The 54808-nt window shown below is 60.0% G+C and carries 60 protein-coding genes and 2 pseudogenes (2 of these 62 running past the window's edge); 31 read left to right on the top strand and 31 right to left on the bottom strand.

Translation table 11 applies throughout. The features are described from left to right. The 3 genes from CP958_RS05205 to CP958_RS05215 all read left to right on the top strand — a co-directional run. Positions 1-618 carry the 3' portion of a hypothetical protein gene (locus CP958_RS05205; RefSeq protein WP_096700929.1) on the top strand. It extends 75 nt beyond the left edge of the window, so only the last 618 of its 693 coding nucleotides appear in the window; its start codon lies off the left edge, out of view; the stop codon is at positions 616-618. Positions 619-768: 150 nt separating this feature from the next. Next, complete coding sequence (locus CP958_RS05210; protein WP_096700930.1) at positions 769-2001, top strand: site-specific integrase; 1233 nt, start codon at positions 769-771, stop codon at positions 1999-2001. Positions 2002-2106: 105 nt separating this feature from the next. Next, a complete protein-coding gene (locus CP958_RS05215; RefSeq protein WP_141400423.1) occupies positions 2107-2520 on the top strand; it encodes a hypothetical protein in 414 nt (137 codons plus the stop codon). 143 nt (positions 2521-2663) lie between these two features. Here CP958_RS05215 and CP958_RS25770 read toward each other — a convergent pair whose 3' ends face one another. The 5 genes and pseudogenes from CP958_RS25770 to CP958_RS05240 all read right to left on the bottom strand — a co-directional run bounded on the left by CP958_RS25770 (position 2664) and on the right by CP958_RS05240 (position 4986). Then, positions 2664-3089 carry a hypothetical protein gene (locus CP958_RS25770; RefSeq protein ID WP_141400424.1) on the bottom strand — a complete coding sequence of 142 codons (426 nt, stop codon included), beginning with the start codon at positions 3087-3089 and terminating at the stop codon, positions 2664-2666. Positions 3090-3322: 233 nt separating this feature from the next. After that, positions 3323-4028: pseudogene (locus CP958_RS05225) on the bottom strand (DUF2786 domain-containing protein). Continuing rightward, complete coding sequence (locus CP958_RS05230) at positions 4028-4210, bottom strand: hypothetical protein (protein WP_096700933.1); 183 nt, start codon at positions 4208-4210, stop codon at positions 4028-4030. Before CP958_RS05230 ends, CP958_RS05225 begins: the two are co-directional and overlap by 1 nt. A gap of 12 nt (positions 4211-4222) precedes the next feature. Continuing rightward, positions 4223-4684, bottom strand: a complete 462-nt coding sequence (locus tag CP958_RS05235) for a MucR family transcriptional regulator (RefSeq protein ID WP_096700934.1) — start codon at positions 4682-4684, stop codon at positions 4223-4225. An 11-nt stretch (positions 4685-4695) separates the two neighbouring features. Beyond that, positions 4696-4986, bottom strand: coding sequence for an HU family DNA-binding protein (locus CP958_RS05240; protein ID WP_277948868.1), 291 nt, complete (start codon positions 4984-4986; stop codon positions 4696-4698). Between the two features lie 226 nt (positions 4987-5212). Here CP958_RS05240 and CP958_RS26255 point away from each other — a divergent pair, with 226 nt between their 5' ends. Further along, positions 5213-5383, top strand: a complete 171-nt coding sequence (locus tag CP958_RS26255) for a hypothetical protein (protein WP_170958842.1) — start codon at positions 5213-5215, stop codon at positions 5381-5383. Then, positions 5383-5610 (top strand): hypothetical protein, encoded by a 228-nt coding sequence (locus CP958_RS05245; RefSeq protein WP_242442757.1) that lies wholly within the window; start codon positions 5383-5385, stop codon positions 5608-5610. Before CP958_RS26255 ends, CP958_RS05245 begins: the two co-directional genes overlap by 1 nt. On the opposite strand, the gene CP958_RS25775 is transcribed toward CP958_RS05245, so the two are convergent. Together CP958_RS25775 and CP958_RS05255 are read right to left on the bottom strand one after the other, a co-directional pair. Continuing rightward, positions 5611-6258, bottom strand: coding sequence for a hypothetical protein (locus CP958_RS25775; protein ID WP_141400425.1), 648 nt, complete (start codon positions 6256-6258; stop codon positions 5611-5613). A gap of 25 nt (positions 6259-6283) precedes the next feature. Beyond that, the gene (locus CP958_RS05255; RefSeq protein ID WP_096701028.1) at positions 6284-6856 is read right to left on the bottom strand and encodes a site-specific integrase; all 573 of its coding nucleotides are present in this window, start codon (positions 6854-6856) and stop codon (positions 6284-6286) included. 383 nt (positions 6857-7239) lie between these two features. Between CP958_RS05255 and CP958_RS05260 the strand changes: the two genes are divergently transcribed. From CP958_RS05260 to CP958_RS26260, 5 genes are all read left to right on the top strand, one after another. Beyond that, positions 7240-7860: a DUF4339 domain-containing protein gene (locus tag CP958_RS05260; protein ID WP_141400426.1), complete on the top strand. Its 621-nt coding sequence runs from the start codon at positions 7240-7242 to the stop codon at positions 7858-7860. A 6-nt stretch (positions 7861-7866) separates the two neighbouring features. Beyond that, a complete protein-coding gene (locus tag CP958_RS05265) occupies positions 7867-9039 on the top strand; it encodes a hypothetical protein (RefSeq protein ID WP_141400427.1) in 1173 nt (390 codons plus the stop codon). A gap of 12 nt (positions 9040-9051) precedes the next feature. Next, positions 9052-9492: a hypothetical protein gene (locus tag CP958_RS05270; protein WP_096700939.1), complete on the top strand. Its 441-nt coding sequence runs from the start codon at positions 9052-9054 to the stop codon at positions 9490-9492. Positions 9493-9511: 19 nt separating this feature from the next. After that, a complete protein-coding gene (locus CP958_RS05275; protein WP_096700940.1) occupies positions 9512-10957 on the top strand; it encodes an EI24 domain-containing protein in 1446 nt (481 codons plus the stop codon). Positions 10958-11040: 83 nt separating this feature from the next. After that, complete coding sequence (locus CP958_RS26260; protein ID WP_170958843.1) at positions 11041-11217, top strand: hypothetical protein; 177 nt, start codon at positions 11041-11043, stop codon at positions 11215-11217. 366 nt (positions 11218-11583) lie between these two features. Here CP958_RS26260 and CP958_RS25780 read toward each other — a convergent pair whose 3' ends face one another. Continuing rightward, the gene (locus tag CP958_RS25780; RefSeq protein ID WP_141400428.1) at positions 11584-11922 is read right to left on the bottom strand and encodes a hypothetical protein; all 339 of its coding nucleotides are present in this window, start codon (positions 11920-11922) and stop codon (positions 11584-11586) included. A gap of 479 nt (positions 11923-12401) precedes the next feature. Here CP958_RS25780 and CP958_RS05280 point away from each other — a divergent pair, with 479 nt between their 5' ends. From CP958_RS05280 to CP958_RS05285, 3 genes are all read left to right on the top strand, one after another. Beyond that, positions 12402-14978, top strand: a complete 2577-nt coding sequence (locus tag CP958_RS05280; RefSeq protein WP_096700941.1) for a hypothetical protein — start codon at positions 12402-12404, stop codon at positions 14976-14978. Between the two features lie 35 nt (positions 14979-15013). Continuing rightward, positions 15014-15325 carry a hypothetical protein gene (locus CP958_RS25785; protein WP_141400429.1) on the top strand — a complete coding sequence of 104 codons (312 nt, stop codon included), beginning with the start codon at positions 15014-15016 and terminating at the stop codon, positions 15323-15325. Positions 15326-15400: 75 nt separating this feature from the next. Beyond that, entirely contained in the window at positions 15401-15853 is a 453-nt protein-coding gene (locus CP958_RS05285) for a DUF6641 family protein (protein WP_242442758.1), read from the top strand. Between the two features lie 58 nt (positions 15854-15911). Here CP958_RS05285 and CP958_RS05290 read toward each other — a convergent pair whose 3' ends face one another. Then, entirely contained in the window at positions 15912-17558 is a 1647-nt protein-coding gene (locus tag CP958_RS05290) for a DUF5131 family protein (protein ID WP_096701029.1), read from the bottom strand. Continuing rightward, positions 17551-17874 (bottom strand): hypothetical protein, encoded by a 324-nt coding sequence (locus CP958_RS25790; RefSeq protein WP_141400430.1) that lies wholly within the window; start codon positions 17872-17874, stop codon positions 17551-17553. The genes CP958_RS05290 and CP958_RS25790 overlap by 8 nt, the downstream gene beginning before the upstream one ends. A gap of 117 nt (positions 17875-17991) precedes the next feature. Here CP958_RS25790 and CP958_RS25795 point away from each other — a divergent pair, with 117 nt between their 5' ends. Next, positions 17992-18702 carry a hypothetical protein gene (locus CP958_RS25795; RefSeq protein WP_141400431.1) on the top strand — a complete coding sequence of 237 codons (711 nt, stop codon included), beginning with the start codon at positions 17992-17994 and terminating at the stop codon, positions 18700-18702. Positions 18703-18760: 58 nt separating this feature from the next. Here the strand turns inward: CP958_RS25795 and CP958_RS05295 are convergent, their stop codons facing one another. After that, positions 18761-19369, bottom strand: coding sequence for a recombinase family protein (locus CP958_RS05295; RefSeq protein ID WP_096700943.1), 609 nt, complete (start codon positions 19367-19369; stop codon positions 18761-18763). A gap of 194 nt (positions 19370-19563) precedes the next feature. On the opposite strand from CP958_RS05295, the gene CP958_RS05300 reads away from it, so the two are divergent. The 5 genes from CP958_RS05300 to CP958_RS05325 all read left to right on the top strand — a co-directional run bounded on the left by CP958_RS05300 (position 19564) and on the right by CP958_RS05325 (position 24645). Then, positions 19564-19842 (top strand): metal-sensing transcriptional repressor, encoded by a 279-nt coding sequence (locus CP958_RS05300; protein ID WP_096700944.1) that lies wholly within the window; start codon positions 19564-19566, stop codon positions 19840-19842. A gap of 5 nt (positions 19843-19847) precedes the next feature. Beyond that, the gene (locus tag CP958_RS05305; RefSeq protein WP_277948866.1) at positions 19848-20978 is read left to right on the top strand and encodes a nickel/cobalt efflux transporter; all 1131 of its coding nucleotides are present in this window, start codon (positions 19848-19850) and stop codon (positions 20976-20978) included. 667 nt (positions 20979-21645) lie between these two features. Next, positions 21646-22809, top strand: a complete 1164-nt coding sequence (locus tag CP958_RS05315; RefSeq protein ID WP_096701032.1) for an efflux RND transporter periplasmic adaptor subunit — start codon at positions 21646-21648, stop codon at positions 22807-22809. Further along, positions 22806-23939, top strand: coding sequence for an ABC transporter permease (locus tag CP958_RS05320; protein ID WP_096700945.1), 1134 nt, complete (start codon positions 22806-22808; stop codon positions 23937-23939). Before CP958_RS05315 ends, CP958_RS05320 begins: the two co-directional genes overlap by 4 nt. 1 nt (position 23940) lies before the next feature. Continuing rightward, a complete protein-coding gene (locus tag CP958_RS05325) occupies positions 23941-24645 on the top strand; it encodes an ABC transporter ATP-binding protein (protein ID WP_096700946.1) in 705 nt (234 codons plus the stop codon). Positions 24646-24794: 149 nt separating this feature from the next. Here the strand turns inward: CP958_RS05325 and CP958_RS05330 are convergent, their stop codons facing one another. Together CP958_RS05330 and CP958_RS26870 are read right to left on the bottom strand one after the other, a co-directional pair. Further along, on the bottom strand, positions 24795-25709 hold the full coding sequence (locus tag CP958_RS05330) for a DUF4113 domain-containing protein (RefSeq protein WP_347337833.1): 915 nt from the start codon (positions 25707-25709) through the stop codon (positions 24795-24797). Beyond that, positions 25696-25767 (bottom strand): annotated as a pseudogene (locus tag CP958_RS26870) (transcriptional regulator NrdR); the annotation flags it as partial. The gene CP958_RS05330 and the pseudogene CP958_RS26870, both read right to left, overlap by 14 nt. Positions 25768-26012: 245 nt before the next feature. Here CP958_RS26870 and CP958_RS05335 point away from each other — a divergent pair. Further along, positions 26013-26351 (top strand): PAS-domain containing protein, encoded by a 339-nt coding sequence (locus tag CP958_RS05335; protein WP_242442759.1) that lies wholly within the window; start codon positions 26013-26015, stop codon positions 26349-26351. A 44-nt stretch (positions 26352-26395) separates the two neighbouring features. Here the strand turns inward: CP958_RS05335 and CP958_RS26265 are convergent, their stop codons facing one another. Further along, entirely contained in the window at positions 26396-26926 is a 531-nt protein-coding gene (locus tag CP958_RS26265; RefSeq protein ID WP_170958844.1) for a hypothetical protein, read from the bottom strand. A 67-nt stretch (positions 26927-26993) separates the two neighbouring features. On the opposite strand from CP958_RS26265, the gene CP958_RS05350 reads away from it, so the two are divergent. Together CP958_RS05350 and CP958_RS05355 are read left to right on the top strand one after the other, a co-directional pair. Then, on the top strand, positions 26994-27416 hold the full coding sequence (locus tag CP958_RS05350; RefSeq protein WP_096700948.1) for a MucR family transcriptional regulator: 423 nt from the start codon (positions 26994-26996) through the stop codon (positions 27414-27416). Further along, on the top strand, positions 27416-27931 hold the full coding sequence (locus tag CP958_RS05355; protein ID WP_242442769.1) for a helix-turn-helix domain-containing protein: 516 nt from the start codon (positions 27416-27418) through the stop codon (positions 27929-27931). The genes CP958_RS05350 and CP958_RS05355 overlap by 1 nt, the downstream gene beginning before the upstream one ends. 540 nt (positions 27932-28471) lie before the next feature. Here the strand turns inward: CP958_RS05355 and CP958_RS05365 are convergent. The 12 genes from CP958_RS05365 to CP958_RS05420 form a co-directional block, all read right to left on the bottom strand. After that, complete coding sequence (locus tag CP958_RS05365; protein ID WP_096700950.1) at positions 28472-30019, bottom strand: cytochrome D1 domain-containing protein; 1548 nt, start codon at positions 30017-30019, stop codon at positions 28472-28474. Further along, positions 30016-31158, bottom strand: coding sequence for a heme d1 biosynthesis radical SAM protein NirJ (gene nirJ / locus CP958_RS05370; RefSeq protein ID WP_096700951.1), 1143 nt, complete (start codon positions 31156-31158; stop codon positions 30016-30018). Before nirJ ends, CP958_RS05365 begins: the two co-directional genes overlap by 4 nt. 9 nt (positions 31159-31167) lie before the next feature. After that, positions 31168-31647, bottom strand: a complete 480-nt coding sequence (locus CP958_RS05375) for an AsnC family transcriptional regulator (RefSeq protein ID WP_096700952.1) — start codon at positions 31645-31647, stop codon at positions 31168-31170. Further along, on the bottom strand, positions 31644-32087 hold the full coding sequence (locus CP958_RS05380) for an AsnC family transcriptional regulator (protein ID WP_096700953.1): 444 nt from the start codon (positions 32085-32087) through the stop codon (positions 31644-31646). The genes CP958_RS05375 and CP958_RS05380 overlap by 4 nt, the downstream gene beginning before the upstream one ends. A gap of 9 nt (positions 32088-32096) precedes the next feature. Further along, positions 32097-32603, bottom strand: coding sequence for an Lrp/AsnC family transcriptional regulator (locus CP958_RS05385; protein WP_096700954.1), 507 nt, complete (start codon positions 32601-32603; stop codon positions 32097-32099). Next, the gene (locus tag CP958_RS05390; RefSeq protein WP_096701034.1) at positions 32594-33043 is read right to left on the bottom strand and encodes an AsnC family transcriptional regulator; all 450 of its coding nucleotides are present in this window, start codon (positions 33041-33043) and stop codon (positions 32594-32596) included. The genes CP958_RS05385 and CP958_RS05390 overlap by 10 nt, the downstream gene beginning before the upstream one ends. Positions 33044-33147: 104 nt before the next feature. Then, complete coding sequence (locus tag CP958_RS05395) at positions 33148-34314, bottom strand: cytochrome D1 domain-containing protein (RefSeq protein ID WP_096700955.1); 1167 nt, start codon at positions 34312-34314, stop codon at positions 33148-33150. Beyond that, positions 34311-34646, bottom strand: coding sequence for a cytochrome c (locus tag CP958_RS05400; protein ID WP_242442760.1), 336 nt, complete (start codon positions 34644-34646; stop codon positions 34311-34313). Before CP958_RS05400 ends, CP958_RS05395 begins: the two co-directional genes overlap by 4 nt. A gap of 89 nt (positions 34647-34735) precedes the next feature. Next, positions 34736-35524 (bottom strand): uroporphyrinogen-III C-methyltransferase, encoded by a 789-nt coding sequence (gene cobA, locus CP958_RS05405; RefSeq protein WP_096701036.1) that lies wholly within the window; start codon positions 35522-35524, stop codon positions 34736-34738. A gap of 23 nt (positions 35525-35547) precedes the next feature. Further along, positions 35548-35880, bottom strand: a complete 333-nt coding sequence (locus CP958_RS05410; RefSeq protein WP_096700956.1) for a plastocyanin/azurin family copper-binding protein — start codon at positions 35878-35880, stop codon at positions 35548-35550. Between the two features lie 25 nt (positions 35881-35905). After that, positions 35906-36922, bottom strand: a complete 1017-nt coding sequence (locus CP958_RS05415; RefSeq protein ID WP_096700957.1) for an ethylbenzene dehydrogenase-related protein — start codon at positions 36920-36922, stop codon at positions 35906-35908. 77 nt (positions 36923-36999) lie between these two features. Next, positions 37000-38652 carry a NapC/NirT family cytochrome c gene (locus CP958_RS05420; RefSeq protein ID WP_096700958.1) on the bottom strand — a complete coding sequence of 551 codons (1653 nt, stop codon included), beginning with the start codon at positions 38650-38652 and terminating at the stop codon, positions 37000-37002. Between the two features lie 450 nt (positions 38653-39102). On the opposite strand from CP958_RS05420, the gene CP958_RS05425 reads away from it, so the two are divergent. The 3 genes from CP958_RS05425 to CP958_RS05435 all read left to right on the top strand — a co-directional run bounded on the left by CP958_RS05425 (position 39103) and on the right by CP958_RS05435 (position 42390). Next, positions 39103-39783, top strand: coding sequence for a Crp/Fnr family transcriptional regulator (locus CP958_RS05425; RefSeq protein ID WP_096700959.1), 681 nt, complete (start codon positions 39103-39105; stop codon positions 39781-39783). A gap of 7 nt (positions 39784-39790) precedes the next feature. Continuing rightward, the gene (locus CP958_RS05430) at positions 39791-40594 is read left to right on the top strand and encodes a Crp/Fnr family transcriptional regulator (RefSeq protein ID WP_096700960.1); all 804 of its coding nucleotides are present in this window, start codon (positions 39791-39793) and stop codon (positions 40592-40594) included. 170 nt (positions 40595-40764) lie between these two features. After that, positions 40765-42390, top strand: coding sequence for a nitrite reductase (locus CP958_RS05435; protein ID WP_096700961.1), 1626 nt, complete (start codon positions 40765-40767; stop codon positions 42388-42390). A 191-nt stretch (positions 42391-42581) separates the two neighbouring features. On the opposite strand, the gene CP958_RS05440 is transcribed toward CP958_RS05435, so the two are convergent. Together CP958_RS05440 and CP958_RS05445 are read right to left on the bottom strand one after the other, a co-directional pair. Further along, positions 42582-43352 (bottom strand): DsbA family protein, encoded by a 771-nt coding sequence (locus CP958_RS05440; protein WP_096700962.1) that lies wholly within the window; start codon positions 43350-43352, stop codon positions 42582-42584. 69 nt (positions 43353-43421) lie between these two features. Continuing rightward, on the bottom strand, positions 43422-44792 hold the full coding sequence (locus CP958_RS05445) for a M48 family metalloprotease (RefSeq protein WP_096700963.1): 1371 nt from the start codon (positions 44790-44792) through the stop codon (positions 43422-43424). On the opposite strand from CP958_RS05445, the gene CP958_RS05450 reads away from it, so the two are divergent. Together CP958_RS05450 and CP958_RS05455 are read left to right on the top strand one after the other, a co-directional pair. Continuing rightward, complete coding sequence (locus tag CP958_RS05450) at positions 44779-46422, top strand: gamma-glutamyltransferase (protein ID WP_096701037.1); 1644 nt, start codon at positions 44779-44781, stop codon at positions 46420-46422. The two genes, CP958_RS05445 and CP958_RS05450, sit on opposite strands and share 14 nt — an antisense overlap. Beyond that, entirely contained in the window at positions 46419-47573 is a 1155-nt protein-coding gene (locus CP958_RS05455) for an aminotransferase class I/II-fold pyridoxal phosphate-dependent enzyme (protein WP_096700964.1), read from the top strand. Before CP958_RS05450 ends, CP958_RS05455 begins: the two co-directional genes overlap by 4 nt. A gap of 7 nt (positions 47574-47580) precedes the next feature. Here CP958_RS05455 and CP958_RS05460 read toward each other — a convergent pair whose 3' ends face one another. The 3 genes from CP958_RS05460 to CP958_RS05470 all read right to left on the bottom strand — a co-directional run bounded on the left by CP958_RS05460 (position 47581) and on the right by CP958_RS05470 (position 51624). After that, positions 47581-49224 (bottom strand): flagellar hook-basal body complex protein, encoded by a 1644-nt coding sequence (locus CP958_RS05460; RefSeq protein ID WP_096700965.1) that lies wholly within the window; start codon positions 49222-49224, stop codon positions 47581-47583. A gap of 190 nt (positions 49225-49414) precedes the next feature. After that, positions 49415-50545 (bottom strand): type III PLP-dependent enzyme, encoded by a 1131-nt coding sequence (locus CP958_RS05465; RefSeq protein ID WP_096701038.1) that lies wholly within the window; start codon positions 50543-50545, stop codon positions 49415-49417. 536 nt (positions 50546-51081) lie between these two features. Continuing rightward, positions 51082-51624 (bottom strand): hydrolase, encoded by a 543-nt coding sequence (locus tag CP958_RS05470; RefSeq protein WP_096700966.1) that lies wholly within the window; start codon positions 51622-51624, stop codon positions 51082-51084. 118 nt (positions 51625-51742) lie between these two features. Between CP958_RS05470 and CP958_RS05475 the strand changes: the two genes are divergently transcribed. From CP958_RS05475 to CP958_RS05490, 4 genes are all read left to right on the top strand, one after another. After that, positions 51743-53461 (top strand): DEAD/DEAH box helicase, encoded by a 1719-nt coding sequence (locus CP958_RS05475; protein WP_096700967.1) that lies wholly within the window; start codon positions 51743-51745, stop codon positions 53459-53461. 13 nt (positions 53462-53474) lie between these two features. Continuing rightward, the gene (locus CP958_RS05480; protein ID WP_096700968.1) at positions 53475-53714 is read left to right on the top strand and encodes an Lrp/AsnC ligand binding domain-containing protein; all 240 of its coding nucleotides are present in this window, start codon (positions 53475-53477) and stop codon (positions 53712-53714) included. Between the two features lie 212 nt (positions 53715-53926). After that, on the top strand, positions 53927-54349 hold the full coding sequence (locus CP958_RS05485; RefSeq protein WP_096700969.1) for a rubrerythrin family protein: 423 nt from the start codon (positions 53927-53929) through the stop codon (positions 54347-54349). A gap of 56 nt (positions 54350-54405) precedes the next feature. Then, positions 54406-54808, top strand: the beginning of a protein-coding gene (locus tag CP958_RS05490) for a heterodisulfide reductase-related iron-sulfur binding cluster (protein ID WP_096700970.1). It continues 947 nt past the right edge of the window; the window shows 403 of its 1350 coding nt (coding positions 1-403); the start codon lies at positions 54406-54408; its stop codon lies off the right edge, out of view.

Below are 54808 nucleotides of genomic sequence, written 5' to 3' on the forward strand. Positions count from 1 at the left end.
AACCGCCTGATCCTCTATACCGTCGGATCGGACGCGCCCGCCGAGTTGCCGCCCGTGCTGGCCCGTTTCCGGGACGAGGGCTGGACCGTCCGCATCAACCGGGTGCCGGTGGATTTCCGCCGCGAGCACGATTTCGGCAAGGCCCTGTTCGCCCAGGCCCGCGCGGCGCGCGACGAAGGCTATTCCCGCGTGGTGCTGGCCGGCCGCTCGTTCGGCGCCTGGGTGTCGCTGATCGCCAATTCCTCGTGGTCGACGCCGGTGGACGGCGGCGGCATCCATGCGGTGATCGCCCTGGATGCCACGGTCAGCGGCGAGACGGCGCGGGTCGGCCGTCAGTGGCACGACTACAAGTTCATGGACGTGATCAAGACCCAGGACCCCACCCGGCTGGCGGTGGTCGTCCTGGATACGGATGCCGAGGAGGGGCGGATTCGCGAAGACGAAATCCGCCGCACCATCCGCCGCCCGGCCATTCCCCACGTGGCGGTCTACGAACCGGCACCGCCGCCGCTGGACAGCGAAGGCTTCGCCCGGCGCTGGGGGGATTGCCTCACCACCCTGCTGGGCGACGAGGCTCCCTCACCGCCGGCTAATGGCTGGTGCCACTTGAATAATTGATCTTATTGAAGACAATTTTTTACCACGGACCAAAGCCCTTATTTTAAATAACTTTCTTGGGTGAAACTTGGCATCAGTAGCACTCCAGTAGCAGATTGCCATCCTATGATGCTACGATGGGTTTAGCCCCCATCAACCAAGGCACAGATCATGCCCAAGACCAAACTGAACCAGACCTTCGCTGAGCGAACCAGCGGTACCGAAGGGAAGGACACCTATTATTGGGACACCACCATTACCGGGTTCGGGTTGAAGATATCCGCATCGGGTAAAAAGACATGGTTTTTTCACAGGATGGTCCGAGGCGGTGGCCGCACTCAAGTTACCCTAGGCTCTTTCCCCTCGATGGATTTCAACCAAGCACGGTTGAAAGCACTTGAGATGACGGGGCAGGTTGAGGCCGGAGAATCCCCCAAGACCAAAGCCCAAAAATCCGCCGAAGCCGTTACCATAGAAGATGTATTTGAGGACTACGCCCAAAAGAAAATGGCGAAATCATCCCGCACCAATTTGAGGCTGTTTCTGGATAAGCACATCTACCCAAAGCACCGAAAATGGTTGGTGAAAGATTTTACCCGTGGTTACTTCATTAAATGGATTGAAGAAAACTACCATGATCAACCAGGAACCGCATACAACATCATCACATACGTCAATGCTGCATGGAACTATGCTATAACCCGCGAAATACTCCCCGCCAACACATATAACCCCGCCTTTAAGGTCAAAAGAGCATTACTTGATTCTGGATTCAAACTAAGGAAGTCTAAGAACGGCTACAAGATGGCCCTTGAGGCCAATGATATTACCAAGCTAATCAAGGCCATCAAAGATAGCTACGATGACCAAAATATAAATGCAATCGCAACGGCGGCATCAGAGTTGATTCTACACACAGGTGCCCGTCGCAATGAAATTCAGACCTTAATGTTTGATGAGATTGATTACGAAAAAAGGTTGATCACCAAGGCTGAACCGGGAAAGAACGGCCTGACCCGCTATATCCGGCTATCAGATACGGCTATGGAACTGCTCACCCGTGCCGCCGAAGTCCGCAAAGCCAAAAATCGGGAAAATGGCGTCTATGTATTCCCATCAGGTCGCGAAGGTCACAAGCACAAGCACATAACATCTATCAACACATACCTTAAGCTCATTGGTGCCAAAGCTGACCTGCCGGACTTGAAGCCTCATAATTTGCGATCATTATATATCAACATTGCCGTTGATGGCGGCGTTCCCATGGCTGTTGTTGCTGAAAACGTTGGACACAGCAATGTCATGACCACCATGTTGCATTACATTAAAAACAAGAAATCCGCCTTGTTTGATGGTATCAACACGGTTGGAGAATTGCTGGCATCCCTGACCATGGAGGATTAGCGAATAAGGCGCTGATTGAAGGCATCCGTCAAAATCAGCATGTCGGCAAAGGGACGTTCGCCCTCTCAGGATAAATACCTCCATCACCGTCGAATGGAGGTTCCTATGCACGACATCTGCTCAATTCCAGCCCACCCGAGAGCGGTCAGCATCGTGCTGGTTCCGATCAGCGGAATGGTGTCAGCCAAGCCCGATTTCGGCCATTTTACTGCGCTTGAAGAGGTTCGGCTCTATGTTGCTGGCATGCCACTCAAGGATGCCGACATCCGATATTACGATATGCGCGACGGCGGGAACCGGGTCACCCTGGAGTTCCATGGTACCGCCATCACCTACACATCGATTGGAATGGCTCCCGGCATAGAAATGGTGGCTCAGGCTCCCATCAAGGTTTGGACTGGGACCACGGTTGGGATTGCTGACCGCGCCGCCCTGAAACTCGGCCCAGTTATCACCATGGTTGATCCAGATGGTGACGTACTTCAAATGACCACAAACAGTTATGAGATCAATTTTTGATTTCGTAGAACTCTTCGCATTCAAAGCAGCGCAGTTTGCCGGATAAGGTCACGCAGAAAGTTATTCCACCGCAGTGCGGGCAGGTTCTGGCGTGATCGTCAGGGTTTTTTGATCGATCATTGGGAAACTTTATGATTTTGCACTCACTCTTCATCATCGCTATCCATTTCTAATTTGCGACACTCCATTCTTATATTCTTAAGATCAGCATTATCCTCGCACCAGACCATGACTTCTGCGTAGCCCAGGTAGGAAAATACGACATCGAGGTGTTTGCCGCTCAATTCGCCGCCGCCGTTGTCGGTCATCACCACCTGTCCATAGGAATTGGCCGCCGTTTTGGTCAAAGCGACAAATCCCTCGCGATCCATGGCAAATGATGAATGGTACGGAAATCGGGCGCAAAGAGCAGTCAACCGTTCATTGATGTCATGTTGTGGGTGTTCAGTTGGCGCATAAACGCATCCGCAATTTGAACAGCGGATAATGTAATTGTGCATAATCAAGAAATTATATCTGCCGCATGTGTTGCAGTTTCTCACTAATTGATTTTGATTGTTAATGATCATGGCATCACCTCCATGACTATTTATGCTGCGAGAGCAGCAGCGTGTCCTGGTCGCAAAACCAGGAAATTCCAAGGCGATTCTGTTGGGAGAAGGTTCACATGGAGAAAATGGTAAGGGTTATATGTAACGATTGGCGAATATATATTATTCGGCAAACGTTACACACAAGTCATACCATTAGATATTCGTAATATATAGACTTAATTTCCAATCCGATTGGCCTTTTAGTCTTCCTATTTGCTCGTCTGCTTGTTTCCGACACCAGGGGTGATGGCGATGTTATTACCAGCAGCCTGACCGGCCTCGAATGCACCCACCCGCCGCGACCCTTTTCCCTGAAGTCCTGCCACGTCGCAGGTTAAGGTCCAGCTTAGCGAATTCTGATTCGACGATGGCGTGGCGGACCACCACCAGATCACGACCACTGCTGACCCGGTTGGCTTCATCGCGTTCGGCCTTCATGGCGATCAGTTTCTGCCCAATCGACACCGCCATGCCGAACATGAACGATCCCTTTTCGTCTTTGCCGTAACGGAGAATTCGCTGGGCAAGGGCATATTGAACCCAGGCGGTCTGCATGGCCGTGGCGATCACATCGTAGACGTAATGGGCCATCTCGATGCTGGGTTTGAGGCCGAAGAACACGTACCGGATTCCGGTGTCGTCCTTTTCACGCCACACCTTGCAATCGCAGTACTCCGCAATGGCCGGAATGCAGGCCGAGATTGGTTGGCGCTGCTTTCGGTTGGTGATGATGACCGACTGTTCACACTGCTCCTCCCTGATTTCCAGGTCACTGACCGAAAGGTCATGTCGATCCAGCAGTTCAGCAACCTTGGCCGCCGCCGCCAAGGCTTCTTCCTCGGTGCATCCATTGGCAATGGTTTTGGCTCGAAGAGCCTGTAGGCGGTTCTTCAGTTTATCGAGATCGGTTGCCATCAAGCGTCCGATCCATCACCGCCGCCAAACAGCATCTCAAGCCCCAGGATGCCGAGGATGATCCACTTCAGCTTCCAGATCACCCACAGCACGAATGCACCGCCAGCCGCGATGACCAGGGGTACCTGGAGGAAGAAGTGGAGAATACCTGCCACGAACAGCAGGATGGCGATGGATCGCAAGATTGTTCCCCTTTATTCGGTCGGCTTTGACCACCTCGAAGCGGGATAGCGATGCCGAGGTGTATCCGTCGCTGCTTCAGGCTCAACACTGGCTGCTGCTTTGGGCTTACGGCCAAGGCCGATTTTGATCGCCAGTTCCGAGCGATGGGCAGCGTAATTGGGAGCCACCATGGGGTAGTCGGCGGGCAACGACCACTTCGAGCGATAATCATCCACGGATAGGCTATGGGCGGTCATGATGTGCCTCTTGAGCATGGACTGGGACTTGCCGCATTCCAAACAGATGAGGGCGTTGGGGGTCACCGATTTTCTGACCGATACCGCAGGCTTTTGACCTTCCTGGGGCAATTCCACAGGGTTGCCGATGGCGATCAATGCGGCATAGGTGCTGCGGATCAGGTCGGGCAATTCGGCGACTTGGATGGTGTTGTTGCCCACATAGGCCGCGACGATCTGGGCGGTCCTGGTGATCATGACGATCTCACTTAGCCGTTGATGGTGTCCTTCAGGGCCTTCCCGGCGCTGAACTTCGGTGCCTTGGAAGCAGGAATGGTAATGGCCGCCCCGGTCATCGGGTTCTTGCCCTGGCGAGCCGCACGATTGGACACCGAAAACGCCCCGAAACCAATCAGACGGACATCATCACCAGACTTCAAGGCAGATGTGATGGCAGAAAACACCGCGTCCACGGCCTTATCGGCATCGACCTTGGTCATCCCTGTGGTTTCAGCCACCTTCGAAATCAGTTCAGCTTTGTTCATTTTTGGATTCCTCAACAATTCTGATGGTATCGATTCCACGACCAGCAGGGGGCGTCAACACATCACACCCTGCTGGCCCTGGGATTGTCGGATTCTCGGACGTTTGACTGTTTGAGTGCGCCGCTCCGGGTTTGCATTTGAATGATGGCCTTGAAGGCTTTTGAAAGTGGCATATCCCTTGAAAAGAGCGGAAATCATGCCTAATGTTTAATACAAAGGGCGTGATTGGCGGGGGTTTTATATGACTAAAGTCAAGCGCATTCTGGTGGTTGATGATTCGAAGACGCAACGCATGATCATGGTGCGTGCGTTGGCGGAGTTCTGCTGTGAGATTGTCGGTGAGGCCGAGGATGACCTGATCGATAACATCAACTCCTTCTTGGATCGGCTGCGACCGGGAAAGGTCAAGTAATGATGGCCGACGCAGCCATCGTTCTCGATGGCGTTGAGATCGTGATTCATGGGATTCAGGTGCGGGCCGACGGTAGCGGCACCGAGGTATCATTGCCGAAATATCGCGCCCCGGACGGCTCATGGAAAACCGCTGTGTCTCTCCCCGAGGAGGTTCGGGGACCACTCGGTGACGTGGTGATGGCAGCCGGGATCGAAGCCGGGATTCTGAAACAGCGAGAAGCCTGATTACGGACAGCCGGTGAAAAAGTACCCCTGCCTCTGCTGATCGGTCAGAGCAGGCGGCTTTCCATCTGGCGTACAGCCGGGTAGCTCTGGGCGCGTTTCAGATACCCAGTTCGGATCAGACGGATACTTGCGCATGAGCTTGTTAATCCGCCCAACTCCATAGTCAGCGATCTCCTGACAGAGCGCTACTTCAGCACCATCATTCATTGCATACCGGATATCACGGTTTGTTACTTCGGCGTATTCTTGGATATCCCGCGATTCAGACATGACAACACCGTGCGGGATATACTGACCCACGAGGACATCATGATCCTGAAGCCACTTCATACTGGTTTCAGCGATACGATTGGCCCCTTCACGGATTTTCCAACACGCTTCACCACGTTCATGAAGATTCTTCCTGGTGGCGTCCTTCTTCATGACCAGATCACGTTCACGGCGCCAAAATTCGGGGTTATCGATTTCCTTGTAGGTCAGTGGAGGAGGCAGATTGCCAGTTTGATCTGGATGACCTTGCCCGCCCCCGATCCCAAGACGGCGGGCATAAGGCGGTGGTGGGTCACCAGGGCGCTCCTGAAAATATTCACTCTTGTACTGAGGCGGGTCTTGTTGAGCCAAGCACGGGGCGATGACGGCCACCACCATTGCGGCGGCCAATAGGGCCGCGCACCTACAGCTTCCGAACAGCCGCGCGAAGCATCTCATCGTTCACCTCAATGTACCGCTGCGTGGTGGAAAGATTCCGATGACCGGCCAGAGTCATGATGACCTTGGCGCTAACGCCACTGTGAGCAAGCCGGGTGATAAACCACCTCCGACCGGAGTGGCTGCTGGCCCCGTCAACACCCGCTTCACGATAGACGTGGGCGAACAACTGACACAGAGAATTGGCCGTGAATGCCCCACCTCGTTGGGTCACCAGCAAGGGGGACAACCCATTCAGTCGATCACCATTCAACCCCGCGATATAGGTCTCCAATTCTGGACGGAGCTTGGTTCCGACAAACATGGCCCTGGCTTCGGCGGACTTAGTGATGGAGGCCCGCAGCAGAATGCGCTCCTTGATCTCGCCCCGAGTGTCCACCACGTCGCCCACGGTAAGGGCGGCGATCTCACCCACCCGTAACCCGCCGAAATAGGACAGCATGACGGCGGCTCGGTTTCGAGCGGCGTATTTCATCTCGGTGATGGTCGTCAGCACGCGTCGGAACTCGCGGTCGGACAAGACCTTCGCCTGCTTCATTCCCACCCCCGTCACGAAGATCGCGCCTTGGGCGAACCCGATCACCCGTGAGGCTGCCAGAATATCGAAGAAAATGCACCGAAGATGATATCAGTCTGAAAGTTATCGTGCAAGTTATGCAAGGAAAAAATCAGCATTTCAGGCATTGAAGCGCTATGTGATGGCAGTCCGCAGCATAGCCGCGCCCATCGGCAAAAACATTAGCATGGTCAATGCGTTACTCTGTGACGAAATTAACATAAAAGGTGCAGGATGTGCGATTGGCGAGCGCCAAATAACTTCAGAATATCAATGTGTTTTCATGGTGTTTGCTTGTGATTTTTAATCTGCCGCCACTCAATCGTGGCGGACTTGAGGGAAATGAAGACGCTTTGGAGTCCGTCATGTTCTACATCGCTCAGAACAATTCACCGACCGGCCCTTTTTCCCGCGATCAAATCGCGGGGTTGGTGAAGGAAGGAAGAGTCAATGCATCCACCCTTGTCGTGCCGGTTGGAGGGAGCGAGTGGGAGCAGGCCGGTCGAGTGGTTGAACTGTCCAGACTTTTCGAGAGGGTAGGGTCGGGAGCCTTGCCAGCCTCTTCATTGCCGACCACGGGAAAACCAAAGTGGACGGCGATAAGAATTGCACGCGCAGGGGCCGTTGCCGTTTTAGTAATAGCAATTGGAATTCTTTCAGTAAAATATTATAGGCAGGAAATGCAAGCCACACCCCCCATAAGCATGTGCGATCAAGAAGTAAAAAATGAGCTTACATCACTCATTAGAAAGACTGGGAAATCGTGCTTGGCGGTTACCGCATGTAGCGACAAATCGTTCGTTAAAAGAAGCGGTCAGACGGCGCGAGGCGTTGCATTTCAGTGTGACGGAAATACCAAGATAGAATATTCTATATCCAGCTTGGACGGCCTCACTCCTAACTTAAATGTGATCGATCACGATACGAATAGCATTGTATCTTGTTATAATATTGAGACTGGCGCTGAGGAGAAGTTGTGTCTTTAGACTTTGATGATTGGCACCGAAATCATGGGTACGCAACCTCACATCGTCATCCAGGCTCGCCAGGGCAATACCTGGAAGACAGTCCATCGGCATGAGGGTGAAGACCCGGCCATAGCCCTGACCGTAGTTGGGCAGACTGTCGCACGGGGCCAATGCGAGGAGGTTCGCGTCCTTCTTGGTCGATATGACGGGGTGAAGCAAAAGCACGTTTATCGACAGCTATCCACCACCGGGCCAATTCAGGTTGCACCCAAGTCTGCTGCAACCATTCCCTCGCCGCTGCCCATGTCCAGTGGTTCGGTGCCACCGCCACCGCCGCTGCCTTCTATGGCTTCGGGTCAGGGGGCGGGATTTCCTCCACCTCCCCCGCTGCCCATGTCCAGTGGTTCGGTGCCGCCACCACCACCGCCGCTACCTTCCATGGCTTCGGGTCAGGTGGCTGGTTTTCCCCCACCGCCGCCGCTGCCCATGTCCAGCGGTTTGATGCCGCCACCACCACCTCTCCCTTCCACCGCCGGTGGGATGGTCAACTTCATCGTGCAGATATCCGTGGACGGCGGTTCCAACTGGCAGTCAACCAAACTGTATCCCGATGAAGCCAGTGCGAAGACATTCGCGCTGCAAATCCGCGAACGCGCCAAGGAATACGGCATCCGTATCGTCGCCGGATTCGACAAAACCTATGCCGTCAAATGGTCCCTCGACGAGCGCGGGCAGTTCACGTCCCCGAAGGAGGCCCTCATCTCGAACGTGACCGACGAGATCGAGATAACCCGGTTGAATCCCCTGTACCTCTACGTGGTGAATCTCATAACCATGGGGGCGGCGGGTGCCTACTGGATGTTCAAGCGCCGAGACATCTTCAACATGATGGCCGGAAGGAGCGTCTTCAATATAACCGGCTTTTATCTCATGTCGCTTGGCTGGTTGATGGCATATGGGCTGGTGTTCGCGGGGGTTGCGACCAAGGCAATCTACATGGGTGGGGTTGGATTCATTGTTGGCCTTGCGATGTGGATCGCCGGTCGAATCCTCGTTGTTCCCAAACTGCGCATGTCCATCAGGAATTACTCAAGAAACATTCTTGGTGTCGAACAGACGTTCAGGTTCCTGCCATCCGCATTCGGAGGTGCGGCCTACCTCGCCCACAAGCTGAACGGATTGGTTATCGCACGATGACGGAGGTCGATCATGACTGAGAGCAAAGAGAATCTGAAAGCTGGTGTTGCCGCCGCGCTGGGTGCCGCGCTCGGCACCGTTTCATCCCGGATCGCTGAGGCCAATGGCGACAAGATCAAGGAGGTGATCGACGCGGCCAAGGAGAAGGTGTCCGATCTGTTTGCCGATGGTCAGCAGGCGGCCAGCGCCGAAACGGCCCCGGAAGTGGTCACGATCTCGCACATCGACGGGATCGATGTGCATATCGGCCAGTCCGGCATCGACGTGACCCTGGATGCCACCGATGCCCACGGCCACGCCACCAAGCTCCTACTCGAACTCGGCCATCTCGCGCCGGAAGGCGGGGTCGATGCCTCGTCGCTGGTGGTGGACGTTGCCGACCATGTGGGGGGAGAAGCAGCAGGCGAGGTCGCCCACGGCATCCTGGCGTCGATCATAGATCACACCACCTGACAGACGGGTAGCAAGCGATATGCGAGATAAACCGGCAGCCCCGAGAAATCTCCTGGCCGTCGTCGATAGGGGGTTTGAACAGATCATTCTGCCCGAATCTCAGCACGGATTCTGGCCGTCCATCGGCACATCCGCTGTGATCTTCGTTGTGACGGTCATGTTCGGTGCCATCATGGCGAACATCGTGTCGAAGATGTTCATTGAGGCGGCACATAATTTCTTGGCGGCATACGCCAGTGGCGTCATTGATGGCAGTGATTTCATCGCCAAGTTCGCAAAAAAAATGGCGCAACTCGCCATCTCGAACACGTCTGAATACGTCAAGAAGATGATGGTGGATGTCACCATATCATTCTCTCAAGCCTCGTTCCCGCTCATCGCCACCGCCATATTCACCGGCACTTTTCAGAACAGCCTCATCGGCTCGATTGAGCGGCGGTGGTACGGGAAATCCGGCGAGCAATTCGTCTCGAACATCCGAATCCCGTTTTCCCTGCTGTTCGCTGGTCTGCGCTATTGCATCGTCGTCGGCATCGGCTTTTGCGTGTCGTTGCTGCCGAATCCCGTTGGATTGATCGGCGTGGTGATTGTGGCCCTTGCCAACATCGGATTCATGTCGAGATGCTATTTCGACACCGTGGCGCTACGGCGGTTACCGCTCTCTCAAGTTGCCGAGGTCAGAAAGGCGAACCGCTGGTCGCTGATGCTTCTCGGAGCCATCATCTATGGCCTCTTTGCCCTGCCCGCCGTCAATTTGCTGGCCGCGATCATCGGCACCGCGCTGATGGTTCATGCTTTGTGGCTCTTTCAACCCGACTCCGCAGTTGTCCCCGCCGCCCCACCTCTTCCTCAGCCAGCTTCAGCCATGGGTTTCCGCAAGGTTGCCGTTATCGCGGTCATCGCGGTGTGTCTGCTTGGAGCGGGAGCATGGCTGTCCTCTCAATCGACACCGAATGCGAAGCAAAGGATATCGAACATCACCGATCAGCCGAAAACGTCCATTCAACCCCCAGCTTTTCCCGCCTCAGAGGGGAAGTCCGCTTTAGCTGAAGATTCTAAAGGAAACATGGGTCTGGCTGCGTGCAAGAAAAAGGTGCTGCAAGGTGCATCAAATCCAGAGACCGTTCAGTTCTTCGAATATGAAATATCCATCAGAAGCATGACCGATAAGGAAAAGCAAAAATTATATGATGTCACGCATATTGGCGGGATATCGGCGGCAACCATGTTGGACATGCTTGGAAATGGTGATGAAGGTTGGGAAAAGCTCATGCGCTTCGGCAAGATGACATACGATGACAGCAAGGACATTATTGCCAAAGACCTCGAGACGGCTGCGAATATGATTGCTGGTGACGTTACGCAGAGAGTTAAGTTTGACCTTGATAACGGAAGGCGTGTTACTGCACGTTACACATGCTTCTTTAGGCATGATGGGAGCGCGTTCATCAATACGATTGAGTAAAATCTTGCGTAAAGGCCAAATCAAATTGATCTCATGCCTGACGATGATGGGCGGCATGGACGAAAGCCGAGCGCGAGGAACCAATGAAAGCATCTGATGATCTGCGGCAACTTGCAGAGGATTTGATCCAGGAGGCGCGGCAAAAAGGACTGGATAGCCCAAACGCGGTGATGTGGGTCGTGAAATCCCTACAGGCAATCAGGCCGGGTACGGGAGAGTCGCAGGCGTTCGATCTGGTATGGTCGCTTTGGCGTCCATGAATCGTTCTCGCCGTTCGACAGCAGGAGAGCGCTTGGGGGCCTGGAAGGATAAATACCACCACATCCATCCAGTTCGAGGTGCCCTCATGAGATTTTACGATTTTGACCCAATTTCACCCGAAGAAGCTGTATCGCTCCCACCCCCAACCAAGTCCGAGATTTCAGATGAACGACAACGTGCCATCCTGATGTTGCGGTCGGCTGTTCGCGCCATCGAGCGCCTGCTCATGCATGAAGTAGGTTATGAGCCTGGAATCGGTCAGCCTTAAACACGGTGATGATCTCGCCCATTTTCCCTGAACGTATTGTGGCGCATGGACCTGATCCATGCGCCACAAATATGAGGGTGGTGGGTGGCAAGAGCGGTCAGGATTGGCTGGCGTTTTGACGAAGCGTAGCAATATACCGATCCCAAATAGCCATAGCGGTGTGGCTGGACCGTCCGTTTACTATGACGAAACCTCTCACCAAACCCCGAACGTACTCAAAATCAGAGCTATTCAGTTCGGATATCAGTCTCGCCGCACCCGCAAAATCGTCTTGAAATTCATCAGCCCAATCTTCATCGACACCGGCGGTGCATGCACGGTAATACTCTATAAGGCCAGAAAGATAGGGCAATTGGCTTGATGCGTCATCAGTTACAACATCTGCTTCAACAAGATAGGCAAATGCGTCAGGGCTAATTTTAGATAGTTCGTACATTGTAAATTCCATTCAAGTTGTTGATCGATCCGCCGTCTGGCGTCGATGAATGGAGTTTCCGGCCCGCACTGGTGTTTTGGCAATTTATCGTTTCATAGGTAGTTAACTGCTATATCGCGGTTACATTGATGATTTTGTCAATGCCATCAACCTCTGGCAAAAATGCTCATGATCACTGATAGATTATTTTACTTTTAAGCGGCGCGAAATTTCCCGTACCCCCGTCGTGACACATCTTCCATTCCGATGGAATCTGGTGCGAAAGATTCAGTCCGGCATCGGCTGCGACAAGAAATACTGCGTCGCATCTTGTAAAAAACGATAAATTGCATCAAAAAGCGGAGCCAGCATAAATAGACATAGCGTCGGTTCCAGCTTGTTGACGCCATGGTGATGCAGGACGAGTTTTGTTGTTTATAAGTTTATCCGTGCCCGCGTCACCACATTGGCACACAACCCCATGGCGATTGGAACCCGTCATGGGGTTTTTTATTTTCAGAGGTGACGTTGTGAGTTCCGCTAATTTTTACATTGTTTCATCACCGGCAAGTGCCGGAAAAACTGATGCTGCCGTTTCCGAGGCGATTGCCATGGCGGCAATGGGCGAAAAGGTGATCATCGCCCAACCTTCCTGCGCCTGCATCGATGAGTGGTTTGCCAAGGCTCAGGAACGAGCCAGATCACGGCGAAAGAAGCCGGTGCCGGTCTACCGGTTCGACAGCAGCACTTGCGAAGATGGACAGGTGATCACCTCCATCATGAGCCATCTAAAAAACCCTGGTGATGGTGGGCAGGTTCTCTTTCTGACCCAGCAGGCTTTGCTGCGGCTGCCATATTTCCACCGGCCAGAACATTGGCATGTGATCGTCGATGAGATTCCTGCTCCCGATGTGATGTTTTGTCGGCACCTTCCACACAATCATGAGATCATCACCTCGGCCATATCTTGGCAGGATTTTTCCGCCGATATTGTCAAGGTGTCCGCAGTAGACATTGCCAAACTTCGCCGTCTTGCCGATGGCGATGATGCTGTTGATGCCGAATTTAAGGCCATAGCCCGAGCCATTCTGGACCCGGATTATGATGTCTTCGCCATCAGGGAGAACATCGAACGTACGGTGGCCGGTGACACCGAAAACGGCAAATATCCTCTGTACCTTTTTGGGGTTCTGAAGCCATCGGCGTTCACCAAGTTCGCATCGGCCATCATCATGGGGGCACACTTTGAGGAGTCGCTGCTTCATCACCTATGGGCAGTTCAGGGGGCTGTGTTCGAACCACATCGCCGGTTGACCAATGCCCTTCGGTTTCAACATCACCAGAACGGAAATCGGGTTTCCATTCATTATCTGGCCGAAGATAGCTGGTCCAAAAAGTTGGGAAGCAAGAAGGTCACCGTCGATGGTACTGAAATCAGCAATACCGTCCTCGGACTTACCAAGGCCGCCGAATTGATAGAGGACCAACCCTTCCTCTATCTGGTGAACAAGGACGCGGAGGATGCTGCTGGGGAATTATTCGCCGAGTTGGCCGCGACCGCGTTGCCTCACAAACCTCATGGCCTCAATGGGTATTCCGAATTTCACAATGTCGTGGTTGTAGCCTCGTTCTTGCCGACGCCAATGCAATGCCGGTTCCTATCGAATTTCGGCATTATCCCTGACCAGATCAGGGATGCGATCTGCCATCAAGCCGTCTATCAAGCTGTGATGCGGTGCAGTCTGCGTGATCTTCATTGCGATGTGCCGGTTCGAGTCGTGGTCACCGATGTCGGTGTAGCCCAGTGGTTGGCTGACCAGTTCCCCGGTTGCACCATGGCCCAAGCTCCAGGTGTTCCGCTCACAAAGAAGGGCAAAGGCCACAGAATTCGGCTTCATGCGGATAATTCAGACCGTAGTCGGGCATATCGCAAGAGAAAAGATGAGCAAATTCGGGAAGTTGTACTGGCAAACATCTTGCCGGAAATACAAAATGGTAAAACTTCACCGTTACGATTGGCGAATATATATTATTCACCAAACGTTACATCGAAACATGACCATTTTCAGTTAGAAGACACCTCTGCCTCTGACTTCATGGATTTATCGATCCTGGAGCGAGAGCTATTCGCTGGAACATTGTTCCGCCATATCCGGGACACCGATACCTCCCGTCATGTTTTTATCAGGTCCATGGACGACATGATCGATTGGCTTCGTCATTGCCATGGGCTGACCTACAAGGACAAGCACAGCAACATGCTGATCAGCCCGACCTTGTTCAATCCGACCTTGGGCGACAAAAGCAGAGGAAGGGACAACGCGGTGATCTCTTGGGGAATCTGGCTCGATATTGATGACGGAGATATGCCCTATCACGCATTCGCCAAGATGTTCGCTGGGAAAACCATGGTGGTCTACAACACGGCTTCCTCGACCAACGACACCCGATATCGCGTCTTCATGCCGACGACCGGGTACATGATGGTCGAGACCTACGATGCCATCTGCAAGCAGATCATCAAGGTGGTTCAGTCCAATGGCTATTGCTCGCCCCGGCAACGGAAACGGGGATCAGCAAAGCCATGCCATGGCATCGACCCGACCAAGCTGTCGGTGGAGAACATGATGTACCTGCCATGCAAACCCATGGATGGCAGTGATGGATTTTTCCAGGTCTTCGAGGGTGATCCAATCAATCCCACCCTCTGGGTGCAGAACAACATCCTGCCCGTCGATATGCCGCCGCCGGTCCTGGTTGCCGTTCCTGATGAATTGCCCATCCCCGGTGACCATCCGAAGGCTGTCATGTATTTCGACCGATTGGTCGCGGCCATCAGTGATGTGGTCCTGGGTCGAAACAACGGCCTATACCGGGCGTCACTCCATGGGTTCGCCATGGCAAGTGCTGGGTTGCTTGATTCATGGATGGTGGAATCTCGTCTGGAACAGGCGGCTTTTGCAGCCGGTTTGGACAAGAATGAAATCGGGCCGACCATTCGGAGTGGCCGCAATAATTCCAAGCACCTGATTGGTCGATACCTGACGTGGGCTGCATATGGGAACGCAGCAGCTTGATAAATACACCTGCAATATCAGCGGGAGTGCAGTCGATGTTTGGATTGAAAGATATATATACTCAGGTCAAGGAGCTTGGAATAGTAAGCAATGAACGCGAATTCGGCGGATTGATGAATAGAGGCCAAAGTTACTTATCATCGTCGATTTCGCGGAATCGCAGACCGTCCACAGATGCACTTCTGGCGTTGACGCGGAATATCGATGAAATCATTGACACCACCAAGGACGAGGCATCACGATGCATCAATAGAAATCAGGTTGAAGAATACGAAGGCGGCATCGACGCACTTGAAAAACTAAAAGCAGACACGTGGATTGAAATATGGAGCCGCGTTTCTTCATAAAATATTTTCAGCACATGTATTGACTCCAAATTATTGCGGCCATATCGTTTTATCAACATTGATATGGAGGGCGATATGACCGTACTTAACTTTAAGTTCTCCGATGCCAAGCGTCCTCTGGTCGCGGATACCCGCAAAAAGTCGGGGCGCGAGGTGGTTCTCGATGGCATCGAACAGCAGATGAAGTTGCTCAATGACCCGAGTTTTCGGATCGAGCGTACCAAGTACATCAAGGACGAAGCCGGAAATTCGGTGCGCAAGACCATCTGCACCTCGCCGCGTCCCTGGTGGTGGCAGGTGGCCGATGGCATCTTCATGGTCCAGGTCAAGTACGGCCACAGCGTCGTCGTGGAACTGGAGGTGAGCAAGCCGACCATCGTCGCCGGGAAATCGGAGAAGGATGTGGTGGCGGTGCTGACCCAGGTGTCCACGGCCATCAAGGAGGGGAAATTCGACGCCCAGATCGCTGTCGCCAAGGAGAAGGCCAAGCGCAACCGGCAGGCTCAGGCGGATCAGGCGGCGGCGTAGGCTTCATGGACGAGGGCGGGATAATTCTCGCCCTCAACGCCATCGACCTTTCCTGTTTTCAGCTATTGATTTCGGGTGGCTGTGCAGACCGTTCCTTGGGTTTGACCGCGATCTTCCGACCATCAAGCCCTCGAATGAACTGTCTCAGGCTGATCATGACCACGTCACCTTTGACCGAAATCCAGAATGATGGACGGATGGAGTAGTGGCCGATGAAGCCCACGGTGACATGGAAAAGCCCTCGTGTTTCGCGTTCCAAAATGGCTTTCACCTCATTTGGATCGATCGTCCACGGCTCTTCGTATTCGAATTGACACCATTTTTGCCGTTGTATCTTCGGTCGGTGACGAAGATAGCGATTGATTTCGGCGATTTGGCGATGCAGATATTTTCGCTCGCTTTGGCTCTCTTCGACCACCATCCGGGCAACCAAGCGGTCGATCACAATCCGTCCGTGTTCCCGTTCGAACCAACTGACATGACGTGAGTAGGGATAATCGACCCCGGCGAATTCCGAATGGTGGTACTCCCAGGGAACAGCGATCACCTCACCAAACGGGTCCACCACATCAACCGTCTTTGTTCGGTCTCCAACTGGGGGCGGTCTGCTTGGACGGACGGGGCGGATGTCAAAATAGTCACCAAGAGCAGTCCAAACTGATCTGAGATCATCGGTGTCAGCTATGCCGCCATGACGGAAGTAGTCGATGAGTTGGGTGGCCGCCTTTTCGAAGTGTGTGTCGGGCAAAGGATCATTCGGCCCCAGCAGCCAGACCTTTGCCCACTCATCCGCTGTCTTTTCTTGCGGAGGGGGCGGCGACAGCACCTCCTTCCTTGCCCGCATGGTTTCCCACGCCTTCTTGGCGGCGGCCACCCGTTTTGGGTCTTTGTCCGGACGGTCAGTTCCCGTGGGGTCTGATGGGGGGACCGGTTGGTCGTCATCGTGGCCGGGGTACTGATGCCAAACATGACCGTCGATGGTCGGCGGGTATTCAACGTCTTGCTTGGGCTTGAACGCAGACCACTGCTTGAGGAAAAATGGAACACCGTATTGCTGGCACTGGCGTAGGATTGCCTCAGCCCATGCTTTTTCCATCTTGCGCCAGCCCTTACCAGACTCGCCGCCGACAATCACCCACTGCAATGTGCCATCGGCCAGCCATGGGGTCAGATCAATGGGTTCCAGCAGCGGCTCAACCGACACAAATCGGACGGCAGCCCGCACCTTGCGCAGATCATCAAGCCGGTGCAGAGACTTGTTGCAGCCGCAGGTGACCCCAATCCAAACACTTCGCGGGATGGGTAATGTTGCCGACATCTCCGCCATACGCTCCGAACGTTTGGTGCAAATCAAAAAGTTGGTGCCAGTCTTGTTGGCGTCCATTGCCTCGAATACGCGGCGGATCGTCGCGTCATCGACGTTGTCGTGGAAGGTGTCGCTCATGGAGTTGACGAAGAGCCGTTCGGTCTTGACCGTGCGAAGGGCGTCGATCTCCTTGTTCACAACGCCGATCTTGCCGGTCGGAATGCGTTTGCCCTTTTCGCCTTTGACCGTGTCCTCATAGCCGGGCGTGCCCATCTGCTGATGGCGGTATGCCCACCCGGTCATGTAGCAGTTCGCGCACTCGGGGGAGATTTTGCTGCACCCTTTGAATGGGTTGCAGGTTCCTGTGGCCCAGGCAATTTCCGTGGTCGGATTAGCCATTGCTGCCTCCCACATTTTCAAGCCGAGGATTCCAAGAGCCAATGACATAGCCCTCGTCATCCAGTTCGACCCCATCTGCTAAAAACGACGAACTCGGGGTCGCGATGTTGACGAGCCGGAAGCGAACCTGTGGCGGGGTCGCCCGGTACTTTTTCAGTACCCAGACCATCCGATCCGCAGCGGCATGTCGTTCCTCGTCAGATAGATTGTGGTTGGCTAACATGGCGAACTGACTGCCAAGTTCGCGGTCGAGGTTACCGGGAGGGGGTGCCGCGTTCTCTCTGCTGTTTTGCCGCCCCTTAAAGTAGTCGCTCATGGATTTGTCCTCACTCAATTCATGAGCGCCATGGTAGCGACCGATATGGAATTGTCAGCAACAGCCGTTCGCACACCGGGGTATGAAAACCGTTTATATTGAATATTGGAGTTGAACATGCAACCACCTTGGCTGATCGGATATGTGTTTCCGCCGTTTGGTGATGTGGAAAAGCAGGAGGCGTGCTTCAACGCAATTGCGGAGAAACTCAACAAGCCTGTTCAAATAGTTATCGAGACTGACCAGAGGCACAGGTCCGCACTTCTTCAAGCTCTTGAATTTGATGATGCTACGCCAGATATTTGCATTTCTGGAGTGGGTTTCGCGGGGTTCCAAAATGTCATAACGGCGGAATCGCTGCGAGATCGCGTTCTGATTGTGCCATCACCAAACGTAATAATTTACTCAGTGGCGGCCTGCGAAATGGTGCAGAAAGAAGGCGTCCGACTTCTTGACGGACCTGCATGCCTTCAGGAAATTGATAATGAAGGATTCAGGCAATTTATGAATCGAAACATGATTGAACTCGCAGGAAAGGTTGGCGGAGTTTTGAATGAGGACAATATTTCAAAAAAGCTTAAATCAGAAGAGTCTGACTACAATATAGTTAACAAGCTTAGGCATTTCTTAAATGGAGATGCGCCACCAATAAACATGGATGGAGCAATAAAATATTTTGAAGGGCTGGATGAGTTTAAATGTAAAAAAATACCAACGATACGAAGCGCGGTAGATCGTGCAATCGAAAGAACTTTAACAAAATTAGAGTTTGATAGATTGTTCAAAATATCTCTCGATAAGAGGCTTAAAGAATTTGAAGGAATATAATGCCGGTTAGGTAGATGCAATTGGGTATACCCCGCTGCATCGTCGTAATTAGCGGGCCTTATTGCCCTATTTGGGTCTGATCAGGCTTATTGGGTGATGTTCGATTTGGGGCATGACCCAATTGGAACGCCCGATAGACCGATGCCCGACCAATTCCCAGCCGAGCGGCGATCTCGGTCGCACCAAGACCTTCGGCTTTCAGCCGCAGCACCTCGTTGGCCTGCAACATGGCGGTCGGCTTCCGTCCCTTGTACTTCCCCTGAGCCTTGGCCTTGGCGACACCCTCACGCTGGCGTTCGAGCATGATCTCCCGCTCGAATTCGGCAATGCCGCCCAACATGGTCAAGATCAATTTGCCGGTCGGTGTGCTGGTGTCGATGCCCATACCCAAAATTCGCAATGCGGCACCCTTGCGGTTGATGGTGTCCACGACCAAGAGCATGTGCGATATGGACCGAGCAAGACGATCCAATTTGGTCACGACCAACGTGTCACCTTCGCGGATAAATTCGAGGGCCATGGCAAGTTGCTCACGGGCGGCTACATCAACGGACGACACCTGCTCGGAGAAGACCTTCTCGCACCCGGCAGCGGTCAGGTCACGGACCTGGGCCTCGATAGATGCTTTCTGATCCAGGGTGCTGGTGCGTGCGTATCCGACCAACATGGTTGCCCTCTATATGTATCAATAGACATTAAAGGACTATAGAGACTTTGTTTCAAAAGTCAAATCGAGGTCTATTGAGACGTGATATTGGCGCTGCTGGAATGCCTCAGATGACCCTGCTTCATTGAGACCTGCCGTGGCATCAGAAGGTCGCCTTGTTGACCTATCCCCCTGGAGGGGATATATGTCAGCGCATGACCGAGCAGCCGATCCACGAAACCCATTCCGAAGTCGCCAAGCGCCTACGCCGGGCCGAGGGGCACTTGAAGAAGATCATCGCCATGATCGGCGATGGCCGACCCTGCCTGGATATCGCCCAGCAGCTTCAGGCGGTGGAAAGCGCCCTCTGCAACGCCAAGAAGGCCTTGATCCACGACCACATCGACCATTGCCTGGAACAAGCGGTCGGCCCCGTCTCTCGGGAGGGGCGCTCGGTGGTCGAGGAGTTCAAGGAAATCACCAAGTACCTGTAGAGGTGATGATGACGCCGCTTGCCGATCTCCTCCAGCAAGGTGCTGGTCATGCGTGGTTGTTCATCCCCTCGGCCATCATGCTTGGCGCGTTGCACGGCCTGGAGCCGGGTCATTCTAAGACCATGATGGCCGCCTTCATCATTGCCATCCAGGGGACGGTGAAGCAGGCCGTGCTGCTGGGGCTGGCCGCGACGGTTTCCCACACCGCCGTGGTCTGGGCCGTCGCTCTGGTCGGGCTGCATTTCGGATCGAACTGGGGCACCGAACAGAGCGAACCCTATTTCCAGATGGGATCGGCGGTTCTGATCATTGGTGTCGCCGTTTGGATGCTGGTTCGCACTTGGCGCGACCATCAGGCCGAGAAGCTGCACGATCATCATCACGGCCATTCCCATGACGAGGTCCGGTTGATCGACCTCGATCACTGGACCGTGGCGATTGAGGTGTTCGAGGACGGTGTTCCTCCCCGTTTCCGCCTGCGGTTCCAGCAGGATGGCAAGCCGGTACCTCCACCCGGCGATGTGGTCACCACCGTTGAAATCGAGCGAGCCGATAACAGCCGCCGATTCTTCGTCTTCGTGAACCAGGGTGACTATCTGGAATCCATGGAGCAAGTCCCGGAGCCGCATGAGTTCATCGCACGGCTGAAAGTGGCCCATGACGGCCACAGCCACGACTACGACGTGGAGTTCGTCGAACGCGACCACGGCCACCATGTCCATCCTGAATACGAGGCGATGGACCTGACTGCGCCGGGCTACCAGGATGCCCACGAACTGGCCCATGCCAACGACATTCGGCGGCGTTTCACCGACCAGAAGGTGACCACCGGCCAGATCATCATGTTCGGGCTGACCGGTGGACTGATCCCGTGCCCGGCCTCGATCACCGTGCTGCTGCTGTGCCTGCAACTGAAGCAGATCACCCTGGGCGTCACCCTGGTTCTGTGCTTCAGCATTGGCCTTGCTGCCACGATGGTGGCATCCGGCACCCTGGCGGCCCTCAGCCTGCGCCATGTCTCCCAGCGGTGGTCGGGGTTCGGTACTCTTGCCCGTCGTGCCCCTTACTTTTCCAGTGGCTTGGTCCTGCTGGTCGGCCTTTACACCGGCTACATGGGGTGGGTGGCGCTGACCTAACCGGGGAGTAAGGTTAAGCAGCCAGGGTACGATTTTCGATACGTCCCCAATACGCCAGAACCATGTTACCCAACGTTACATTAAAATTAGCTAATTGACATCATCTGGTTACGCACGGCCCCTATGATCAATGAAGATCAAAGATAGGAGGCCGAGATGCGAGTAGGTTTTGGCTTTGTGGCAATTGCCATAATCGCGTTACCCGCTATCACCGAGAATGCACTTGCCCAGGATGTGATGCGGGGGCGCGACCTCATGACTTCAGAGGAACGTCAGCAAGCCCGATCCGAGATGTTTAACGCGAAGACCCAAGAGGAGCGAGATGCGGTTAGAACCCGTCATCAGGAGGAAATGCAGTCTCGCGCAGCGGAAAAAGGGGCCAAGTTGCCTTACGAATCAGGACCATCTGGACGTGGCTACGGTCCCGGCGTGGGCGGCCCCCCGATGATGCAGGGGCCGATGGGCGGGGGTTGGCCGGGCAAGGGGCAATAACCCTTGAACGTCTCCCCGGTCTGCGGCGTCCTATCTGGGGGGACGCGTTCTCGCTAAACCTCTACAGGTCTGCCTGGATTCTGACGGAAAAAATGAGGGTTTGGGGATCGACGGGCGACCTGTACATTATCGTGACCTAATCTAATCATGGCCGATGACACCGGGGGAATTTGCAATGAGGGACATCCACTTCCTTCGGAATCGTCGCGCTCAAATTGCCATCGCCGCCGCCGGTGTCGCGCTTATCATTTTTCTACGCATGATGCTGGGAAGTTTGGCGGTTGAGGTTGCGGTGCCGACCTCCAATGTTCCCATAAGGGTATATGGCCTCGGAACCATTGAGGCCAAAACACTTGCCAAGTTAGGATTTACCCTTTCTGGGACGCTCACCGAATTGCGGGCCGACGCTGGTGATACCGTCTCCAGCGGCATGATCCTTGGTCATCTGGACGATTCCGAGCAGCGGGCCAAGGTCGGCGCGGCGAAGGCCGGATACGACAAAGCCATGGCGCAATCAGCTTCGGCCCGAGCGGTGGTATCGAAGGCTGCTGTCAATCAAGCGCAGAAGGAAAAGGTCAGCCAAAGGCGGAAGGCGCTGGTGGCATCGGGAACCATAAGCGAAGAAACCTTCGGGGATGCCCATGCTGCTGCCGTCAGCGCCGGGGCTGATGCAAAGGCGGCCTCCGCCGAGGTCGCCCTAGCCTTGGCAACTGTCGCGGATGCCAAGGCCCAGTTGGACCTGAACCAAGCCATCCTCGATCACCATACGCTTATCGCTCCGTTCGATGGTCGGATCGCCTATCGATACAAGGAACTTGGCAGTGTTGTTCAGCCGGGCGAGGTGGTTTTCACCCTCTACTCCCCTGAAACCATCTGGGTACTGGCCTACGTTGACGAGATGCTGGCCGGGGGGATCGCGGTTGGTCAATCCGCCGTGGTCAAGCTTCGCTCCGCTCCGTCCAAGCAATTCATTGGCACGGTCGCCCGCATCGACGTGGAGAGCGACCGGACCACCGAGGAGCGCCGCATCTATGTCGCGTGCCCCGATTGCCCCCAGAATCTCGGGGAACAGGCCGAAGTCATCATCGACACGGCATTGCTCGACCAAGCCTTGCTGGTACCCGTGGCCGCCATTGAAGCGTTTGATGGACGCGAAGGCATTGTCTGGACCGTCGAGAACGGAAAGCTCTTCAAGCGGAAGCTTGCCTTCGCCCACCGCACCCTCGATGGTCGCCTTGAAGTCGCCGGTGGTCTTCCCGAGAAGGCCCAGGTGATCACTCGTTTGATCCCAGGATTGCGCAAGGGCCGCTCGGTCTCGGTAGACGAGGCAAAGCCATGAACCTCGCCATTCGCGATATTCGACACAAGCTTGGGCGATTCATCCTGACTTGCCTCGGCCTATCCCTGTTGCTCGGGGTGGTGTTGTCGATGATCGGCATCTATCGCGGTCTGGTGGATGATGCGTTGTCACTCGCCCGCGCCCCAAATGCCGACATCTGGGTGGTAGAGGCTGGAACACGCGGGCCATTCGCCGAGGCATCCAGAATGTCCGGCGACACCCGTGAAATGGTCGCCCGGATTCCAGGCGTATCGAAGGCTGGTTCAGTGACCTACCAGACCATCGAGACAAGCTACCAGGGTAAGACACTGCGGCTTCAGGTGGTCGGATTCGAACCGGGTCGGATGGGCGGCCCGGCCACGATTTCGGATGGGCGGACGATCAGTATCCGTCACGGCGAATTGGTGGCCGATGCCCGCATCGGCATCGTCCTGGGGGATCGCATTCATCTTGGCCGCGACGATTTCACCGTGGTCGGCTTGACCCGTAATCACGTATCGACCGGCGGCGACCCCGTCATCTTCCTCAGTCTACGCGATGCCCAGGACCTACAATTTCTGCCCAAGCCGTCCACCTACCGGCGAGATCAGTCACGCGGCGCTCCTCCCCCAAACACGGACACCATCAATGCCGTCGTGGCTACTTTGGACGGTGAAGTGGCATCGGATGCCGTCGCCAGGGAAATTGGGCGATGGAAGCATTTGGGAACCATCACCCAGACGCAGCAGGAGACCATCCTCGTCCAATCGGTGGTCGAGAAGGCTCGACGGCAGATCGGGCTTTTCACCATCATCTTGATGTGCGTATCGGCAGTGGTGATCGCCCTGATCATCTATACGATGACCATGGACAAGACCCGCGAGATCGCCACCTTGAAATTGATCGGAGCATCCGATCGAATCATTGTCGGCTTGATTCTCCAACAGTCGGTCGCCATGGGAGCCATTGGATTTTCCATGGGCTGGGGCCTCGTCAATCTCGTCGCGGACAAGTTCCCGCGTCGGGTCCTGTTACAGCCGGACGACGCCATGATGCTGGCCGGGATCGTCGTGCTGGTTTGCCTTCTTTCCAGTTCGCTTGGGGTTCGGCTCGCCCTCAGAATCGAACCCACCGCCGCATTGGGGGGCTGAGATGGGAACCCTCGTGGAAGTTATCGGGGTATCCAAGCATTTCGGCGAAGGCCAAAGTCGGGTGGACGCGCTGGTGGATATTTCCCTCACCCTTCAATCGGGTGAGGTGGTGGGGTTGGTTGGGCCGAGCGGGTCCGGCAAAAGCACCCTGTTGAATGTCATTGGCTGCATCATCGAACCCAGCGAGGGGCAACTTATCCTGGATGGCACACCGGTGTTTGACGGGCAAAAGGCGCGGGGTGATCTGCGCCGCCTCCGCCTCGACAAGATCGGCTTCATTTTCCAATTTCATAATCTGCTCCCCTTCCTGAACAGCAGGGATAATGTTGCGGTCGTTCTTGAACTGGCCGGACGAGATCGGAACTATGCCCAAAGCCGGGCCAATGAATTGCTGACCTACCTTGAGGTCGAGAACAGGGCCTTGGCGAACCCGGCCATCTTGTCGGGGGGAGAAGCGCAGCGGGTTGCCATTGCCCGCGCCCTTGCCAATCAGCCACGCCTCATCCTGGCCGACGAACCAACTGCCGCCCTGGATTCTGAAAGGGCGGTAATCGCGATGGATTTGTTGCGCAAGGTGGCCCGAGAGCAGGATGCCGCCGTTCTCGTCGTGAGCCATGACGAGAAGATTTTCGATCACTTCGATCGGATGCTGCGGATCAGAGATGGCCGATTTGAGGCAACACTGAACTCTTCAGCAGTAAGATAATCTCGACGATAGGAACCACTGAAGGCTTCCTGAAAGGTGTGCGAATTCCCGTGGTTTCCATGTCGATGGAAATCATCCGCTTCACATCGGCCAGATCATCCAAGGTCAGCATATCGGTCCTTTCAGGCTGCTTCGGTAGCAGCATAGCTTCACGACTTGACCACCGGCAGTTCGTCCCAACTGGTGGTATAACTCGGCGTCCGATTGTCACATCGCATTTGCCATGGTGCATCCTTCGAGACCAATCCGTACCCAACCGCCCCTTTGCCCAATCGGCTGTTGATACCGTCCACGGCAGCCATGAGCGCCTTGGGCTTTACCCCTGCATCTGGCGGCGGCGAAAACAGATCACGCGGGATGTCTTCGGGTCGAACCAAATCCAGCATTATCACCCCGGCCTTCTTATATCCGTAGCCATCGCGCCATGCAGATTCCAACCCTTTCAATGCCGCACCAATGATGTGCGGCGTGGACGAGGTTGGAGGCGACAACCGGATCATGGCGTTGAGCGAGAACTGAGGCTGGTCAGGGCGGAATCTGTCTGTGTAGGCGAAGACCTGGAGTGCCCCGGCCACCAGTCCTTCACCGCGAATTTTTTCAGCGGCCCGACTGGCAAAGGTCACAATCGCATCACGGACCTGATCATAATCGGTTACCGCCTCACCGAACGACCGTGAACAGCAGGTGGTCTGTTTATCTGATGGCGCGGTGTCTAAGGTGTGGACCGGCGTTCCTCGCAATTCCATCACGGTGCGAAGTCCGACCGCCCCCATGGTCTTCTTGATCCAACCATCTGATTGCTGCGTCAGGTCGAATGCAGTGCGGATGCCGTTGACTCCGCAATGGGCCGCGTACTGGCGGCCAATACCCCAGACATCACCGACCGGCGTCTGCTTCAGCGCGGCATCAACCCATCTCGGGTCGTTGGTCAGGTCGAGTGTTCCGTTGGCTCTTTTAGATTTTTTCGCCAATCGGTTCGCCAATTTTGCCAGCGTTTTGGTACTGCCGATCCCCACAGAAACTGAAATGCCGGTCCAGCGTTTGACCGTTGGAGGCATTGTCATCGGTCGGGCGGGAATCCTTCACCTGGGTGTCGTCATGTCCGCAAAAAGGACAACGCATGCTCGCCTCCCCCCAATCGATGTTCAGGCTGATCATTCAGGAAACGGTCGCCGTCAGCAAGAATAGCGGCACTGGCATCCCACAAAGAGGGGGCACTGTTGCAAATTTTAACGAGCCTATGGATTGAGACGACTTGTAACAACGGGAGCTTCCAGGTGCACGATGGATTGACCCAATGGACATAGGTTCGCCATACTTTTGATAGAATTATTGTTTGCAGATTGCGAGATCGGCTGAAATCCGAAATGAATGACAATTGGGCCAACCAGGATGTTGAAACCAACGGCCTCAACGGCCTGTTGATGCTCGCCAATTCCCCAGAATGCCGCCACATAATCCAGTCGATCATCGATCATCTTCCGTGTGGCGTAACGCTGTTCGATCAGAACCTGGAAATGATTGCCTGTAACACCCTGTTCAGACGGTTGCTGGATTTCCCAGACAAGCTGTTTGAAGGCGGTCTGCCCTCCATGAAATCTCTGGCCCGGTTCAATGCCCAACGCGGTGAGTATGGCCCAGGTGACCCAGAGGAACTCGCGGGACAGGTCGTCCAGAGAGCCATACTCAATCCCATCAGGGGCTGATCGACCATGCCAGGGAGTTGGATTCCAATTACACATCCGGCGAACTAGCCTTGGGTGACTTGTTCAATTTCCTGGCTTACAACGTGGTGGCAAAACACATGCTGTCCGAGGACCGGAAATTCTTTGGACACATCCAAGCAACCCGCGATGCGGCAAGCTGAGGTCAGGCAGTAATGGCGATATTCGGGCGAAAGCCTCCCCCCATCCAGGTCGGCGATCACTTCATGAAAGCCAATGACCTCACCAGGAAAGTCTGGGAGGTCTCTCGACTTTGGACGACCGTTGATGGCGTTCCCCATGCCCGGCTGGTGAACCGGCATGAGACGCTGATGGTGTCCATCCGAACCCTGGAGGATCGGGAGTTCTTTGAGACTGTTCCGGTGACGCAGAGTGAGCCGTAAAGCAGATCGGCGGTGGCGAACTGGCGAGAACTCCACCGCCGGATCGTGCTGGATGGATTTGAGTTTAGGGGGGAGGGTCCATCCAGATGTGGCCGCATTGGGGGGATACCACATTGAAACGCTATCGCATTCGTCCGGTGCCATCAAGACGTACAGGATGAACTTATCGCCCATATGGTGAAAATCTTGAACGCAAAGTCGCCCAAATTCACCGCCGGAAAGAGCATCAAGGAAACCGTCAATGACCGATGATCTCAAAACTCTGACTACCAGAATCGTGGCCGCTTACATGGGGGGCAACGCCTTGGCGGCATCGGAAGTTCCCAACCTGATCAAGTCCGTATATTCGACCTTGGTTGGCACGGATTCCACTGGTCCAGCACAGCCAGCACAGCCAGAACAGCAGCAACCAGCCGTTTCGGTGAGGCGGTCGGTGACCCCGGATCACATTGTCTGCCTGGAATGCGGGAGCCATCAGAAGATGTTGAAGCGACACCTCCTGACCGGCCATGCATTGACCCCGGACGAGTACCGGGCCAAGTGGGCATTGCCGAGGGATTATCCCCTTGTCGCCCCGGAATACGCAGCACGCCGATCAGAGTTTGCGAAGGCTATTGGGCTGGGCTATTCCCGGACGAACCGGAAGCCCAAATCAGCCACCTGATTATGACGGAAGGGATCGCTATGCCGCCACGTAAGGGGTCAAAGCCATCAGTCACCATCAAACCTGCCAAGAAGGCTGGTCGGTCAACTCGTGGCCGATTAGACGATGGTAGTGCCAATCCCATTGATGTCCACGTTGGTGCCCGCATTCGGCTTCGCCGGACCCTGCTGGGCATGAGCCAGGAGAAGCTTGGGGAGTGCCTGGGGCTGACCTTCCAGCAGGTCCAGAAATACGAACGTGGAGCCAATCGGGTGGGGGCATCCAGGCTGTTTGATCTGTCCCGAGTTCTGGATGTTCGAGTCGGGTATTTCTTTGAGGAAATCTCTGAGACTGCCCAGGCCGCATCACCGGTCGAGGTGATTCGGGGCAATGTCACCAAGTCAGTCGATATCGCTGACGATGATCCCATGACCAAGCGGGAAACCCTCGAATTGGTTCGGGCCTATTTCTCGATCACCGATCCGAAGGCCAGAGAGCAGGTTTTGGCGATGGCAAAGGCGCTGGGGCCGAAGTGAATTATTCCTATGACCTGGGCGGCGGGCCGTACAAGACACAACCCTAATTGGTATAAGTAAAGTATTTTTCTATCCACAACCCTAATGGCGTAGACGAGGGATACACCCCACCCCAGATAAAAGCCCACACAGGAACCGGGGCTTAAGTGGTGGTGGTTATGGCAAAGTGGCTTACAACGGCAGCAGCCGCAGAATACACAGGTGTAGCGATCAAGACCCTACACAACCGCCGAAACTTAGGACTCCCACCCAAGGCGCATAAGATCGGCAACAGGCTTAGATACGACCAAGTGGAGTTAGATAGGTGGATTACCAGCAATGACACCCCACCACCCACACCAACTAACCGCAATCGGTAACCCCGAAAGCCCCCTTGAAGGGGGCTTTTTCCTGACCAATTCCAGTAGCATTATAGTAGCACAAAATCAGGAATAGCTGGGTTTATATGGTCAAAATCGGGAATATAACCCTAACGAGTATCATATTAGTGTTCTCACTAACATATTGTTTTTCAATGTCGTTTTAGATATGGCCGCCACCTTAATGGCTTGTCCCGGATGAAAATGTAATTTTGTTGAAGACATTGTACTTGCCCACCGGCCGCTTCATGGGCATGCGGGTCACCACCTCGAAGCTTTCGGCGTCGAAGACGATCAGTTCGCCCTCGGCCTCCATCACCGAGATCAGCACGTGCTTGCCCGAGCGGTCGAACTCGGCATGGGCCGTGGTGCGGCCCGGCGCCGGGCGCAGCGTCCTGACGATCTCCAAGGTATTGAGGTCGATGACCTGGATGGCGTCCTTCTCCTTGCCCATGGAGACGTCGATCCAGGCATAGCTGGTGTTCTCGTGGCTGCGCATGAAGAAGCCCGGCCCCAGGGTCGGGATACGCTTGACCGTCTTCCAGGTCTCCATGTCGATGACGCTGATCACCGCCTCTTTCAGGTGCGGCGTGGCCATGTAGTCGCGGCCGTCCTTCTTGAAGATGATACCCGAGCCCAGATGCGGCATGCCGGGCAGGTCGATCTCCGCCACCTTGCGCTTGATGTCCAGGTCGACCACCAGCCCCTTGGTGCCGTCGCGCGACGCGCCCATGACCCGCTCGTAGGTGCGGTCAAAGAAGAAGTCGTCGAGATGGTCCGGAATGCGGATACGCAGCGCCTGGAAGCGGCCGCCGGGGCTGATGCCCTCCTCGTGGCCCTTCTCGTAGGAATGGACGAAGCCGTTCATCACCGGCCCGGCATCGTCGGCGTAGGGAATCTCCCAGACTTCCTGGATGTCCTTCAGCGCCACCACGAAGCTGGACCTGGGCGGCGCGGTATAGACCGCCGAGACGCGCGACGTCGCCCCGGCGTCGCCCACCACCGGGATCACCTGCAGCGGCGCGAGGTCGCGGGCATCCAGCGCCACCAGGGTATGGGGCAGCATGTTGCCGACCATCAGGAAGCGCCCGTCATGGGAGACGGCGACGTTGCGGGTGTTCACCCCCGCCCTGATCTCGGCGACGATCTGCAGGGTGTAAAGGTCGTACTTGGTGATCCAGCCATCGCGCGACGCCAGATAGACGAAGCGGCCGTCGGGCGAATACTTGGCGCCGCCGTGCAGGGCGAAGCGGCTTTGGAAGCGGGCCAGCGGCTTGAAGGAATCGCCGTCCAGGATGGTGACGTGATGGTCGCCGGTCTCCACCACCGTGAACAGGTTCAAGGGATCGGTGTTCCATTGCGGCTTGGCCGGCAGCAGGTCGGGATTGACGCTGAGCACGCGCGACGCCTTGATCTCCTCCATACCCCAGCGGGGCACGGCGGGCAGCGGCGTGAAGACGTAGTCGGCCAGGGCCTTGATCTGCCCGGGGTTGAGCTTGTCGGCATGGCCGGGCATCTGGGTCGCCGCCCGCCCGTTGGCGATGACCGTCTCGGCCTCGGCCTTTCTGAGCCGCCCCAGATTTTCCGGCAGCAGGGCCGGGCCGATGGCGCCCAGGCGGTCGGCACCATGGCAGGCGGCGCAATGCTCGGCATAGAGACGCGGCGCGTCTTCCGCCGCGAAGGCGGGGGCGGCCAGCAGTAGCGCCGCCGCGATCAAAGAAGCCTTCATGCCAGCCCGATCTCCTCGTCGCTGAGATAGCATCCGGGGTCCTCGGCCCAGGTATTGCCGGTCACCCGGTGGGCCCGCACCCGCGTATTGCCGTTGCACATATCAAGATAGGCGCAGGCCTTACAGCGCCCCTCCACCGGCCGGGGCCGCGCCTTCAAGCCGGCCATCAGCGCATCCGAGGTATCGGGCCAGATGGCCGAGAACGGCCGGTCGCGCACGTTGCCCAGCTTGTGGTTCCACCACATGGTGTCGGGATGCACCTCGCCCAGATTGTCGATATTGGCGACGTTGATGCCGGACGCATTGCCGCCCCACTGGACCAGCTTGGCGGCGATGTGCTCCGCCTTGTCCGGGTGGTTGCGCCGGACCCAGGACAGGAAATAGGGGCCGTCGGCGTCGTTGTTGCCGCTGACGAATTCCCGCTCGCGCCCGGCCGCCGCATGGGCCCAGGCGGTGTCGAACAGATAGTCCATGGAGGTGCGCGTCACCTGCACGGTGGCGTCGTCCAGGCGGTTCTTGTTGCCGCGCCCGGCATAGTTCAGGTGCGAGAAGTAGAACTTCGCCACTCCCTCGCTCTCCATCAGATCCACCACCTGGGGCAGTTCGGCGGCATTGTCCATGGTCATGGTGAAGCGCAGGCCCACCTTGACGCCCTTCTTCACGCAACGGCGGATGCCGCCCATGGATTCGGCGAAGGCCCCCTGGCGCGCCCGGAAGCGGTCATGGGTGGCGTCGATGCCGTCGATGCTGATGCCGACGTAATTGAAGCCGATCTCGGCGATACGGTCGGCGATGCGATCATCGATCAGGGTGCCGTTGGACGAAAGCGCGGTATAGAAGCCCATCTCCCTGGCGCGGATGGCGATGTCGAAGATGTCGGGACGCAGCAGGGGCTCGCCGCCCGACAGGATCAGCACCGGCACGCGGAAGGACTTCAAATCCTTCATCACGCCGAACACCTCGTCGGTGGTGAGTTCGCCGGCGAAATCCTTGTCGGCCGAGATGGAATAGCAATGCTTGCAGGCGAGGTTGCAGCGGCGGATCAGGTTCCAGATCACCACCGGCCCCGGCGGGTCGCGACGCGGCCCCACATTCGTGGGGGCGACAAGTTCCTGCATGAACTGGGAAACACGGAACACCGGAAACTCCTACAGACGAAGGCCCGTCTTCTTGAGGATGCGTGACGAGAACAGCACCAGATGGCCGCGCGACAGATCACCCAGCACCGTAGCGACGCGCTCCACCAGGGCGTCGGCGTCGGCCTTCTCCTTGGCGTGGATCATGGCGAACAGGGAATACGGCCAGTCGGGCAGATGGCGCGGCCGGTGGTAGCAATGGCTGACGAAATCCAGTTCGCCCACCCGACGCCCCGCCTCGGGAATATCCCCGTCGGCCACGTCCCACACGGTCATGCCGTTGAACTTGTAGCCGAGCGCATAGTGGTTGGGCACCACTCCGATACGGCGGATGACGCCGTCGGCCAGCAGGCGCTCCATGCGGTTCATCACCTCGTCGGCCGAGACGCCCACCTGGCGCGCCACCTCGTGATAGGGCTTGTCCACCAGGGGCAGCCCATCCTGGGTCGCCACCACGATGGCACGGTCGACGGGGTCGAGAGCGGTGGTCATGCCTCGAACCTCAGGCCCACGTAAAACTCCTGGATCTTCGGCATGTCGTGCACCGGAATGCCGGTGCGCGCCTCGATCTCGGCCAGCACCTCGGCCTTGCGGCCCGGCTTCTCGGTCGCCACCACGAACCACATGTTGAGCGCATGCTCGCGGGCGTAATTGTGCGCCACTTCGGGGTAGGAATTGACCATGTCGGCCACCTCCTCGAAGCGCTCGGCCGGCACCTTCATGGCCGACAGGGTCAGTTCGCCCCCCATCCGCTCGGCATGCCACATGGGGCCGAAGCGCGAGATGATGCCGTCTTCCTTCAGCTTGCGGATGCGGGCCATCAACTGGGTGCCGGTCAGGCCCAGGGGCTCTCCGATGGCGCCGAACGGCTGGTCGCAGATGGGGAACCCACCTTGCAGGGAATTGATGATGGCGCGGTCGATATCGTCCATGACCCGATCCTACTCCGCCGCCGCCGCCCGGGGGATGGGCCGTCCGTAGCGCGCCCCGGTCTGCTTGAAGCGCCGGGTGGAGAACAGCACCGCATGGGGATATTCGGCCAGATCGAAGCGCCGCACCAGCGCCGCGATGGTATCCTCCACCGCCCCCCGGTCGCGGCCGTGGATCATGCAGAACAGATTGTAGGGCCAGTCGGGCAGCCGGGGCGGGCGGCGATAGCACAGCGTCACCTCGGGCGCATCGCCCAGGCGGCGCCCCACCTCGCCGACCACTCCGTCGGGAATGCTCCACACCGACATGGCGTTGGCGCGAAAGCCCAGTTCGTGGTGGCGGACGATGATGCCGAAGCGGCGGATGATCCCTGTGTCGCGCATGGCCTGGATACGCCCGATCACCTCGGCCTCGTCCATGCCCAACTGCGCCCCCACCGCCTTGTAGGGATGGGAGACCAGGGGCAGCCCCTCGGCCAGGGCCGAGACCAGGGCGAGATCGCGGTCGCTCAGCTCCATTTGAGATCGAATCCCAGGTCGATGTGAAAATGCTCGAGCAGCGGCAGGTCGAGGACCTGAAGCCCGGCTTGCTCGGAAATCTCGGCCAGCACCTCGGCCACCCGCGCCCCCGAAGGGGCCGTCACCACGAACCACAGGTTCAGGCGGTGCTCGCGCTGGTAATTATGGTTGACCTCGGCGAAGGCATTGACCAGATCAGCCACCTCGTCCAGGCGATGATCGGGCACCGCCATGGCCGCCAGCGTCGAGCCGCCTACCGTGTGCGGCCGGAACACCGCGCCCACCCGGCTGACCGAACCGCCGCGCATCAGGCGGGCGAGGCGATCCATCACCTCGTCCTCGTCCAGCCCCAGACGCTCGCCCAGCACGGCATAGGGCCGCGCCGCCAGCGGAAAGTCCTGCTGGAACTCGTTGAGAAGACGCCGGTCGAGTTGGTCCATTTCATAGCCCCTCAAGTGCCGGGCGGGCGCCTTGGCGCCCTTGGCTCCTCCGCCGCGCTCCGGGTCGCTCAATGCTCCCGCGCTCGCTTGCGCTCGCTCGATCATCACAACCCGGTCTTGTTGGCACGGTTGGTGAAGAAGATGCCGCTGGGCCGGGCGGCCGGCATTTCCACCACCTTCTCCAGGGTCTCGGTATCATAGACCACCACCATGTCGGAATCCCGCGCCGACAGCCACACCCGCTCGCCCTTCGGGGTAAATTCCATGTGCAGGATGGCCAGCCCCGGCTCCAGGGTCTTGATCACCTTCTTGGTCTGGGTGTCGATCACCTGGACCTTGGAGTAATCGGGAACGGCGAAGTTGACCCACACCTGCCGTCCGTCGGGCCGCGCCATGGCGAAGACCGGCTGGCCCGCCACGTCGATACGGGTTTTCTCGGTCCATTTGCCCTTGTCCACCACCAGCACCTGATGATGGCCGATGGCCGGCAGCCAGATTTCATCCCCGGCCGCCGCCCAGCCGCGCAGATGGGGCATCTTGTAGACCGGCAGGGCTTCCTTGCCCTTGCCGTAATGGTCGAGGATGCGGCGCACCCCCTTGTCGGGGTTCCACAGGTCCAGAAGCGCGATGCCGTCCTCGCCGAACAGCCCGGCTAGGTACCAGCGCCCGTCGCCGGTGATCAGCGCGTCATAGGGCAGCTTGCCGATATTGGTGTGCTTGGTGATCCTGGGGGCCTTGGGATCGGCCAGATCGGCGATCCAGATCTCGCCCGCGTCGTACAGGGTGTAGATGAAGCGCTTGCCGGTCAGGTCGGCGATGCCGATCACCTTGCTGGGCTTGCCGTCGGCACCGATGGCGGGAATATCGGCCACCTGCTCCAGGGTGGCGGCATCGAACACCTTGACGCCGCCCGGCGTGTAATTGGCCACCGCCACCAGCGAGCCGTCCTGCGAGATGGCGCCGCCGATGGAATTGCCCGACTGCATCACCCGCCCGACGATGGAACCGGTCAGGATATCCACCTTGGTCAGGCCGCCGTCGCGGCCGAACACGAAGGCGTAGCGCTGGTCACTGGAATAGACCAGGGCGGCATGGGACAGGTCGCCCAGGCCGGTCACCGAGGCCAGTTGGGTCGAGGTGCTGTTCTCGACCACCATCAGGCGGCCGTCGGCGCGCTCCACCACCAGGCCGAGATCGCCGGTACCGCGCAAAGCGGGGGAACATCCGGCCAGCAGCGCCAGACCCAGGCAGGCGGCGGCGATACGCTTCATTTCAGATCTCCCATGAGATAAGCGGCGATCCAGGCGGCCTCTTCACGGCTCAGCATGGCCTTCCACGGCGGCATGGGGGTGCCGGGGCGCCCTTCCAGGATGGTGTCGATCACCGCCTCGGCCGACAGCTTGGCCAAGTCTTCCTGCAGCAGGGGCGAGCCCAGGCCGCCGTGGCGGGTCATGCCGTGGCACGAACCGCAATCCTGGGCCACCATGTCCTTGAGTTTGGCCTGACGCGCCGGCGCGACTTCAGCCGGCACAACCTCGGCTGCCAGGGGCCATGCCACCAGCGCCATCACCACCGTACCCGTCAGTGCCGCAAACAAACGCATCCTCAGCCCTCCCACAGGCTGGTCGAAGCAATAGCATTCCCCGTGCCCCGAGGGCTTGACGTTGAGCAAGAGGCCGGTCGAAGAACGCCTTACGCCTCGACGGCGCCGCACCACTCGGCCACTTCCTGTTCGGCGGCCAGGGCCACCACGCGGCCGATGATCAGCAGGGCCGGCGGCTCCACCTGCCAGCGGGCCACGTCGGCCTCCAATTCCGCCAGGGTGCCGCGCAGGACACGCTGCGCCGCCGTGGTGCCCTTTTCCACCACGGCCACCGGCGTGGCGGGATCGAGGCCGGCGGCCATCAGCCCATCGGCCATGGGGCCGGCGGTGCCGACCCCCATATAGACCACCAGGGTGCAGGAGGGATCGGCCAGACGCTCCCAGTCCAGGTCCAGCGTCCGGTCCTCGAGCAAATGGCCGGTGACCAGACGGACGCTGCGCGCCACCTCGCGATGGGTCAGCGGAATACCGGTGGCGGCGGCGCAACCGGCGGCGGCGGTGATGCCCGGCACCACCTCGGTGGCGATGCCGTAGCGGGCCAGATAGATGGATTCCTCGCCGCCCCGACCGAAGATATAGGGATCGCCGCCCTTGAGCCGGACCACCCGGCGGCCCGGCCGGGCCAGACTGACCAGCAGGTCGTTGATCTCGTCCTGGGGCAGCAGATGGTGGCCCTTGGCCTTGCCCACCGAGATACGGGTGGTCCCCGGCGGAATCAGGTCGAGGATACCGTCGCTCACCAGGCGGTCATAGACCACCACGTCCGCCGACTGGATCAGGCGCATGGCCTTGACCGTCAGCAGATCGGGATCGCCCGGCCCCGCTCCCACCAGATGAACCAGCGGCCTGTTCTCGTCGGCCCAACGCTCATCGGCCATGCTTTCCCCGCTCCCCCTGTTGCTCACGGCGCCACTTCGATGGTGCCCACCATCTCCGGGTGCGGCCCGCAGCGGTAGGGATAGATACCCGGCGCGTCGAAGGTCCGTTTCCAGCTTTCCCCCGGAAACAGCCGGTCGGATTCCGCCAGCCCTTCCTTTTCGAAGAACACGCTGTGGCTGGTGCGTTTCTCGTCGTTGACCCATTCCACCGTGGTGCCCGGCTTGACCTTCAGCACCTGGGGCGTGAACAGGTTCTTGTCCATGCTTACCCGGGCGGCGTCGGCCGCCCAGGCGGGCGGGCCGGTCAGGACCAGGGCCGCACCGCCGAGAAGGATCAGCAGAAATCGACGCGTCATGACCGGCCTCCTGATGGGTTTTGGCCTAGGGCAGCTTCACCGCCTTGATCTCGCCCTCGGCATCGAGGCCGAGTTTCATGTCGAGGGACACGTGGTGGAAGCGGCCGTTGGCGAAGTCGTCGTGCACCGCGAAGCCGACAGTATAGCTCTTGCCCGGCTCCATCGCCACCGAGCCCGGCTGGCCGCCGCCAAGCTTGCGGGTCATGGTCACCACCCAGTTGGCGCCGTCCTTCTTGCCCGAGGCGGACAGGTCGGCGGCGGCGGCGGGCTTCAGCACGCGCTCGGCCAGCACATAGCCGTGCTCGGCGGCGCCCGACGACTTCCAGCGCAGCAATTCCATGAAACCGCCGGCCTTCAGCAGGGCGTCCAGATCGGCCTGGGGCTTCACCTTATCCCAGTTGTCGCGCTTGGCGGTGTCGAACTGGGTGCGGCTTTCGGGAATGTATTTGGTGACGTAGCCGGCCTTGGTGTCGAGGCCCTTGGCGGCGCCCAGCGCGGCGGCGGCCGGCGCGGTCGGCATGTCGCGGGCGTCGGAGTGGCAGGTGGTCCAGCAGCCCGAGCGGGCGGCCATATCCACCTTGCCGCCGTCGATCATCATGGCCAGCTTGACCTCGTTGTCGGGGTCGAGCTTGCCGCCCTTGGCGAAGGGCACGTCCGCGTGCGGTCCGGCGGGAAATTCGAAGCGCAGGTAAAGGTTCTCGGCGTCATAGGCCGCCTTGACCCTGAGCGGGAAGGCGGCGCGCTTGCCCGGAATGGGGGTCTTCTCGGCCTTGGCCCCGGTCACCATCTTGGTGCCCATGTCCTGGGCTTCCTGGGAATGGCACTCGAAACAGCGGTCGCCCTTCTTGAAGGCGCGCACGCCGCCGTGGTCCGAGCCGGTCAGAATCCATTCCATGGAGGTCTGGCCGGGATAGAACAGCATGGTTTCGGAAACGGGAATGCCATCCCAGTTGACCGCCTTGGGGGCGGCAAGGGCCGCACCGGCGGCCAGGGTCGAGACGACAAAAGCCGCCGCGGCGGCACGAAATGCGATCTTGCCCATCTGTCTTTCCCTCCCAGGAAAAAAAGGGGCCGGATGCGGGAATCCCCACTCCACATCCGGCCCGTCGCTTGACAGTACTACATCTTGACCGCCTTGATCTCCCCTTCGGCGTCCAGGCCCAGCTTCAGGTCGACGGACACGTGGTGGAAGCGGCCGGCGGTAAAGTCGTCGTGCACGGCGAAGCCGACGCTGTACGACTGGCCGGCGACCAGGTTGACCTCACCCGGCTGGGTCGCCTTCAGACGGCGGACCATGGTCACCACCCACTTGTCGCCTTCCTTCTTGCCGGTATAGGCCACGTCGTTGCCGGGCTTCAGCACGCGCTCGGCCAGGACGTAGCCCTGCTCCGAGGCGCCCGAGGACTTCCAGCGGGTCAGGTCGAGGAAGGTGCCGCCGGCCAGCAGGGCATCCAGCTCGGCCTGGGGCTTCACCTTGTCCCAGTTGTCGCGCTTGGTGGTGTCGAACTGGGTGCGGCTTTCCGGCACGTACTTGGTGACATAGCCGTGCGAGGTGTCGACACCCTTGGCGGCGCCCAACGCCCCGGCGTCCGGCGCGGTCGGCATGTCGCGGGCATCGGAATGGCAGGAGGTCCAGCAGCCCGAGCGGGCGGCCATGTCCACCTTGCCATTGTCGATCATCATGGCGACCTTGACCTCGTTGTCCGGGTCCATCTTGCCGCCCTTGGCGAACGGCACGTCGTTGTGCGGACCGGCCGGGAATTCAAAGCGCATGTACAGGTTGTCCGCATCGTACGCCGCCTTGATGGACAGCGGGATGGCGGCGCGCTTGCCGGGAATGGGGGTCTTTTCCGCCTTGGCGCCGGACACCATCTTGGCGCCCATGTCGGCGGTCTCGTTGCTGTGGCACTCGAAGCAGCGGTCGCCCTTCTTGAAGGCGCGGGTGCCGCCGTGATCGGTGCCGGTCAGAATCCATTCCATGGCGGTCTGGCCGGGATAGAACAGCACGGTCTTGGTCTCGGCCGCCTTGCTCCAGTCAACGGCCTTGCCGGTGACGGGGGGCAACTGGACGCCACCGGCGACCGGCGCGGCGGCCGGAGCGGCAGCGGGAGCCGAAGCAGGAGCGGCGGCGGCGGTGGCGGCCTTCTTGGCGTCGGCCTCGGCCTTCTTCTTGGCCTCCTCCGCAGCCTTCTGCTCCTCTTCCTGCTCGAGCAGCTGATGGACCGGCTTGTGGGCGATGCCCTTGTGGCAGTCGATGCAGGTGCCGCCCTCGGCCTGGGCATTCTCGTGCTGCTTCCTGGCGCGCTGCTTCTGCACGGCGGGATTCATCTGGTCGAAGGCATGGCAGTTGCGGCATTCCCGCGAATCCGTGCTCTTCATGGTCGCCCAGACGCGCTTGGCCAGTTGGAAGCGCTTGGCGTCGAATTTCTCGGGGGTGTTGACCGAGCCCATCAGCCAGTGGAACACCTCGCCGCTGGCCTGAATCTTACGGATGAACTTGTGGACCCAGTCCTTGGGGACGTGGCAGTCGGAGCACGCGGCCCGCACACCGGAACGGTTGGTGTAGTGGACGGTCTTGACGTACTCCTGGTAGACGTTGTCCTTCATCTCATGGCAGTTGATGCAGAAGCCAAGCGTGTTGGTGGCTTCCATTGCCGTGTTGAAGGCGCCCCAGAACATGATGCCGCCGACGAAGATCACCCCGGCGCCGAACAGCGACGCTCCCAGGATTTTCATCCTCAGCAGTTTTCCGAGCAAGGATTCAGTAGCCATTGCGCTCCCCAGCGTACCCGAGTTGCCCTCCCTCAAGCGGAACCGATACCATGGACGGATCGGAATCCGACTTGACCTTGGGCAATGATTGATCGGGACACGGGGCGAGTTTCCGACGGCACCCGCGTCCCCGACACATCTCCGGTCAGGCCCGCGCCTTCCTCCTGTCCGCTTGCGCGGACGCCCTCCGGACGGCACGCGCGGGCTCCGGAATGTGACGGACTGTAATCATCACGCCCGGCAATAGACGTGATCTTGATCAATTTACCAGGGTTTTGCTTGAGCCAAAACATTAGACTTATGTCAATTAAAGTCGTCATTGTGCGCTGCAAGGTTCCGCCCCCACCCCTACCCCCTTAACCAAGATCAAGTCGCCCCGGTCTTTTTAGAGAGATGATAATGAATGTTCGGGGGCACCATCGTCTTGAGCCCCCGAAGGCGGGAGGGACGATGGATTCCGACACCCTGTGCGCGATGAGGCGAAGCCGGCTGTTTTCGGCGATTCCCGCCACGGACGCTGCCGCCCTTCTGGAGGGTCACCGCACACTGACGCTGCCTGACGGCGCCCTGGTGTTCGCCGAGGGCGCCGCCGCCGACAGCCTGTTCCTGGTCCTGTCCGGTGAAATTCTGATCGACCCGTCCGCCGCATCGCCCCAGCTTCGCCTGTCCGTCGGCGACACGGCCGGCGAGGAGGCGGTGCTGACCGGCGCGCCCCATGCCGCGACGGCGCGCGCCGCCGGCCCGGTCTCGCTGCTGGCCATTCCGGCCAGCCTGCTGACGACCTATCTGGAAGCCCATTTCGAGGTGGCCATCGCCATGATCTCGGCCATGGCCGGGCATCTGCGCGAGCAGGTGCGCGAAATCACCGAATTGAAGATGCAGTCCACCGCCGAGCGTCTGGCCAGCTACCTGCTGGCGCTGGCCGGCGAGGTCACGGGCCGGGCGGTGGTGCGACTGCCCTACGAGAAGCGGCATCTGGCCGATCACCTGGGCATGGACCCGGCGACTCTGTCGCGGGCTTTTGCTAAACTCCGCGACAAGGGTGTGGTGGCCAGCCGCACCGACAAGGTAGAGATCGCCGATGTGGCGAAGCTGAGGACCTATGGCGACAGCGCTGCGTTCACCGCCTAGCAGACCGATGGTATCAAGGGAGTCGGGCGGCCCGGCATCGTGCCCCTGCCGCCCGTCCTGCGAAGGCCCCACCGCCGATTGCGACCGGACCCTGACGACGCCGCAACGCGTCTTCAAAGGTCTGCGCAGCGCCCAGGAGGTGGTGGCCGCCCTGCCGCTGTTCGACGGCATCCTTCCCGATGTGCTGAACCGGCTGCTGGCGGATTCGGCCACCATCACCCGACGGCGCAGCACCTTGCTGTTCGGTGCCGGCGACGAGGCGGACTGCTTCTACATCGTGCTCGACGGAGCGGTGAAGCTGTTCGCCCTGGCCCAGGACGGACGGGAAAGCATCGTCGAGATCTTCGGTCCCGGCACCTCGTTCGCCGAGGCCGCCATGCTGTCCACCGGACGCTTCCCCCTGCATTCCGAGGTGATCGAGGACGCCACCCTGATCCGGGTCGGGCGCCGCGCCTTCCTTTACACCCTTCATTCGGACCACGCCCTGGCCTATCGCATGCTGGCCGCCCTGGTGAAGTGGAACCGCCGGCTGGCGGGCGAGATTTCCGACCTCAAGGAACTGACCCCCTGGCAGCGGGTGGCCGAGTTCCTGCTGGCCCAGACCCCGGCCACCGAGGGCCGGGTCGAGGTGCTGCTGCCCTTCAACAAGGAGGTCCTGGCCAGCCGGGTGGGCATCCGCCGCGAAAGCCTGTCCAGGGTGCTGGGACGGCTGCGTGTCCTGGGGGTCCATACTTCCGGCAACGCCGTCCGGATAGACGATGTAGACCTATTGCGCCGGGCCTGCTTCGAAGCCGGCAGCGGCCGCAACTGAGATGTGCTGAAGGCCTGCTTTCAAGAGTTTCCTCGACGGAATTTGACGATAGTCACATTCACAACGTCCCTGGAAGCCCATTGTGCCCGGACCTTTAGTGCTTTGGCCGGCGGTTCCTTCTGGGTCTCCCGGCTACGGTGTAGTTTGACGTATTTAGGGAGGGTTGCCGTATGTGGAAGGGTGTTCGGAACGCATTGTTGCTGACGGCGCTGCCGTTCGCGATGGGTGGGGCTGCGTTCGCCCAGGAAGCGCCGACGCTGAGCAAGGAAGCCAAGGAAGCCGCCTCGAAGACTTATTTCGAGCGTTGCGCCGGCTGCCACGGCGTGCTGCGCAAGGGCGCTACCGGTAAGAACCTCGAGCCGGCCAATACGACCAAGTTGGGCCAGGCCCGCCTCGAGAAGATTCTGACCAATGGCACCGACGGTGGCATGGTGAACTTCGATGACATCCTGACCAAGGATGAAATCAAGAACATGGCCACCTACATCCAGATGACCCCCGACATTCCGCCGGAATGGGGCATCAAGGAGATGACTGCGTCCTGGAAGGTCACGGTGAAGCCGGAAGACCGTCCGAAGAAGCAGCTCAACAAGGTCAACCTGAAGAACGTCTTCTCGGTGACGCTGCGCGACTCCGGCGAGATCGCCCTGATCGACGGCGATACCAAGAAGATCTGGACCATCATCAAGACCGGCTATGCCGTGCACATCTCGCGCCTGTCCGCTTCGGGCCGCTTCGTGTACGTCATCGGCCGCGACGGCAAGCTGGACATGATCGATCTGTGGATGGAGACCCCGGCTGTGGTCGCCACCATCAAGATCGGCATGGACGCCCGTTCGGTGGAAACCTCCAAGTTCAAGGGCTTCGAGGACAAGTATGCCGTGGCCGGCTCCTACTGGCCGCCGCAGTACGTGATCATGGACGGCGCCGACCTGAAGCCGCTCAAGATCGTCTCGACCCGTTCCATCACCGTGGACGGCGAGTATCACCCCGAGCCCCGCGTGGCCTCGATCGTCGCTTCGATGATCAAGCCCGAGTGGGTGATCAACATCAAGGAAACCGGCCTGATCAAGCTGGTGGACTACTCGGACATCAAGAACCTCAAGGAAACCACCATCGAGTCGGCTAAGTTCCTGCACGACGGTGGTTGGGACGCCTCCAAGCGCTACTTCCTGGTCGCCGCCAACGCCTCCAACAAGGTGGCCGTGGTCGACACCAAGGAAGGCAAGCTGGCCGCCCTGGTCGAAACCAAGTCCAAGCCCCATCCGGGCCGTGGCGCCAACTTCGTCCATCCCAAGTTCGGTCCGGTGTGGGCCACCTCGCACCTGGGTGCGGACGTGATCACCCTGATCGGTACCGATCCGGCCAAGCACAAGGATCAGGCCTGGAAGGTCGTCGCCGAGCTGAAGAACCACGGTGCCGGTTCGCTGTTCGTCAAGACCCACCCCAAGTCGAACAACCTGTGGGCCGATGCCCCGCTGTTCCCCGAAGCGGCCGCGGCCGAGTCGGTGACCGTGTACGACATCAAGAACCTGGACAAGGGTCCTGAGGTCATCAACATCGCCAAGCTCGCCGATCTGCCGGAGACCAAGGCGGTGAAGCGCGCGGTGCAGGCCGAGTACAACGAGAAGGGCGATGAAGTCTGGTTCTCGATCTGGGCCGGTAAGACCGATCCGTCGGCGATCGTCGTGATGGACGACAAGACCCGTAAGGTGAAGGCTGTGATCAAGGATCCCAAGCTGATCACCCCGACCGGCAAGTTCAACGTGTACAACACGCAGCACGATATCTACTAAGACACTTTAGAACTCCACCCTACGCCCCCGGGGATCCCATGATCCCCGGGGATTTTTTTGCCCTTGCTCCGGGGGCGGTCCCGCTTCCGTCCGGGCACGATGGGCAAGGAGCCGCCCCCAAGGCCTGAACACGAAAAAGCCCCGGCCTTGCGGTCGGGGCTTTCGCCGTCGGTAACGGTGAAGCGATGGGCTCAGCCGCCCTGCTTGGGCGCCGAGCGACGCGCCGCATCCATCAACTGCTTCAGGGTCTGCTGGTCGAGAGCGCTGGAAATGACGCGGTCGCCGACGATGAAGGTGGGCGTGCCGCCGATGTCCAGGGAACGGGCCAGATCGAAATTCTTCTTCAGCTGCTTCTCGATTTCGGCGCCGCCGATATCCTTCTTCAACTGCTCGATATTGAAGCCCTGCTCGCCGGCGATCTTGTAGATGGCCTTCTCGTCGAGGCGGCCGCGGAACTTCATGAAGGCGCGGTGGATGTCGTCGTACTTGGCCTGGCTCTGGGCCTTGGCCACCAGGGCGACACGCGACGCCAGCACCGAATCCGGCCCGAGGATCGGGTATTCCTTGACCACCACGCGGACCTTGCCGTCGGCCTTGACCGCCTCCCACAGGGGATCGAAGGCCTGCTTGCAGAAGCCGCAATTGTAATCCATGAACTCGACCAGGGTGAGGTCGCCCTTGAGATTGCCCCCCTGGGGGTCCTCCGGCGCCTTGAAGATCTCGTCCTTGCGGGCCTCCAGCATCTTGTGGGCGTCGGCTTCGGCCTGGGCGCGCATCTTCTCGCGCAGCGCCTCCAGGGCCTCGCCCAACACCTCGGGATGCTCCATGAGGTAGTCGCGCACCACCTTCTTGACCGCCTCGGCCTGCTTGGGAGTCAGCGGAACCTCCTGGGCGGTGGCCGGCAGGGAAGCAAGGGCAAGGCCGGACACCATCAGGGCGGCGGCGAAAGTCTTGGCGATCATTGGCAAAGGACCCTCAAGAGGCGGAATGATGGCGGGCATATTGGCCGAAGCGGCACCGGGGGGCAAGGGCTACCACCACTTGCGGGACCGGTCGCGGTCGGCCTTGACCTGGGAGGCGCGCTCCTTGATGTCCTGGATGCGCAGCCACACCGATCCCTGCTTGCCCAGCAACTGCTCCGCCTTGTTGGCGTGGAACAGCGCCTCGGACAGCTTGCCGGCCAGCATGTAGTGCTCGGCCAGGGCGTAGGCGGCCATGCCTTCCTTGCCGTCGCGGCCGAAGGCGATGGCCAGTTGCTGCCAGGCGAACAGGTCCTCGGGCTCGCGGTTGACGGCGGCGGTGAGATGGGTCTCCGCCTCGACCAGTTTCGAGGCATCCTCCGACTCGATCAGAATCTGGCCCAGGGCGATGCGCAGCAGGGCGTTGTCGGGCAGCAGGCCGACCGCCTTGCGGTAGGGCTCGATGGCCTCGGCGCCCCGGGCGTTCTCGAACAGCATCTGGCCCTTCAGCTCCCAGAAATATGGATCGTTGGGCCGCTCCTTGATCAGCCCGTCGATCAGCCCCAGTGCCATGGTCAGGTCGGGCTTGCGATAGGCGGCGACGGCGCGGGCATAGCGCGCCTCGATGCTGGTGTCCGTCTCCTTGTAGCGCTGGAAGGTGCGGATGGGCGGCTCGATGAAGGCGAACAGCTTGGCCTTCATGCGCCGGTGCATCTCGATCCATTCCGGCGGCCAGGGGGTCTTGGCATAGGGGGAAAGATCCACGGCGTTCCGCACGAAGGCAACGCGGTCACGGGTCAGCGGATGGGTTCGCACATAGGGGTCCTGGCGCGCCGAGACCAGGGCCTCCTGGTCGCCCAGGATCTCGAAGAACTCCACCAGCCCCCGGCCCGACTGATGGGTATCGTCGAGGAAACGCATGGCCATCTGGTCGGCCTGTTGCTCCTGGCTGCGCGAGAAGGCCAGCAGATTGCGCATGGCCAGCTCGTTGCCGCCCAGGGCCATGGCCATGGCCGCGTCGCCGCGTCCCGAGGCGGCACCGGCCGCCGCAGCCAGGAGGGTGGCGAGAATGGCCTCGGTCGAGGCATTGGCCATGGCATCGGTGCTGCGGATCAGGTGACCGCCGGCGATGTGGCCGGTTTCGTGGGCCATCACGCCGATCAGTTGGCCGGGATTCTCGGAGCGGATCAGCAGGCCGGTGTGGAAGAAGATGTTCTGGCCGCCGGCCACATAGGCATTCAGCGTCGGGTCGATGATCAGATTGATGCGAATCGCCGCCGGGTCCAATCCCGCCGCCTGAAAAATTGGCGTCCCGAAAGTTCGGATGGTATTTTCCACCTCCGCATCACGGATGAACTGCCGCCTGGGCTGGGATTGGGCCAAGGTGGGCGGCGTCGAAGCGACCAACAGGAACGTCACCAGAAGGATTATGCGCGTGAGCAAGGAAGTCTCCTCATCGGTCAATTCGTCGCGCGGCCCCCGCTCCATCCACTCCAGAGCCGCCATCGCCCTGGCCGCCCTGGCGATTCCGGCGCTCACCGCCTGCGGCGATCCTTCGCGCCCCGTCGGCCAGGTGGGCCATGTCACGGGCTTCGGCGGCATGGTCGCCGTGGATGAGCCCAGGGCCGCCATACTGGGCCGCGACGTGCTGTCGGCGGGCGGCACCGCCGCCGATGCCGCCACCGCCATCTACTTCACCCTGGCGGTTACCTATCCGTCCACCGCCAGCCTGGGGGGCGGCGGTACCTGCATAGTACATGATAGCGGCAAAAAGAAGACGGAAGTCATCGATTTCCCCGCCATCGCCTCGACCTTGTCCGGCCCCCTTCCCTCGGCGGTGCCGGCCAATCCCCGCGGCTTCTTCGCCCTGCACGCCAAATACGGCAGGTTGCGCTGGGAAAGCCTGCTGACCGAACCCGAGCGGCTGGCGCGCAGCGGCGTCCCCGTGTCGCGCGCCCTGGCCAACGATCTGGCGCGCGGCCTGCCCGTCATCGGCCGCGATCCGGTGGCCCGCGCCATCTTCATGCGCGCCGACGGCTCGGTGCTGCGCGAGGGCGACGTGATGCAGCAGCCCCAGTTGGCCGGCATGATCTCGACGCTTCGCCACAACACCGGCAATTTCTATGTGGGCCCCCAGGCCCGCGAGCTGATCAAGGCGGTGCAGGCGGCGGGCGGCACCTTGTCGCTGGATGACCTGCGCGATATCCGCCCCACCTGGCGCGACGCCGTCGCGGTCAAGGTGGACAGCGACACCGCCTGGTTCGCCCCGCCGCCGTCGGCGGGCAGCACCATGGCGGCCCAACTGGTGGCGGCCCTGTGGCCGCGCTGGAGCGATGCCGACGCGGCCGAGCGGCCCCATCTGCTGGCCGAGACCTCGGCGCGGGCCTTCGGCGAGCGGGCCCGCTGGATGCGTCCCACCGGCTGGAGCGACGAGGCTCCGGCCTCCCTGGTGGCGGATTCGCGCATCGCGGCCATGATGAGCGGCTATGCCGCCGACCGCCATCAGCCGGTGACCAATGTCCCCACGCCGCCCACCGACAGCCAGTCGGGCACCGCCTTCGCCGTGCTGGATGCCGACGGAACGGCGGTGGCGTGCAGCGTCACCAGCCACGGCCTGTTCGGCAACGGCCGCATGGCGCCCGGCACCGGCATCATGCTGTCGGGAGTTCCCGGCCTCAACGGGCCGCCGGCCACCGCCGTGATGCTGAGCACCAACACCTACAACGGAGCCATCCACTTTATCGGCGCCGCCTCGGGCGGCGGCACCTCCGCCCTGGCCCTGACCCAGAGTTTCCTGGGGGTCGCCAAGGATAACAAGCCGCTGTCCGACGCCCTGGCCCAGCCGCGCCTGGTCCATGCCGGCAATCCCGACGCCGTCTTCGTCGAGACCGGTTCCATCACCCTGGACCCGGCCCCGCTGCAGAGTCGCGGCCACCAGATCAGCGCCACCCCCATGCCCAGCCGCGTGGAGGCCATCTATTGCCCTCTGGGTTTCAAGAACTCCGAGGGCTGCGACATGGCCACCGACCCGCGCGGCTTCGGTCTGGCCACCGTGGCGGGCAAGAAGGAATGAGCTTCAAGGCCGCCCAGCGCGGCGCCATCGCCCCCTTCATCGTCATGGACGTGATGCGGGCGGCCGCCGCGCGCGAGGCCGGGGGCGCCGACGTGATCCACCTGGAAGTGGGCCAGCCCTCGGGCCAGGCACCGCCCAAGGTGCTGGAGGCGGCGGCCCGCGCCGTCAGGACCGAGCCCCTGGGCTATACCCTGGCGCTGGGCCGCGATTCCCTGCGCGAGCGGATCGCCCGCCACTATCGCCAGACCTACGGCGTCTCGGTGCCGCCCGAGCGCATCTGCGTCACCACCGGATCGTCGGCCGGCTTCCTGCTGGCCTTCCTGGCCGCCTTCGATCCCGGCGACCGGGTGGCGGTAGCCGCGCCGGGCTATCCCGCCTATCGCAACATCCTGCAGGCCCTGGGGGTGGAATGCGTGCTGGTGCCGGTGGGACCGGGCAGCCGCTGGCAGATCACCGCCGGGGTTCTGGCCGGCGTCGAAGGCAAGCTGGACGGCGTGGTGGTGGCCAGCCCCTCCAACCCCACCGGTTCCATGCTGTCGGCGCACGAGGTGGCGGAGCTGGCCGGCTGGTGCGAGTTGCACGGAGTCAGGCTGATCTCGGACGAGATCTATCACGGCATCACCTATGGCCGCCCCGCCGCCACCGTGGCCGGCATGACCGCCGCCCCCCACGCCCTGGTCATCAACAGTTTCTCGAAATACTACGCCATGACCGGCTGGCGCCTGGGCTGGATGGTGCTGCCCGAGGATCTGGCCCGCTCGGTGGAGTGCCTGACCCAGAACCTCTACATCTCGCCGCCCACCCTGTCCCAGGTGGCGGCCGAGACGGTGTTCGACTGCATCGATGAGCTGGAGGCCCGCGTCGCCGCCTACCGCGCCAACCGCGATATCCTGCTGGCCGAGTTGCCGGGAGCGGGCTTTGACCGCCTGGCGCCGTCGGACGGGGCCTTCTATCTTTATGCCGACGTGTCGGAACTGACCAATGACAGCGCGGAATTCTGCGCCCGCATGCTGGCCGAGACCGGCGTGGCCTGCACGCCCGGCATCGATTTCGATCCGTTGGAGGGCACCCGGACCCTACGCTTTTCCTATGCCGGCTCGGCCGCCCACATGGCCGAGGCGGCAAAGCGGCTGAAGGCGTGGCGGCGATAGCGCCGCCTCAGGTGATCAGGTCGCGCACCGTCTGGCTCATCTCGTCGGCGGTCTTGAAGACGTTCGAGTTCACCGAATAAGCCTTCTGCGTGACGATCATCCGGGAAAACTGATCCTCGAGATTGACGTTGGAGGTCTCGATGGCCGAGGCCACGATACTGGCGCCGCTGCCCTGGTCGGTGATGGCGGCCACGGTCATGTCGCCCGCCTGCTCGGTGGCGCGGAACAGCGTGCCGGAAACGGGGTCGAGCTGGTCGGCGGACACGAAGCTCGCCACCGGAATCTGGAAAATCCGTCTGGTCTGCCCATTGTCGTAGTGGGCGACCACGCTGCCGTCGGTGCTGATTTCCACCGAATCCATGGTGCCGCTGGCAAAGCCATCCGGATCGATGGTCTTTACCTCCAGCTTGTTGGCGGGCTCGCTGGAAAACTGGGTCAGCTTGCGCAAATCCAGGGTGACGGTATTGGAGCCGGCCCCCGTTGCCGTCCAATCGACGGTAAACGTCGCGCTGGCGGGTGTGAGGAGGTTTCCAGAACCATCGAAGGTGATGGGGATGGAGGAGCCGCAGGCGGCCCCGTCGGCGGTAAGGTTGGAGATCGAACCTTCGGCGGCCACCGGTTGGAGGCGCAAGTACCACTGGCCATTGGCCGAATGCTCGAAGGCCATGCCCAGGTTATGGGAATTGAACGCGTTGTCATAGATGGCGGTGGTCTCGACGACCGAGGCGAACGCGGGCTTGTTGGAATTGAGATCGAGACTGGCCGTGCTCTGCAAAGTGGGACCCGCCGACCAGTCGATGGTCAAATCGGCGAATCCCGTGCCCGAGGCCGAGGTGGTCGGCGAGGTGATGACGCCGTTGGAATCCATGGTCACCGTGACCGGCGAGCCGGTAATGGTGCCGACGCTGCCACTGGCGGGATTGGCCGGCAGCGAGAAATCCACCGTCCATGTGTCACCGTCCACCCGATTCCAGGTCATGGTCATGTCCTGGGCGGTGCCGAAACCGTCGGTGATGCTGGTGCTGTCGGTGAAGGTCTTGGTCGAACCGGTCAGGGTGGCGTTGGACGGCGCATTGGCCACCACCTGAATGGACGTGGTGGCCTGACCATCGGCCTTCTGCCCGAGATTGGCGTAAACCGGGCTCAGAGCCGAGTTGGCGGTGATGTTTCCCAGGTTGTCGGCCTGCCACCCCATCAGGAAATTGCCTTCGGGAGTGGTGAAGTAGTTATTACCGTTGACCGCCTTCTGGGTGAAGTTGCCCGCCCTCGTATAGAGGGTGCTGGACGACGTCAGGCTGGTCTGGGGAGCGCCGGTGCTGTCGGGCTGGCTGACGATGAAGAAGCCACGGCCGTTGATGGCCATGTCGCTCCAGGTGGTGGACGACGTGATGGTTCCCGACTTGGTGATCAGATTGCGATCCACCGGCCGCACGCCGAAGATATCCAGCCCGGTGGTGGCCGTCGCCTTGGTCGGCGAGTTATTGGTCTGGGCGGGCGAAGTATGGGTTTCCGACAGCACCGTCTTGAAAAGGGTTTCCTTTTCCTTGTAGCCGGTGGTGTTGACGTTGGCGATGTTCTGCGAGACCGAGCCCATGGCCCAGTCCATCGTCTGCATCGCCTGGCTGGCGTTGGTAAAAGCACCCCACAGCATCGTCGCCTCCGTTTACGACGGGCATTGATCCGCCTAGGTATTTGCAAGGGCGATGCCATTTACAAAAATCAATGAAATCAATGCGTTAACCTTATTGAGAGCGGCAGGACTTGCCGGAAGCGGGGCGCAAAAAAGCCCGCCCGGCAGAACTTGCCGGGCGGGCCTTGCGTTCTTCCCCGGGGGAAAAAGCCTAGATGAAGTAGGCCTTCAAGGGCTCGAAGCCGTTGAAGTTCACCGCCGAATACGAGGTGGTGTAGGCGCCGGTGGACAGAATGCGCACCTTGTCGCCCACCTTGAGGCTGACCGGCATCTCGTAGCCGGCCTTCTCGTACAAGATGTCGGCGGAATCGCAGGTGGGACCGGCCAGCACCACCGGGGCGGTGTCGTCACCGTCGCGGGTGGTGACGATGCGGTACTTGATGGCCTCGTCCATGGTCTCGGCCAGGCCGCCGAACTTGCCCACGTCCAGATAGACCCAGCGCACGTCGTCGTCATAGCCCTTGCGGCTGATCAGCACCACCTCGGTCTCGAGAATGCCGGCGTCGCCCACCAGGGAGCGGCCGGGCTCGATGATCATCGAGGGGATGTTGTTGCCGAAATGCTTGGTCATGGCGTCCATGACGGCTTCGGCATAACGCTCGATGCCGTCCACTTCCTTGCGGTAGCGGGCCGGGAAGCCGCCGCCCAGGTTGACCATGCGCAGATCGATGCCGGCGGCGTCCAGCGCCGAGAACAGCATGGCGGCCTTGCCCACCGCGATGTCCCACTGCTTCAGGTCGGTCTGCTGGCTGCCCACGTGGAAGGACACGCCGTAGGGGTCGAGCCCCAGTTCGCGGGCCTTGACCAGCAGGTCCTTGGCCATGTCGATCTCGCAGCCGAACTTGCGCGACAGCGGCCACTCGGCGCCGTCGCAGGTCATCAGGATGCGGCAGAACACGCGCGAGCCCGGCGCGGCCTCGGCCAGCTTCTCCAGCTCGGCCTCGGAGTCGAAGGCATAGAGGCGGACACCCTTGGCGTAGGCGTAGGCGATGTCCGACTGCTTCTTGATGGTGTTGCCGAACGAGATACGCTCGGCAGGCGCCCCGCTGGACAGGCACAGGTCGATCTCGCCGCGCGACGCCACGTCGAAGCGCGAGCCTTCGCCCACCAGCATGCGCACGATTTCCGGCGCCGGGTTGGCCTTGACCGCGTAATAGACCTCGGCCAGCGGCAACCAGCGTCGCAGGCCCTGATAGTTGTCGCGCACCACGTCCAGATCGACGACCACGCAGGGGGTGACGGGACGAACTTCCTCAAGGAAACGGGCAATCTTCGCGGTCATCGCGAAATTCCTCTCGAACAGGCCGGGCATTGGATTGGCCCGAAAACTCTCTCTGCTCGGCCCACCGTACTCAAACGGCAGGACGACGTTCAGGTGACGGCAATTCGGGAAGCCGTCAGATCCGCCGGGAGGTACTTCGCACATCGACCCACAGCAAGGCCCAGGCCTGCCGGGGACGGAATCCGTTCGCGAAGAGAGGATTGGAGTTCATCGACAGCGACTGCCGAGCCACCACGTTCATAGCTACTTCCTCCAAGCACTGGGGGTCTTAACCCCGCTTGCACCCAGAAGACGCCTTGGACGTCGTTACTTAAACCCCCTCGGGGGCCAGAGGCACGTGCGCTGTACGTCTCACCTGAAGCCGCTATATACGCCGTTTTCGGACGATGAAAAGGGAAAAATATCCGTCTGGAAAAAATTTCATGTTCGCCCGAGACTTAGTCCATACATTTCAAATGGTTATAATGGGAACGGGAATCCGCTTTTCCGCCACAGCACCCCCAGGTATAGCGCGGCCGGACGGGGGCTTCGCACCATCATTTGATCAGGGCCGAGAGCTCCTTGAATTCCGGCGTGCCGGCCCGGTGCAGCCACTCGAAGATCACCATCTCGACGGTGACGATCTCGACACCATTGTCGGCCAGGCGCGACATGGCCGCCTGATAGTTGGCGGGATCGCGCGACGCGCAGGCGTCGGCCACCACCACCGGGCTGAAGCCCGCCTGTTTGAAGCCCAGGGCGCTCTGCAGCACGCAGACATGGGATTCGATGCCGGCGATGACGATCTGGTCGCGGCGCGACCCTTCGATACGGGCCCGGATGCCGTCGTCGGCGGCACAGGAGAAATGCAGCTTCTCCATGACCGCGCCCTCGGGGGCGTATTCCAGCAATTCGCCCGAGGTGGGGCCGAGGCCCTTGGGATACTGCTCGCTGATCACCACCGGCAGGGACAGGCGGGCGGCGGCGCGCAGCAGCAGGCCGCAGCCGCGATAGACCCGGCGGGGGTCGCTCATCACCGGCGCCAGACCTTGTTGGACGTCGACGATCAGCAGGCAGGAACGTTGGGCTTCGATCAGCATGGCGGGGCTTCTCCGTTGGTCGAAGATCAGCCTAATCCGGCCACAATGGACGCTACAATGGGGAAACCGTGTTCCGTCATTGACTTAAGGCCGCGAAACCATAATTATCCGGCCCCACATGACGACCCATCAAGACATCGGCCGCGAAGACGGCCCGGAAACCGCCACGACCACCTTTGAAGACCTCGGCCTCGGGCCGGAGATTCTGAAGGCGCTCGCTGAATCGGGGTATACGCACCCCACCCCCATCCAGGCCCAGGCGATCCCTGTGGTGCTCATGGGCCGCGACGTGCTGGGCTGCGCCCAGACCGGAACCGGCAAGACGGCGTCCTTCACGCTGCCCATGATCGAGATCCTGGCAGCCGGCCGCGCCAAGGCGCGCATGCCGCGCTCGCTGATCCTGGCACCAACCCGGGAACTGGCCGCCCAGGTGGCGGAAAACTTCGACAAGTACGGCAAGTACCATCCGCTCAAGAAGGCGCTGATCATCGGCGGCGAATCCATGAGCGATCAGGTCGCCCTGCTGGATCGCGGCGTCGACGTGCTGATCGCCACGCCGGGGCGCCTGCTCGACATGTTCGAGCGTGGCCGCATCCTGCTGAACGACGTCAAGGTGCTGGTCATCGACGAAGCCGACCGCATGCTGGACATGGGCTTCATCCCCGACGTGGAAAAGATCGTCGGCCTGCTGCCCAAGATCCGGCAGACCCTGTTCTTCTCGGCGACCATGGGCCCGGAAATCCGTCGGCTGGCCGACGCCTTCCTGATGAACCCCAAGGAAGTGAAGGTCTCCACCGGCGCTTCCGCCGCCACCACCGTGGTCCAGGCCCTGGCGGTGGTCGAGGAAATCGACAAGCGCGAGACGCTGCGCCACCTGATCCGCGTCGAGGAAGTGAAGAACGCCTTCATCTTCTGTAACCGCAAGCGCGACGTGGACGTGCTGTTCCGCTCGCTGAAGAAGCACGGCTTCGACGTGGTGCAGTTGCACGGCGACATGGCCCAGAGCGCCCGCGGCGAGACGCTGGAGAAGTTCAAGAAGGGCGAAGCCCGCCTGATGGTCTGCTCCGACGTCGCCGCACGCGGCATCGACATCTCGGCGGTCAGCCACGTCTTCAACTTCGACGTCCCCATCCATGCCGAGGATTACGTCCACCGCATCGGCCGCACCGGCCGCGCCGGCATGGAAGGCCACGCCTTCACCATCGCCTCCCCCGATGACGGCCGCTTCGTCGGCGCCATCGAGGCGATGATCGGCACCACCATCCCCCGCATCGAGGTCGAGGGCGTCCCCGCCCTGGAACTGGACATGACCGCCCGCAAGGGCCGTGGCGGACGCGGCGCCCCCAAGGACGCCAAGCGCCCCGCCCGCGGCAAGGACGAGGATGCCAAGCCCCGCCGCGAGCGCCGCCCGCGCCGCGACGAGGCCCCCGCTCCCGCCGCCGAGGTCGAAGTCGCCACCCCCGAGGAAGCCCCCAGGGAAGCGATCGAGCAGCCGCGCGAGGAACGGGCCGAACGGCCGGAACGCGCCGAGCGTTCGCGTGGACGTGGCCGGGACCGTGACGAGCCCCGCCGTGATGAACCCCGGCGCGACGAGCCCCGGCGTGGTGGCCGCAGCCGTGACGACAGCCGGCGCGACGAGCGCGGCGGACGCCGCCGCGGCCGTATCGACGAGCTGGGTATCGGCGAGATGCTGCACGCCGACGGCGTGATCGGCTTCGGCGATCACATGCCCGACTTCATGGCCAATGCGGTACCGCTGCCGGCCAAGACGGGCAAGGCCTCGGCCGACGGCGACAACGATACGGATGCGGACACGGATTCCGAGTCCGAGGATTGATGGGAGACGCCCCATGCAGACCATCTTCGTTCAGGTGAAGTGCGAACTGGGGCTGGCCTATCAGGTGGCCGACGAGGCCGTCGACATCGAACAGGTCTCGGAGGTGCACTCCATCTCCGGCCAGTACGATCTGATGCTGAAGTGCTATCTCGACGATGCCGCCGATATCGGCCAGTTCGTGGTGGACACCATCCAGCGCCTGCCGGGCGTCAAGGACACCTTCACCCTGATCGCCTTCAAGGCGTTTTCCTGACAGGTCGGGAGACATTCTCTCGAACGGCATGCCCAGACAAGTTCCGGGCATATTCGTTTTCTGCCCGCCTCACACTTTAGAATTATTTTAAAGGCGTGACGGATGCACCACCTTCCTGACAGGGCCTCCCGATTCCTGGCCTTCGGCCTGAGCTTCGGGCGACCTCCCCCAGCGCGACCCATGACGATCGCGAGGATCAGCAGGAGGATTCCATGGCATCCCTGAACGGTTCCAAGACTATGGACAATCTGAAGGCGGCCTTCGCCGGCGAAAGCCAGGCCAACCGCCGCTATCTGTATTTCGCCCAGAAGGCCGACGTGGAAGGACACAACGACGTCTCGGCCCTGTTCCGCTCGACCGCCGAGGGCGAGACCGGCCACGCTTTCGGCCACCTGGAATTCCTGGAAGCGGTGGGCGACCCCGCCACCGGCCAGCCCATCGGCCCCACGGATTCCAACCTCAAGGCGGCGGTGGCGGGCGAGACCCACGAATACACCGACATGTATCCCGGCATGGCCCGCACGGCGCGGGACGAGGGCTTCGACGAGATCGCCGACTGGTTCGAGACCCTGGCCAAGGCGGAAAAATCCCATGCCGGCCGCTTCCAGAAGGCCCTGGACGGCTTGGGAAACTGACACGATGCATCCGGGCGGCCCCGGCGGGACCGCCCGCCTTCGTCAAGGAGGACACCATGCGCGAAGGCAGCCTGGAAGCCCCCACCCGCCATGCCCATGACTGGCGGAATCCCGATTACCTGGACCCGGCCAAGGTCGACGCGGAACTGCGCCGCCAGTTCGAGATCTGCCACGGCTGCCGGCGCTGCTTCAACCTGTGCGATTCCTTCCCCCGCCTGTTCGACCTGATCGACGCGGCGGGCGATGCCGAGCTGGGCGGCGTGCCGAGCCCCGCGCTGAAGCCGGTGGTCGATGCCTGCACGCTGTGCGACATGTGCTTCATGACCAAGTGTCCCTACGTGCCGCCCCACGCCTTCAACCTGGACATCCCCCATCTGATGGTGCGCTATCGCGCCATGGAGACCGCCCGGGGCAAGACGCCCTTCGTGGCCCGCCAATTGACCAGAACCGACCGCAACG

This window comes from Magnetospirillum sp. 15-1, assembly GCF_900184795.1.
Taxonomy (GTDB): Bacteria; Pseudomonadota; Alphaproteobacteria; order Rhodospirillales; family Magnetospirillaceae; genus Phaeospirillum.

Excerpts from the sequence above, each read along its gene's own strand:
- CP958_RS05210 (WP_096700930.1), top strand. The coding sequence starts at position 769 with ATGCCCAAGACCAAACTGAACCAGACCTTCGCTGAGCGAACCAGCGGT.
- CP958_RS05215 (WP_141400423.1), top strand. The coding sequence starts at position 2,107 with ATGCACGACATCTGCTCAATTCCAGCCCACCCGAGAGCGGTCAGCATC.
- CP958_RS25770 (WP_141400424.1), bottom strand. The coding sequence starts at position 3,089 with ATGATCATTAACAATCAAAATCAATTAGTGAGAAACTGCAACACATGC.
- CP958_RS05235 (WP_096700934.1), bottom strand. The coding sequence starts at position 4,684 with ATGATCACCAGGACCGCCCAGATCGTCGCGGCCTATGTGGGCAACAAC.
- CP958_RS26255 (WP_170958842.1), top strand. The coding sequence starts at position 5,213 with ATGACTAAAGTCAAGCGCATTCTGGTGGTTGATGATTCGAAGACGCAA.
- CP958_RS05245 (WP_242442757.1), top strand. The coding sequence starts at position 5,383 with ATGATGGCCGACGCAGCCATCGTTCTCGATGGCGTTGAGATCGTGATT.
- CP958_RS25775 (WP_141400425.1), bottom strand. The coding sequence starts at position 6,258 with ATGGTGGTGGCCGTCATCGCCCCGTGCTTGGCTCAACAAGACCCGCCT.
- CP958_RS05255 (WP_096701028.1), bottom strand. The coding sequence starts at position 6,856 with ATGAAGCAGGCGAAGGTCTTGTCCGACCGCGAGTTCCGACGCGTGCTG.
- CP958_RS05260 (WP_141400426.1), top strand. The coding sequence starts at position 7,240 with ATGTTCTACATCGCTCAGAACAATTCACCGACCGGCCCTTTTTCCCGC.
- CP958_RS05265 (WP_141400427.1), top strand. The coding sequence starts at position 7,867 with ATGATTGGCACCGAAATCATGGGTACGCAACCTCACATCGTCATCCAG.
- CP958_RS05270 (WP_096700939.1), top strand. The coding sequence starts at position 9,052 with ATGACTGAGAGCAAAGAGAATCTGAAAGCTGGTGTTGCCGCCGCGCTG.
- CP958_RS05275 (WP_096700940.1), top strand. The coding sequence starts at position 9,512 with ATGCGAGATAAACCGGCAGCCCCGAGAAATCTCCTGGCCGTCGTCGAT.
- CP958_RS26260 (WP_170958843.1), top strand. The coding sequence starts at position 11,041 with ATGAAAGCATCTGATGATCTGCGGCAACTTGCAGAGGATTTGATCCAG.
- CP958_RS25780 (WP_141400428.1), bottom strand. The coding sequence starts at position 11,922 with ATGTACGAACTATCTAAAATTAGCCCTGACGCATTTGCCTATCTTGTT.
- CP958_RS05280 (WP_096700941.1), top strand. The coding sequence starts at position 12,402 with ATGGGGTTTTTTATTTTCAGAGGTGACGTTGTGAGTTCCGCTAATTTT.
- CP958_RS25785 (WP_141400429.1), top strand. The coding sequence starts at position 15,014 with ATGTTTGGATTGAAAGATATATATACTCAGGTCAAGGAGCTTGGAATA.
- CP958_RS05285 (WP_242442758.1), top strand. The coding sequence starts at position 15,401 with ATGACCGTACTTAACTTTAAGTTCTCCGATGCCAAGCGTCCTCTGGTC.
- CP958_RS05290 (WP_096701029.1), bottom strand. The coding sequence starts at position 17,558 with ATGGCTAATCCGACCACGGAAATTGCCTGGGCCACAGGAACCTGCAAC.
- CP958_RS25790 (WP_141400430.1), bottom strand. The coding sequence starts at position 17,874 with ATGAGCGACTACTTTAAGGGGCGGCAAAACAGCAGAGAGAACGCGGCA.
- CP958_RS25795 (WP_141400431.1), top strand. The coding sequence starts at position 17,992 with ATGCAACCACCTTGGCTGATCGGATATGTGTTTCCGCCGTTTGGTGAT.
- CP958_RS05295 (WP_096700943.1), bottom strand. The coding sequence starts at position 19,369 with ATGTTGGTCGGATACGCACGCACCAGCACCCTGGATCAGAAAGCATCT.
- CP958_RS05300 (WP_096700944.1), top strand. The coding sequence starts at position 19,564 with ATGACCGAGCAGCCGATCCACGAAACCCATTCCGAAGTCGCCAAGCGC.
- CP958_RS05305 (WP_277948866.1), top strand. The coding sequence starts at position 19,848 with ATGATGACGCCGCTTGCCGATCTCCTCCAGCAAGGTGCTGGTCATGCG.
- CP958_RS05315 (WP_096701032.1), top strand. The coding sequence starts at position 21,646 with ATGAGGGACATCCACTTCCTTCGGAATCGTCGCGCTCAAATTGCCATC.
- CP958_RS05320 (WP_096700945.1), top strand. The coding sequence starts at position 22,806 with ATGAACCTCGCCATTCGCGATATTCGACACAAGCTTGGGCGATTCATC.
- CP958_RS05325 (WP_096700946.1), top strand. The coding sequence starts at position 23,941 with ATGGGAACCCTCGTGGAAGTTATCGGGGTATCCAAGCATTTCGGCGAA.
- CP958_RS05330 (WP_347337833.1), bottom strand. The coding sequence starts at position 25,709 with ATGACAATGCCTCCAACGGTCAAACGCTGGACCGGCATTTCAGTTTCT.
- CP958_RS05335 (WP_242442759.1), top strand. The coding sequence starts at position 26,013 with ATGAATGACAATTGGGCCAACCAGGATGTTGAAACCAACGGCCTCAAC.
- CP958_RS26265 (WP_170958844.1), bottom strand. The coding sequence starts at position 26,926 with ATGGGCGATAAGTTCATCCTGTACGTCTTGATGGCACCGGACGAATGC.
- CP958_RS05350 (WP_096700948.1), top strand. The coding sequence starts at position 26,994 with ATGACCGATGATCTCAAAACTCTGACTACCAGAATCGTGGCCGCTTAC.
- CP958_RS05365 (WP_096700950.1), bottom strand. The coding sequence starts at position 30,019 with ATGAAGGCTTCTTTGATCGCGGCGGCGCTACTGCTGGCCGCCCCCGCC.
- CP958_RS05375 (WP_096700952.1), bottom strand. The coding sequence starts at position 31,647 with ATGACCACCGCTCTCGACCCCGTCGACCGTGCCATCGTGGTGGCGACC.
- CP958_RS05380 (WP_096700953.1), bottom strand. The coding sequence starts at position 32,087 with ATGGACGATATCGACCGCGCCATCATCAATTCCCTGCAAGGTGGGTTC.
- CP958_RS05385 (WP_096700954.1), bottom strand. The coding sequence starts at position 32,603 with ATGGAGCTGAGCGACCGCGATCTCGCCCTGGTCTCGGCCCTGGCCGAG.
- CP958_RS05390 (WP_096701034.1), bottom strand. The coding sequence starts at position 33,043 with ATGGACCAACTCGACCGGCGTCTTCTCAACGAGTTCCAGCAGGACTTT.
- CP958_RS05395 (WP_096700955.1), bottom strand. The coding sequence starts at position 34,314 with ATGAAGCGTATCGCCGCCGCCTGCCTGGGTCTGGCGCTGCTGGCCGGA.
- CP958_RS05400 (WP_242442760.1), bottom strand. The coding sequence starts at position 34,646 with ATGCGTTTGTTTGCGGCACTGACGGGTACGGTGGTGATGGCGCTGGTG.
- cobA (WP_096701036.1), bottom strand. The coding sequence starts at position 35,524 with ATGGCCGATGAGCGTTGGGCCGACGAGAACAGGCCGCTGGTTCATCTG.
- CP958_RS05410 (WP_096700956.1), bottom strand. The coding sequence starts at position 35,880 with ATGACGCGTCGATTTCTGCTGATCCTTCTCGGCGGTGCGGCCCTGGTC.
- CP958_RS05415 (WP_096700957.1), bottom strand. The coding sequence starts at position 36,922 with ATGGGCAAGATCGCATTTCGTGCCGCCGCGGCGGCTTTTGTCGTCTCG.
- CP958_RS05420 (WP_096700958.1), bottom strand. The coding sequence starts at position 38,652 with ATGGCTACTGAATCCTTGCTCGGAAAACTGCTGAGGATGAAAATCCTG.
- CP958_RS05425 (WP_096700959.1), top strand. The coding sequence starts at position 39,103 with ATGGATTCCGACACCCTGTGCGCGATGAGGCGAAGCCGGCTGTTTTCG.
- CP958_RS05430 (WP_096700960.1), top strand. The coding sequence starts at position 39,791 with ATGGTATCAAGGGAGTCGGGCGGCCCGGCATCGTGCCCCTGCCGCCCG.
- CP958_RS05435 (WP_096700961.1), top strand. The coding sequence starts at position 40,765 with ATGTGGAAGGGTGTTCGGAACGCATTGTTGCTGACGGCGCTGCCGTTC.
- CP958_RS05440 (WP_096700962.1), bottom strand. The coding sequence starts at position 43,352 with ATGATCGCCAAGACTTTCGCCGCCGCCCTGATGGTGTCCGGCCTTGCC.
- CP958_RS05450 (WP_096701037.1), top strand. The coding sequence starts at position 44,779 with ATGCGCGTGAGCAAGGAAGTCTCCTCATCGGTCAATTCGTCGCGCGGC.
- CP958_RS05455 (WP_096700964.1), top strand. The coding sequence starts at position 46,419 with ATGAGCTTCAAGGCCGCCCAGCGCGGCGCCATCGCCCCCTTCATCGTC.
- CP958_RS05460 (WP_096700965.1), bottom strand. The coding sequence starts at position 49,224 with ATGCTGTGGGGTGCTTTTACCAACGCCAGCCAGGCGATGCAGACGATG.
- CP958_RS05465 (WP_096701038.1), bottom strand. The coding sequence starts at position 50,545 with ATGACCGCGAAGATTGCCCGTTTCCTTGAGGAAGTTCGTCCCGTCACC.
- CP958_RS05470 (WP_096700966.1), bottom strand. The coding sequence starts at position 51,624 with ATGCTGATCGAAGCCCAACGTTCCTGCCTGCTGATCGTCGACGTCCAA.
- CP958_RS05475 (WP_096700967.1), top strand. The coding sequence starts at position 51,743 with ATGACGACCCATCAAGACATCGGCCGCGAAGACGGCCCGGAAACCGCC.
- CP958_RS05480 (WP_096700968.1), top strand. The coding sequence starts at position 53,475 with ATGCAGACCATCTTCGTTCAGGTGAAGTGCGAACTGGGGCTGGCCTAT.
- CP958_RS05485 (WP_096700969.1), top strand. The coding sequence starts at position 53,927 with ATGGCATCCCTGAACGGTTCCAAGACTATGGACAATCTGAAGGCGGCC.